Source organism: Amycolatopsis sp. NPDC004378 (genome assembly GCF_053602455.1).
Map to the genome: position 1 here is coordinate 1 of NZ_JBSGDR010000007.1, position 55471 is coordinate 55471.

Sequence of the window (55471 nt, forward strand, 5' to 3'; positions counted from 1 at the left end):
GTCGTAGTCGACGAAGGTGCCGGGCAGGACGGGTTCGCCGTCGTGGCCGGAGGCGAGGGAGATTTCGGCTTCGCCGTGGTCGTTGCTGGGCGTGGTGCCGTCGGCGAGGTAGGCCTGCAGGTGGGTTTGCAGTGATGCGGAGCGGGTCAGGACGTCGTCGAATGCGGTGCGGGGGAGGGTGAGGACGGTGCAGGTGGTGACGGCTTTGGCGGTGAATTCCCAGATTCCGTCTTGTGCGGTGAGGGAGGTTTCGCCGAAGTAGTCGCCGTCGGCGAGGGTGGCCAGGACGGTGTGGTCGCCGTAGGCGCCGGTGCCGATTTTGGTGATTTTGCCGTGGGCGATCAGGAACACCTGGTCGGCTGGGGATCCGAACTCGACCAGTGCGTCGCCGGGCTGGTATTCGTGCTGGCGGAAGCGGGTGGCGAGTTCGGTGAGGACGTCGTCGTCGGTGTAGCCGCGTAGGGGGGCGAGTTCGCCGAGTTCGGGTGGGATGACCCGGACTTCGGCGCCGGTGGTGGTGAAGGTGACCCGGCCGTCGCCGACGGCGTAGGAGAGGCGGCGGTTGACCCGGTAGGCGCCGCCGGAGACCTCCACCCAGGGCAGCAGCTTCAGCAGCCACCGTGAGGAGATCCCTTGCATCTGCGGGACCGACTTCGTTGTCGTGGCCAGCGTCCGGGCCGCGGCCCGGCCCAGGCTCAACGGCGCCTGCTCGGTCTCCACCGGGTCGGTGACAGTCACAGCGAGAACCACCCAATCAATTCGGAAGTCAGGATCGGTAACGGGGGTTGGTGGCGTGCCAGGTGAAGCCGCCACCCATCCACGAACGGACGCCCACGAGGAACCGCTGCAGCTCCGGGGACGGGACCGCCATCAGGTCCCGGTGGCCGTCTTCGAACTCGTGGACGATCTTGTTGTGCAGCTCGACGGTCGCCTCGACCGCCTCGTCGACCGAGCAGCCGCGGTCGGCGGCGATCTGCAGGACCATGTTGCAGACCGGCTTCTCGTCGGCGGCGTCCTTGGCCACCGAGTGGAGGTCGTTGACCAGCACCGACGCGGTCCCGGCCCGCATCATCGCCTCCCGCACGCGCGGGTCGTAGTAGAACGGCGCGGCCAGCTCGTAGCCGCCCACGGCGTCGACGAGGGCCATCGACGTGTAGAAGCTGTCGTGCTGGCGGGCGGCCAGGTACTCCCACGCCGGCGGGTAGCGGCCGGTGTGGCGCCATGCCGCGTAGGCGTCCCAGCTGACGAACATCGAGAACGTCGCGTAGCAGACGCGCTGCACCAGCACCGGCGAACCGTGCCGGCCCAGGTGCTCGATCGCCGAGTGCAGCCCGACGAGGATCGGGTCCGCCCGCAGCGCTTCCTCGAGCGGGGCCGAGAACTCCCCGGCCGGTGCCACCGGGTCCATCGCCGCCATGACGAGCGCCAGCCGCGGCGGGAGCTCGGTGGGCGCCGCGCCGAGCGTGCTGTCGTCGGCGTAGTAGTCGTCCGCGGCCCACCACACGGCGTTCAGCTGGGCTGCGACGAGCAGCCGGTCCGGGTCGTCGCAGTCGGCGTGGGCGAGCATCGCCAGCCGGCCGAACCCGGCGCCCGCGATCTGCTCCAGGCCTTCGCCGGCGAACCCGCAGTCGGCGGCCCACCCCGCCAGCCGCCGGTCGACCTCCTCGGCGAGGGAGCCGTCGACGCGGCCCACGACCGGGCAGTACAACGGCGACGCGCTGCCGTCCCCCCACGGCAGGTGGGCGTAGGCCGGGTCCTGCCCGGGTGCCGGCGCGAACTGCGTCGCGATCCGCGCCGCCGACGTGCCGAGGCCGAACGGACCCGCCAGCAGCGTGGCGGCACCCCCTGTCGTCCACTGTGGACACGCCGGTCCGGTCATGGTGCCTCCCCTCGTCACCGGCCGCCTCAGACGCGGTCGGCGGCGATGAGCAGGTAGTGGAAGCTGCCTTCGCGGTAGGCGGTCAGGAACGGCTTCTCGACCCCGGTGGCGACCGACGACCTCTCGCGCAGCTCCCAGTACGGGATCGTCGCCGCCGTCAGGTCGACCACGTTGATCGGGACGAACCCGTTGTCGGACAACGCCTTGAAGTAGTCGCCGCGGGCGTGGATGTTGCAGATGTAGTGCTGGTCGATCTGGCTCACCGCGCGCGACCGGCCGCCGGTGACGTCGTTGTAGCACCCGGTGATCGTCACGTACCGGCCACCCGGCTTGAGCTGCCGCGCGTGCTCGGCGAACAGCTCGTGCAGGTCGACGTACATGGTGCTCTCGTTGTTCCAGATCCCCTGGAACACCCCGGATTCGAAGCCGGTGCCGAGCATGTTGCGCAGGTGGTAGCGCACCGAGCCGTCGATCCCGCGTTCGCGCACGTGGTCGTTCGCGAACCCGACCTGCTGCTCGGAGATCGAGATCCCGTCGACCTGGCAGCCGAAGCGCTGGTGCGCCATCACGCTGGTGCCGCCGCGCCCGCAGCCGGCGTCGAGCAGCCGGTCGCTCGGCGCGACCGGGCCGAGGTGGTCCAGGAGGACGTCGGCCTGCGCGGTCTCGAGGCGGTGCATCTCGGCGATGATCGCCTCGTCGCGCTGCGCCTCGGGCGTTTCGAGGACCGCCGGGTCGTAGTCGCCGAGGCCGTAGTGGTGGTGGTAGAGACCGTCGACGTCGCCCAGCCGGAGGTTGACGGGGTCCTTTTCCGCGTTCCAGTAGTCGGCGACCGACTGCTGGTACGCGGTGCGGGCCACGGGCTGGTCGAGAGCCGTCATCGAGAATCTCCTCGCTCGTTTTCCTTATGGTGCAAGGAAACAGCCGGGTGCTCCGGCGTGCGTCTCCTCTCCCTCGACGCTAGCGAGGAACGAATCGGGGGGAAAGGAGCTTCACTCGCGCTGCGCGGGCGTGATCCGTCTGGCCCAGCGGCACGCCTGCGCGGGGTGGGTCGTCACCCCGCCGCGGGGCCTCTTTGGAGACCGCCGGAGACCCGTCCGGATGACGAGGGACGACCGTGGGTCGTCACGGGCGGGGGAGTGGCGCGCGGGTGCCGTCCAGACCGGCGAGCAGGTCACCGTGGTCGCCGACGCGGTCGAGCACCTCGTCCGCGGTGAACGTCAGGTGGTCGACGTGCCGGCAGGCGCGGACCTCGTCCCACGTGACGGGCGTCGAGACCGTCGGGTGGTCGCGGCCGCGCAGGGAGTACGGCGCGATCGTCGTCTTCGCCGGGTTGTTCTGGCTCCAGTCGATGAAGACGCGGCCCCCGCGCCGGGCCTTCGCCATCACGGCCGTCACCGACCGGGGTGTCTCCTCCGCCAGCCGCTGCGCGAGCTGCTTGGCGTACGCCGAAGGGGCCCCGGGGTCGTCGGTCTCGATGCCGCAGTAGAGCTGCATCCCTTTGGAACCCGAGGTTTTCGCGTACGGCGTCAGCCCGTCGGCGGTCAGGACGTCGTGGAGGCGTTCCGCGACGCGCGCGCAGTCCACGATCGAGGTGCCCGGCCCGGGGTCGAGGTCGAACACCAGGCGGTCGGGCGCCCGCCGCGTGGCGTCCGGCGTCACCGTCCACTGGGGAACGTGCAGTTCGAGCGCGGCCATGTTCGCCGACCAGACGAGCGCCGGGAGGTCGTCGAGGAGCGGGTAGTCGACGGTGCCGCCGCTGCCGCGCGTCCCGGTGCTGGGCAGCTGGACCGTGCGCAACCAGGGCGGCGCGCCGCGGGGGACGTTCTTCTCGAACCACTTCTCGCCGTCGACGCCGTCGGGGTAGCGGATGAACGTCACCGGCCGGTCGGCCAGGTGCGGCAGCAGGACGGGCGCGATCCGCGAGTAGTAGTTGATCACCTCGCCCTTGGTGAACCCGTCCGCCGGGTAGAGCACTTTGTCCAAATGGGACAGCGTGAGCTGCCGGTCGCCCGCCTGGACGGTGATCCGCTGCCCGGCCGGCGGAGGCGGCGGCGCGGCGGCTTCCGGTGGGGCGGGTTCCGGCGGGGCGGCGCGCGGGGCGAGGACGTCGTCGGGCTTCTTGTCGGCCCGCAGCCCGCGCCACGCGGTGTGGCGGACCCGCCCGGCCCGGGTGAACTGGCGGTAGACGATCTCGCCGACCAGCCGCGGCTCGACCCAGCGCGCGCGGACGGTGTCTTCACGCGGGGGAGCCGTCACGAACGGGTGGGAGGGGCGTTCCAGGTGCTGCAGCTGCGCCATCAGGTCGGCGCGGGTGGCCTGGCTGAAGCCGGTGCCGACGTCGCCGATGTAGACGAGGTCGCCGGTCCCGGGGTCGTGCGCGCCGAGCAGGAGACCGCCGAGGGTGCCGGCGAAGCTGCGCTGACCGGGCCGCCAGCCGCAGACGACGACCTCCTGCGTCCGGATCAGCGGGTGCTTGAGCCAGGAGTCCGGCCGCTGGCCGGGGACGTAGGCCGAGCTGCGCAGCTTCGCGACGACGCCCTCGTACCCGGCGGACGCGGCGTGGGCGAGGAAGTCGCCGGGGGTGCGGCGGTCGGCGGCGAGCTCGTCGAAGGTGACGGCGCGGACGACCGAGACGCGGTAGGGATCGGGCATCGGCAGGCCGGCCAGGAGTCTCCGGCGTTCGTCGTACGGCTCCTTGAGCAGATCGCGATCGCCGAGCCGGAGCAGGTCGAAGGCGAGGAACCGGACCGGGAGGTCGTCGAACGCCCGGCCTTTCGGCCCGCTCTGGTGCCGGACCCAGCGGCCGCGGCGCTCCTGCATGAGCTCGAAGTCGATCCGGCCGTCTTCGTCGTAGACGACGATCTCGCCGTCCAGGTAGGCCGCCCGGCCGTCGAGTGCGGGGGCGAGCACTCCGGCGAGCTCCGCGAATTCGGCGGTGAAGTCGATGTTGTTGCGGCTCGTGAGCACGGTCGTGCCGTCGGGGGCGATCCGCATGGCGGCGCGGTAGCCGTCCAGTTTGTACTCGTACGCCCATTCGGCGCCGCTGCGCAGGCGGCCGCCGTCGGCCTTGGCCAGCATCGGCTCGACCCACGCGGGGACGCCGGACGCATCGCGAGCTGCCATCCCCCGACGGTAACCCGTTCGGCCTAGCTTCGCTGGGTTTGCGCAGGTGACGGCTACCGGAACGCCTGCTCCCAGCGTTCTTCGAGCCGCTTGCCGGGCGGCGTGGCCCAGCAGGCCGCGAGCAGGTCGTAGCCGAGGTGGACCAGCTTCGCGTGGGCCGGCCAGTGCCGCCGGGTCCAGGCGAGGTCGTTGTGCGCCGACTCGGTCGCCGCGCGGGTCGCGCCCTCGAGCTCGAACTGGAGGTCGCGCCGCCGGGGCATCGACGGTGCTTCCCGGAGCAGGTTCCGGGCTGCGGCGCGGACGCGGGACCCGGTCCAGCGGAACGTCGTGCGGTGCGCGTTCGGGGCGAGCAGGTACTGGGAGAGCAGCGCGAGCGCGACCCCGATCGTCGTCTCGACCAGGCGGTCGCGGATCACCGGCCCGACCGCGCCGCTCGCCGCGGCGCCGCCGGCCAGCAGCGCGAGCGGCGTGATGAACACGACGGCCACGGCGTAGTTGCGCGGGACGAACAGCTCGATGCAGAACTGCAGCACCGCGATCGCGGCGACCAGCGCGAGCCCGGCGGGTTCGAGCACGGTCAGCCCGGCGAAGAGCGCGAGACCGACGACGGTCCCGGCGAAGCGCTGCAGGCCGCGCACGTTCGCGTGGACGCGGTCGGTGCCCTGCTGCAGGACAACGAGCGCGCTGAGGATCGCCCAGTGCGGCCGCGTCAGCCCGAGCGCGGCGCTGAGGCTCCCGGCGGCCACGCACGTCGCGCCGACGCGCACCGCCGTCACCATGGCGTGGGAGCGGAGGGACGCCGACCGCCGCAGCCGGTAGCCGACCCCGGGGCGCGGCAGGGGCGGCGGCCCGTCGGTTTCGGTGTGGGTGGCGTCCGCGAAGCGCCGGTGGGCGGCGATGAGCGTGGCCGCCAGTTCCGACTCTTCCCGGCCCGCGTCGTGGACGGCGTTCCAGGCGGCGGCGAGGGCCGCGCCCGCGGCGTGCCGGGGGCTTTCGCCGGCGAGGAACGCTTCCACGGCGTTCTGGGCCCGGTGGACGGCCACGCGTTCCGGCTTGCCGCGGTCGTGGAGGACACCGGCCATGGAGACCAGCGCCGAGGACGCGCCGCCGAGTGCCGTGCCGACGAGCAGCGGAACCGGATCGGCGCCCGCCTCGGTGGCGACGAGCGCGCCACCGCAGACGAGGGTGAAGAACAGCGCCCCGGGCGGCCCGAGGCGCAGGGCGTCGACGGTGTAGACGGCGGCGACCGCGACGGCGGTGACCGTGACGATGACGGCGGCTTTGGTCCCGGCGCCGCCGACGGCCGTGCCGAGACCCGCGGCGAGAAGCAGCGTGACGGCGGCGGTCAGGACGACGCGGGCACGCACGCGGTAGGGGCGGCCTTCGCCGTAGAGGACCGCGAAGGCGCCGAAGGTGACGAAGAGCGCGACGTCGGCGTGGCCGGCGAGGACGGTGACGCCGCCGGGAAGGGCGACGGCGGCCGCGGCGCGCAGCCCGGCACTCCACCGTCGTCCGGCGGCGGGCAGCGCGAAGAGCAACGCCCGTGGCCGGGCGACACGCGGCAGCGGCTCTTCGAACGGCACGACTGCCATTCCAGCACGCCCGCCGACGCCGGATTCGGTGGGGAAGCCGCCAAAGTGACCGGAGTCGCTCCGCGGATCGGTGCTGAGAACGTCTTTCACCGAACGGGTATCGGGCTCAGGCGGGGAAGAAGTCGTCCACCGCTCGGCGCAGGGTCGCGCGTACCGTTTCCGCGTCGTCCAGTTCGCCGCCGTGGAGGGCGCCGTCGCGGAGGAGGACCAGGACGCCCGCCGCGTGGTCCGGTTCCGGGTGGCCGAGGGCGGCCGCCTCCGTGCGGAGGACCTCGAAGAACCACTTGCGGTGGTCGTCGATGACCCGGCGGACGAGGTGGTCCGGGTCGGGGTACTCGGCCGCGGCGTTGAGGAACTGGCAGCCGCGGAAGTCTTCGCCGCACGTCGCGTCGCCGACCACCGCCAGCGCCGCGGCCAGGGCTTCGCGCGGGGGCTTGCCCTCCCGAGCGGCGTCGACGGCTACGCGGATCCGGTGGCTCGTCTCGGTCAGGTAGGCCGCGACCAGGTCGTCCTTGGTGGGGTAGTGCCGGTAGAACGTCGCCCGCGTCACGGCGGCCTCCGAGACCAGGCGTTCCACCCCGACCGCGTGGATGCCTTCGGCGTAGAACAGCCGTGACGCGGTCGCGAGCAGCCGGTCCTTCGGGTGCACGTCGGCAGTCGTCATCGCACCAGCCTAGAGAAAGACCGGTCGTTCTGACAGGTCGGGTTCGTCACATTGCCAAGCGCGGAAAGAACGGTCATTCTTTCACGCAGAAAGACTGATCGTTCTCTTCGAAGGAGCCAGCCATGAGCAAGCCCACCATCGTCCTGGTCCACGGCGCGTTCGCCGACTCGTCGAGCTGGACCGGCGTCATCGCGAAGCTGCAGGAGCAGGGCTTTCCGGTCGTCGCCGTGGCGAACCCGCTGCGCGGTGCCGAGTCCGATGCGGCGTACGTCGCCTCGGTGGTCAACGGCGTCTCCGGCCCGGTCGTCCTGGCCGGCCACTCCTACGGCGGCGCCCTGATCACCCGCGCCGCGACCGAGACGCCGAACGTGCGCGCGCTGGTCTACATCGCCGCCTTCCAGCCTGACGCGGGGGAGAGCGTCTTCGAGCTGTCCGGTCGCCACCCGGGTGCGAAGCTCGGCCCGGAGACCACGAACGTCCTGGTCCACGACGGCGCGCCCGAGCTGTCGATCAAGCCGGAGGACTTCTCCGAGGTCTTCGCGGGCGACGTCCCGGCCGAGACCGCCGCGGTCATGGCCGTCACGCAGCGGCCGGTCGCGCAGCAGGCCCTGGCCGCGCCGTTCGAGGGCACCCCGGCGTGGGCGAAGCTGCCCTCGTGGACCCTGATCGCCAACCAGGACAACGCGATCCCGGCGGCGGCCCAGGCGTTCATGGCCGAGCGGGCGGCCTCGACGGTCCGCCGGATCGACGCCTCGCACGCCGTGGCGGTCTCGCAGCCGGAAGCCGTGGCCGAGGTGATCGTCGCCGCGGCGACCGCGACCGAGTGACCCAGCGGGAGTGCGGCATGCACCATTAGCGCCGCAACGCCGTCGCTTCGTCCAAACGGGACAGTTTCGCCGGGTTGCGCACGGCGTACAGGCCCGTCACGAGCCCGTCGTCGACGCGGACGGCCAGCACGGTGTCGACCTCGCCCGCGCGGCGCAGGACCAGGGCCGGGTGACCGTTGACGAGGGCCGTCGTCAGGGAGCCGAGCGCGAAGTTGCCGACGCCGGCGGCGAGCAGGCGGGCCACCGCCTCGGCCCCGACGACCGGCTCGAGCACGGCCTGCACGACCCCGCCGCCGTCGCCCAGGAACACCACGTCCGGGGCGAGGACGTCGAGCAGGCGCCGCAGGTCTCCGGTTTCGACGGCGTGCCGGAACGCGTCGAGCGCGTCCCGCGACGCGGCGGGCGACACGGACCCGCGCGGCCGGCGCGCGGCGACGTGCGACCGGGCGCGGTGCGCGATCTGGCGCACCGCGGCCGCGTTCTTGCCGACGGCTTCGGCGATCTCGTCGTAGCCCAGGTCGAACACCTCGCGCAGCACGAACACCGCGCGCTCGGCCGGCGTCAGCGTCTCCAGCACCAGCAGCATCGCCATCGAGACGCTGTCGGCCAGCTCGACGTCCTCGGCGACGTCGGGCGTGGTCAGCAGCGGCTCGGGCAGCCACGGGCCGACGTAGGACTCCTTGCGCCGGGCACGGGTCCGCAGCCGCATCAGCGCGAGGCGCGTCGTGATCCGCACCAGGTACGCGCGTTCGTCACGCACCTCGGCGAGGTCCACGCCCACCCAGCGCAGCCAGGTCTCCTGCAGGACGTCCTCGGCGTCGGCGGCCGAGCCGAGCATCTGGTAGGCGACGGTGAACAGCAGGTTCCGGTGGGCGAGGAACGCCTCGGTCGCGGGGTCGGCCATGGTGGCTCCTCTGTCGGTATTCGCGGAGTTTCCCACCCGATGCCGGCTGCGGTCCTCCTGTGACAGTGACCGGCGTCACGGTCACGGGACGGGGGTGGTCCGGCATCTCCTGGTCGTCCGGTCCACGACCACGAGATGAGGAACCATGGAACCGCGGTTCACCTTGACCGACAACGAAATCGGCGCCAGGTTCGCCAAGCGCTTCGGCACCGCGAGCCTCGCGATCGTCCGGTCGCCGCTGCCGAAGGTCACGCAGGAGCTGGTGTCGCTGCGCGTCAGCCAGATCAACGGCTGCGGCTGGTGCGTCGACATCCACACCAAGGAGCTCGCCGCCGCCGGCGAGCCCGCCGTGCGGATCAACCTGGTGGCCGCCTGGCGCGAGGCCACGGTCTTCACCGAGGCCGAGCAGGCCGCGCTGGCGCTGGCCGAGGAGGGCACCCGGATCGCCGACGCGAGCCCGGGCGTCTCCGACGAGACCTGGGCGGCGGTGCGCAAGCACTACGACGACGACCGGACCGCGGCCCTGGTCGCGCTGGTCGCCCAGATGAACTCGGCGAACCGGCTCGCGGTGATCCTGCACCAGCGGGGCGGGGCGTACGAGCCGGGCATGTTCGGCTGAGGTTCCCGCCCGGTCCGTGGTTCCCTGGGGAGATGACGAAGGCGGAGCGTTGGACCCGGTACTGGGACCGCAAGTCGGCGACCTACGACCGCGAGATGGGCGTCTGGGACCGCCGCCTCTTCGGCGACTCGCGGGCGTGGGCGTGCGGCCAGGCGTCCGGCGACGTGCTGGAGGTCGCCGTCGGGACCGGGCTCAACCTGCCGTGCTACCCCGGCGGCGTCACGCTCACCGGGCTCGACCTCAGCGCCGGGATGCTCGAGCTCGCCCGCGAGCGGGCTCGGGCACTCGGGCGCGAGGTGACCCTGCGCCAGGGCAGCGCGCACGACCTCCCGTTCGAGCCGGCGTCGTTCGACACGGTGGTGTGCACGTTCGGCCTCTGCGCGATCCCCGACCCGGCGACGGCGGTGGCCGAGATGGCCCGGGTCCTGCGCCCGGCCGGCCGGCTGATCCTGGTCGACCACGTGGCGAGCTCGGTGTGGCCGGTCCGCGGCATGCAGTGGCTGGTGGAGCTGGCGAGCGTCCCGCTGGCGGGCGAGCACTTCCGCCGTCGCCCGCTGAAGCTGGTGGAGGCGCTGGGGCTGCCGGTGGAACGGCGGGAGCGCTTCAAAGCCGGCCTGGTCGAGCGGCTGGTGGCCGCGGCAGGTCAGCTGAACAGGCTCGCCAGCGGGCTGTTCTCGAGGTCCGCGAGCAAAGCCGCGACGTCGTCGTAGACCGCGACCGCACCGGCCTCCGTCAGCTCCGCCGCGCTCACGCCGCCCGACAGGACGCCGATCGTGCGCACCCCGGCCTTCGTCGCCGCCTGGACGTCCCAGACCGCGTCGCCGACGAAGATCGTGTCCTGCGGGGCCGTGCCCGCTTTGTCCAGCGCCACCCGCACCGGCTCCGGATCCGGCTTCGTCGCCTCGACGTCGTGGCCCGCGACGATGTCCTTGACCACGTCGTCGACGTCGAGGACGCGGCGCAGCACGTCCAGCTCGTCCGGCCCGGCCGACGTCGCCAGGACCACGCGCACGCCCTTGGCGGCCAGCGCCCGCACCAGCTCGGACGCCTGGCCGAACGGCCGCAGCAGCTCGGCGGTCTCCAGGTAGAAGCGGCTGTGCAGCTCCTTGGCCTCGTCGCCGACGCGCTCGGCGTCCGCCTCCCCCAGCAGGGTGCTCAGCAGCTTGCCCGCGCCCTTGCCGATCGCCCGGTGCACGCGCCACGAGTCGACGCCGCGGCCGAGCTCGTGGAACGCCCGCCGCCAGGCGTGGACGTGCAGGTAGTTGGAGTCGACGAGCGTGCCGTCGACGTCGAACAGGACCGCGGTCGCGATGGTGGCCTCCCGGTGTGGATTCCCCGCGCGGGTTCCCCGGATCACGCGCGGGCAACCATCGCGTTCCGGCCGTTTGACCGCTTCGTGACCGGATACCCGATCAGGGTAGCTCGCTCGCCAGGAGGTGATCCCGGTGCTCGCCCGGCACAACTCGGTCTGGCTGGTTCCCCCGCACGGCGCGACCGAGACGGTCGCGGCCGTCGGCACGCTCGACCGGACGACGTACCCGTCCCTCCGGGACGGCCTGCTCGCGTTCGCCGCGGACGGCGTGGACGAACTGCTCGTCGACATCGAGCGCCTCGCCCTGCGGGACCACTCACTGGTCACGGTGTTTTTCCTGGTCGCCCTGCGGGTCGAGGAGTGGCCGGCGGTCCCCTTCGCGCTCGTCACCGGCCGGCCGGAGCAGCGCGCGGTGCTGGCCGCGAGCCCGGCGGGCCGCCGCGTGCCGGTGTACGCCGACGTCGCCATGGCCGAGCGCGCGTTCGACCACCCGGCCCGGCTGCGGGCTTGTCGCGTCCTGGACCGGTCGTCACGCACCTCCGCGCGGGCCCGCGACTTCGTCCGGGGGACGTGCGCCGAGTGGCGGGTGGCCGGACTGACCGAGGACGCCGTGCTGGTCGCGACGGAGTTCGTCGAGAACACCTTGCGGCACACGGTTTCGGCGCCGCGGCTGCGGCTGGAGCTGCGCCGCCGGGTGCTGGCCGTCGAGGTGACCGACGAGAGCGCGGCGCCCGCCGTGGTGCGGGAAGGGCTGGACCGCGTCCGGACGGGACTCGGGCTGCGGCTGGTCGCCGGTGTCGCGAAGACGTGGGGCAGCAGCCCGTCCCGCGGCGGGGGCAAGACCGTGTGGGCGCTGCTGCCGAGGGCCTGAGGCTCTACTGTGGACGCTTGGCTCGCGGCCGGAAGTCACGCTCGGTCTCGACGTCGCCGTCCGCCGTGTGCACCACGTGCCCGACTCGCCGCTTCCTCGCGATCTGCCGTCCGGACAGGACGGCGTCCGTGCGGCGCAGGGACGTGTTGGACGCGCGGGCCCCGCCTTCGACGCGGTTCTTCCACAGCCCGTCCTCGAAGTAGGTGTGCACGTCGCCTTCGGCCATGCGGCTCGGATGCCCGCGCAGCGATCAGGCAAACGTTCGGCCCAGGCCGAGCACCCGAATGGCGTTGTCCTTGAGGATCAGCGGCCGGACCTCGTCCTTGAGCTCGAGCCGGGCGAAGTCGGCGAGCCACCGGTCCGGCGTGATCACCGGGAAGTCCGAACCGAACAGGACCTTGTGCTTGAGCAGGGAGTCGGCCGCGCGGACGAGCTGGGGCGGGAAGTACTTCGGCGACCAGCCGGACAGGTCGATGTAGACGTTCGCCTTGTGCGTCGCCACCGAGATCGCCTCGTCCTGCCACGGTACCGACGGGTGCGCCAGGATGATCGTCAGCGCCGGGAAGTCCGCGGCGACGTCGTCGAGCAGCATCGGGTTCGAGTAGCGCAGCTTGATGCCGTGCCCGCCCGGCAGGCCGGCGCCGATACCCGTCTGGCCGGTGTGGAACAGTGCCGGCACCCCCAGCTCCTGGATCGCCTCGTACAGCGGGTAGTACCGGACGTCGTTGGGCTCGAACGCCTGCAGGCTCGGGTGGAACTTGAAGCCGCGGACGCCGTGCTCGGTGACCAGCCGCCGCGCGCGGTGCACCGCGGCCTTGCCGGCGTGCGGGTCGACCGAGCCGAACGGGATGAGCACGTCGGCGTGCTCGGCGGCGGCGTCGGCGATCTCCTCGCTCGACAGGGCGGGGTGCCCGGTCGCGGCCGGGGCTTCCACCGTGAAGACGACGGCGGCCATGTTCCGGGCCCGGTAGTGCTCGGCGATCGACGCCACCGTCGGCGTCCGGTCCTGGCCGGCGTGGAAGTACTTCTCCGACGCGTCCAGCAGCTCCTGGTCGAGGGCGAAACAGCCGTGCCCGTCCTGTTCGACGTGCGTATGGACGTCGATGGCGGTCAGTGCGGAAAGGTCCACGAGAACTCCAGTCAGGGCAGGTCGGGCTGGGCGGCCTTGGCGGCCAGCAAGCGGTGCAGGACGGCGTCGCGCGCGGCGACGAGGGTCTGGTCGTCGGTGCCGGCCAGCTCGGCGTCGACCCCGGCGACGAGCGTCTCGGCCAGCTCCGGGGTGAGGTGGACGCGGCCGAGGTCGCGCCACCACTCTTCGGTCGGCGGCCCGAGGTGCGCGAGGACGTGCGCGAGGCCGCCCGCGCCGCCGGAGAGGTGCTGGTTGAGGAACGGGCCGAGCACCGCCCAGCGCAGGCCGGGGCCGTACGAGATGGCGGTGTCGATGTCGGCGACCGTCGCGATCCCGCGCTCCACCAGCGAGTACGCCTCCTGCCACAGCGCGGCCTGCAGCCGGTTCGCGACGTGCCCGGGCACTTCCCGCGTCAGCCGGATCGGCCGCTTCCCGACCGAGGCGTAGAACGCCACGGCCCGGTCGACGACCTCGGGCGCGGTGTCGCGGCCGGGCACGACCTCGACGAGCGGGATCAGGTGCGGCGGGTTGAACGGGTGCCCGACCACCACGCGTTCGGGGTGCTCCGGGCAGCCGCGCGCGATGGCGCTGGGCAGGAGCCCGGACGAACTGCTCGCCAGGATCACGTCCGGCCGCGCGGCTTCGTCGAGCACCCGGAACACCGCGTGCTTGACGTCTTCGCGCTCGGGTCCGTTCTCCTGCACGAAGTCCGCGAGCGAGGCCGCTTCGCCGGCGTCGGCGACGAAGCGCAGCCGATCCGTCGACGTCCCTTCGAGCGCGCTTCGCAGCCGCTCCTCGGCGCCGGGCGCCGGGTCGGTGGCGACGACGTCGAATCCGTGGGCGAGGAAGAGCGCGGCCCAGCTCGCGCCGATCACGCCGGTGCCGACGACCGCGACGGTGCTCATGCGCGCGCCCCGAAGGCGTCCAGCGCGGTGGGATCGGCCAGGACGTCCTTCCCGACGACGTCCTCGGGCCGCGCGCCGAGCAGGAGCTTCTTCACGGGCACCTCCAGCTTCTTCCCGGTGCGGTTGCGGGGGATCACCGGGACGGCGGTGATCACGTCCGGCACGTGCCGCGGCGACAGCGCGCTCTTCAACGCCTTCGCGATCTTCTCGCGCAGCGGGGCGTCCAAGGTGCCTTCCCGCAGCACGACGTAGAGCCGAAGATCGCCGTTGCCGCCCGCCGGGTCTTCGAGGTGCACGACGAGGGAGTCGTCGACCTCCGGCAGCTCCTCGACCACGGCGTAGAACTCGGCGGTGCCGAGCCGGACGCCGCCGCGGTTGAGCGTCGCGTCCGAACGGCCGGCGATCACGCAGCTGCCCTCGGGTGAGAACCGGATCCAGTCGCCGTGGCGCCAGACGCCGGGGTAGGTGCCGAAGTACGTCTCGCGGTAGCGCTCGCCGGTGTCGTCGCCCCAGAACCCGACCGGCATGGACGGCATCGGCGCGGTGATCACCAGCTCGCCCAGCTCGCCGACCACCGGTGTGCCGTGCTCGTCGAACGCCTTCGCGTCGACCCCGAGGCACGGCCCGGAGATCTCGCCGGCGACTACGGGCTGCAGCGGGCCGCCCTGGACGATCCCGGTGCAGACGTCGGTGCCGCCGCTGCCGACGTTGAGCAGCACGTCGGGGCCGAAGACGTCCCGCACCCAGTGGTAGCCCTCGGCCGGCAGCGGGCTGCCCGCCGCGCCGAGCTGCCGCAGCGCGCTCAGGTCGTACTCCCCGGCGGGGTCGAGGCCCGCCTTGCGGCACGCCATCAGGAAACCCGGGCTCACGCCCATCAGCGTCGCGCGGGTTTCGGCGGCCAGCCGCCACTGCCACGCCAGGTCCGGGTGCAGCGGGTTGCCGTCGACGAGCACGATCGACGCGCCGGTGAGCAGCCCCGAGACGAGCGCGTTCCACATCATCCAGGCGGTCGTGGAGAACCACAGCATCCGGTCGCCGGGGCGCAGGTCCCAGCTGAGGCCGTGGTTCTTCAGGTGCTCCAGCAGGATCCCGCCGTGGCCGTGCACGATCGCCTTCGGCTTGCCGGTGGTGCCGGAGGAGAACAGCACGCACAGCGGGTGCGCGAAGCCGACGGGCTCGAACCCGGGATCGCTTTCGGCGAGCAGGTCGCTCCAGGTGCCGGGCAGGTCGTGGTCGCCGTAGGGGACGTGGACGACGTGCTCGACGGTCGGCAGGCCGGCCCGGATCTCGGCGACCTCGGCCCGGCGGTCGACGTCCTTGGCGCCGTAGCGGTAGCCGGACACGGTCAGCAGGACCCGCGGCTCGATCTGGCCGAACCGGTCGACCACCGAACGGGCGCCGAATTCCGGCGCGCAGGACGCCCAGATCGCGCCGAGGCTCGCGACCGCGAGGTAGGCGACCACGGCTTCGGGGATGTTCGGCAGGTACGCCACGACGCGGTCGCCGCGGCCGACCCCGAGCCGGCGCAGCCCGGCGCGGACCCGGGCGACCTGGTCCCGCAGCTCGCCCCACGTCAGCTCGGTGCGCTCGCGCGTTTGCGAGTAGGAGATGACCGCGACGTCGTCCGACGGGCCGCCGAGCGCGTGTTCGGCGTAGTTGAGGGTCGCGCCGGGGAACCACTCGGTGCCCGGCATCCGCGGGTCGGGCACGACCGCGCGGGCGGGGGAGTGGAAGCGCACCCCGTAGAAGTCCTTGACCGACGACCAGAAGCCGTCGAGATCGGTCACCGACCAGCGGTGCAGCGCGGCGTAGCCGTCGAACTCGTGGCCCCGGGCGGCGAGCCAGTCCAGGTACCGGCCGATCCCGGTCATCGGCCGACCTTCCCGGCGCGCTTGTCCAGGAACGCCCGCATCCGGTCCTTGGCCTCGGCGCTGCCGCTCGCGACGGCGGCCATCAGCGACTCCATCAGGTAGCCCTCGGCCGGGTTGGCCTCGGCGATGCGGGGGAGCGCCTGCAGCACGGCGAAGTTCGTGATCGGCGAGTTCGCGGCGATCTTGCGGGCCAGCTCCAGCGCCAGCTCGAGGCCGTTTTCGGTGCGGTAGTGCGACAACCCGGCGGCGTGGCCCTCGTCGGCGTCGAGGACGCGGCCGGTGAGCATCATGTCGGCCATCCGGTGCGCGCCGATCAGCCGCGGCACCCGCACCGACGCGCCGCCGCCGACGAACAGGCCGCGCTGGCCCTCCGGCAGCGCGTAGAACGCCGAGGACTCGGCGACGCGGATGTGCGCCGCGGCCGCGAGCTCCAGGCCGCCGCCGACCACCGCGCCCTTGAGCACGGCGACCACCGGGACGCGCCCGCGTTCGAGCCGCTCGAACGCGCGGTGCCACATCATCGAGTGCTCCAGGCCTTCGAACGCGTCCCGCTCGGTCAGCTCGGCGAGGTCGAGACCGGCCGAGAAGTGCTCGCCGACGGCGTCGAGCACGACCGCCTTGACCTCGCGCGGCGGCGCGCCGAAGAACGCCTCGAGGCCGAGCACGGTGGCGTCGTCGAGGGCGTTGCGCTTCTCGGGCCGCGCCAGCCGCAGCACGGCGATCTCGCCGTGCTGCTCCAGACAGAGGGAAGAGGGGATCATGCGGGTCCGTTCGTGAAGGTCGCGGCGGCTCGCGCGCGGAGCTCGACGCGGCGGATCTTGCCGGTGGCGTTGACGGGCAGGGCTTCGAGGAACTGCACGTGCTTCGGCACCTTGTAGCGCGCGAGGTGCTGTTCGAGGTGGGCGCGGAAGGCGGCTTCGTCCAGGCGCGCGCCCGGCCGCCGGACCACGAAGGCCACGCCGGTCTCACCCCAGCGCTCGTCGGCGACGCCGACCACGGCGCAGGCGTCGACGTCGTCGAGCCGGACGGCGACCGCTTCGATCTCGGCGGGGTAGACGTTCTCGCCGCCGGAGATGATCAGGTCCTTGACCCGGTCGACGACGTGGGCCCAGCCGTCGGCTTCGACGCGGACGACGTCGCCGGTGCGGAACCAGTCGTCGACGAAGCTCGCCGCCGACTCCTCGGGCCGGTGCCAGTAGCCGCCGAAGACGTGCGGGCCGCGCACGAGCAGCTCCGCGGGCGTCTCACCGAGCGCCTCGGGGGTGAGGCCGGGACCGAGCCCGGCGACGTCGGTGAAGAAGTGCGGCACGCCCGCGGCGACGGGGTGGTCGAGGGTGCCTTCGTGGGTGGCCATCGAGACGCCCGGCGAGGCTTCGGTCATGCCGTAGCCCTGAAGGAGCTTCACGCCGCGGTCGAGCCACGCGCGGGCCACGCGCTCGGCCACCGGGGATCCGCCGTAGAGCACGCACGTCAGCGAACTCAGGTCCGTGCGGTCCCACGCCTCGTGGCGGCACAGCATGTCGAGCATCGTCGGCACGGCCGAGAAGCTCGTGATCCCGGCGTCGCCGATCCGGCCGAGGATCGTGCCGGGGTCGAACTTCGCGACCGGTTCGACGCTGCCGCCCTTGAACAGCGTCGGCAGCGTGATCTGGCCCAGCCCGACGCAGTGGAACAGCGGCGCGATGCACAGCGCCTTGTCGGTGCCCAGCACGTCGAGGTGGGCCAGCTGGTTGACGGTGTTCCAGGTGAGGTTCCCGTGGGTGAGGACCGCCGCCTTCGGCCGGCCGGTGGTGCCGGAGGTGTAGAGCAGCAGGCACGGGTCGTCGAGCCGGACTTCGGCGGCGGGCGGGTCGCCGGCGATCGCTTCGTAGTCGAGCCCGCCGGCCGGGCACGACGCCGGGTGCGTCGCGACGACGTGCCGCAACGTCGCGGGCAGCGGCCCGGTCAGCAGCTCGTCGGTGTCCGGGCTGTGCACGAGCACGGAAGCGCCGCTGTCGTCGAGCATGTAGCGGATTTCCGCGGCGGACAGGCGGTAGTTGAGGGGGACGAAGAGCGCGCCGCAGCGAGCGGTGGCGAAGAGGGTTTCGAACACGGTGACGTCGTTGACACCGAGGTAGGCGACGCGGTCACCCGGCCGCACGCCGAGCCCGGCCAGCGCGCCGGCCATCCGTTCGACGCGGCCGGCCAGCTCCGCGTAGGTGAGCGAACGGCCGGCCTGCACGAGCGCGGTGCGGCCGGGGGAGATCCGCGCACGGCGGGCAGGCCAGCTGCCGAGGCCGAAGTCGGCCGGGGGGCGGGGCACGCCGACACCTCCTTATATCAGGAACCCTGAGACGTCATCGAGCATGAAGGTCACCCGCACGGGCTGTCAAGTGCGGGCGCCCGCGGACGTGGTTTTCGGTGCGGACGCCGGGAATACGCGCTTTCGGCCGACTGTGGGTGACTGTCGGTTCGGCCGTTGGCGGGGTTGCGCCGTTTGGATCAAGTATTAGGCTGCGAAGGGCGGTTCAGGAGCAGCCGCCCCTCCCTCGACTTGCCGGCGCCCGAGCGGGCAGTGGACACCGCTCGGCGCGCCAACCGCGACTGAAGGCGTACTCAAGATGTTAGTCGTGCAGCACCCCGCGACGGCGATCCCGATGGCGTCGCCGCCTCCCCCGGCCGAGCGAAGCGCGTTCGACATCAAGGTGATCCGGCCGTACTTCGGCGCGGTGATGGTCCGGATCAGCGGCGCGCTCGACGAGGACAGCGCCGTCGAGCTCGCGTCGGTGCTCAGCACGTGGGCGCACCGGCGGTTCCCGGTCCTGGTGCTCGACCTGTCCGAGGTCGACCTCCTGGACGCGGCCGGGCTTTCCGTCCTCGCCGACATCCACGTCCGGACGGTCCGCGAGAACACCGCTCTCCGCATCATCACCGGCGAGAACCGCGTCGTGCGGCGGGCCCTCGCCGGGAGCGGCCTCGACCACGCGTTGAACGTCTGCCAACTGCCGTCGGGCTGGGAACGGGCGACGGAGATCCCGAACTAGGCCCGCGGAAGGTGGCGGGCCGGCGTCAGCCGGCCCGGCGCTGCCGCTCCTCCTCGATGCGTCGCAGGAACGCCACCGGGTCGCCGCCGAACCGGCTGGTGCGCGCGCGGTGGCGCATGCCCGCCGCCACCGCCGTCGCGCCCACCGCCCAGGCCGTGATCACCGCGACCACGGCCGGCGCCGGGAGGATCCGGCCCAGCAGCGCCAGGCACACCGTCGCGGCCAGCGCGGCGGCTCGGAGCAGGCCCGTGTACCACCTCGGGATCCGGCCGGTCGAAAACACGCGCGTGCCGCCCAGGTACATCGCCACGCCGGCCGTCGTGAACCAGGCCGCCGACTGGGGCGGGGACTCGTGCAGGGACAGGTTGACCCCCGCCGCGACGAGCAGCAGGGCGAACGCCGGGAAGAGGTGGCCGCCCGCGTACAGCGAATACGCCAGTGCCGGGTTGCCGCCCGAGAGGTCCAGCATGCGTTCGTAGATCTGCGCCGCCGACGTGAAGTACAGCCACCACAACGCGCCCGCCATCACCAGCCCCGACACCAGGGACGACCAGTACGCGAGGTCGTCGGCCGGGCGCTCCAGGGCCGCCGTCCCGACCGTGATCACCAGCTCGCCCAGCAGCAGGATCATGAACAGCCCGAAGCGCTCGGCGAGGTGCGCCGAGTCGACCGCCAGGTTCGGGTCGTGCGGCGGCTTCCACAACGCCCGCCAGCGCGCCGCCCGCGTCGGCCGCTCCCGGTGCTCGCCGCGGCGCCGGCGCGGCCGGTCGCCCAGCAGCAGGAACCCCGCCTCCTGCAGCAGCGCGAGCGCCCACAGCGCCCACGTGTGCGGGACGACCACCGAAATCCCGAACAGCACGGCCGAAAACAGGTAGCCCCAGGTGATCCGGCCCTGGTCGAGACCGGGCCGGGCCGGCCAGCGGTGCGCGGCCGACAGGATCAGGCGGACCGCCGCCATCGCCGCCGCGAAGATCTCCGGGTGCCCCTCGAAGGCGTGGTGCACCTGAGTCGCCGCGATCGCGCAGGGGATCGTGCCGGCCAGGACGACCAGCCGGTCGGCGGCGCGGCTGTCGTCGCCACGGCGGTTGTAGAGCACCGCGAAGCCGATCCACGTCCACCACAGCGTCGCGAACAGGCCGAGCGCGGCCGCGGCGCGCATCCAGTGCGGGTCCGCCACCATGCCGTGCGCCACCTGGCCCACCGCGAACACGAAGACCAGGTCGAAGTACAGCTCGACCCACCCGACGCGCTTGCCGGGCGTCGTGCCGTCTCCGGAGTCGTCCACATCGGTCACGGCCGCGATTCTGCCGCCTTCCCGGTCGGGAGTCTCATCCGGGCGGGGTGAGGGAATTAATAACAAACCACCCGATCAATGGCCGAGTTCGCCACGAAATGGTTCCGGTGGTCTTTGTGGGTAATTCCGACGACAGCGCGAAGGGGTGTCGATTGCCGTGCGGTAAGGCCCGGAGCTGGGCGAACATCACTTGTACGGTGTGCAAGCAGCGACCGCCGGGACACGATGCGTGAACCGCGCGCAATGATCGTGATGAATTCGAATCCGGCTTTCCGAAACGCCGCTCCTTAGGGTTGACAAGCATGCGGCGCGTGTTGTTCTCTGCTGGTCGGCTCGATCAGCGAGGGGTGATCGGACCCTGGGGCCCTCCCGTCCTGTCCGAGTTCGACATCGGCCGCACGCGGCTGGGAATCGAGCGGTTTCGCCATGCACGAAAGCAGATCCACGCCCCGCTTGCCGGCGGATGCCGCGTGGTGGCCGGCGAACTGGAGCGTCCGCACCAAGATCAGCGTCGTGCTGCTGTTGCCCGTCCTGGTCGCGGTGGCGCTCGCCGAAGTCCGGATCCAGGGCGAGCTCGACCGGGCCACCGAGCTCAGCGCGGCCCGCGACCGCCTGCCGGTGCTGCGCGACACGGTCGAGCTGACCGCCTCGCTGGGCGAGGAGATGGTCGCCGCGGTGGCGGTCCCGGCGGGCGCGCCGAACACGCTGACCGCCGCCGTCGACGCCAAGGTGGCCGCGATCCAGCGCGACACCGGCTTCGCGCCGCTGCCCGCCGACACCGGCCGGGCGCTCAACACGGCGCTGGGCAAGCTCGCCGGGATCCGCGCGGCCGGGGCCGGCGGCGGCGACGTCCGCACGAAAGCCGCCGGCTACAACGACATCATCGCGACCCTCGGCGACCTCGTGCCCGCGATCGTGCCCGCCGACGTCGGCGGCGACACCGCGGAGACCACGCGGCTGCTGGTGCACCTCCGCGGAGAGCTGGCCACCGAAGAGACCTACGCGCGGGCGGCGCAGAACAGCCCGGAGGACGCGTCGCTGCGCCCGGCCGTCGTGCAGACGGTCGCCGAGCAGGAGGTGCTCGGCGAACAGGCGGAGCACCGGCTGAAGGGCGACCTCCTCGCCCGCTTCGGCGCGGCGATGAGCACCGGCGACAGCCGCCGCGAAGCCCTGCAGGACCCCGCGAACGGCGGCGCGGCACTCGCCTCCTTCCTGCCCTCGATCACCGCGGAGACCACCGGCGTCACCCACGTGCTCAACGACGTCGCGGCGTCGCTGTCCTCGGACGTGTCCTCGGCGGCCGACGACGCCCGCTCGGACTCCCTGCGCGACACGGCCCTGGTGCTGGGCTCGCTGCTCGGCGCGCTCGCCATCGCGCTGCTGGTCGTGCGGTCGCTCGTCACACCGGTGCGCCGGCTGCGCGCGGCCGCCCTGCGCGCGGCGAACGAGCAGCTCCCCGAGACCGTCCGGCAGGTCCGCGAAGGCACGGAAGTCGACTGGCGCGCGGTGCCCACGGCCGGGATCCACACGGAGGAAGAGATCGGGCAGCTGGCCCACGCCTTCGACGACATGCACCGCCAGGCCGTCCGGCTCGCCGTCGAACAGGCCGAGCTGCGCAAGCAGGTCAGCGAGATGTTCATGACGCTGTCGCGGCGGAGCCAGTCGCTGGTCGAGCAGCAGCTGTCGATCATCGAAGACCTCGAGGCCGGCGAACAGGACCCGAACCGGCTCGACGAGCTGTTCCGCGTCGACCACATCGCCACCCGGCTGCGCCGCAACGGCGAGAACCTGCACGTGCTCGCGGGCGGCCGGCCGGTGCGCCACGGGCGGGAGCCGGTGCCGACGCGCGACCTGCTGCGGGCGGCGACGTCGGAGGTCAAGGACTACCGCCGGGTGGCGCTGGGCAACGCGCCGCGCAGCTCGGTGCAGCCCGAAGCGGCCGCGGACGTCGTGCACATCCTCGCCGAGCTGCTGGAGAACGCGACGCGGTTTTCCCCGCCGGAGCACAAGGTCGCGCTGACGGCCGACCGCGGCGCCGACGGCGGGCTGCTCATCGAGGTCGTCGACCAGGGCCTCGGCATGACGCCCGAGGAGCTCGCGTCGGTGAACGAACGCCTCGCCGCGGCGGCGACGGTCGGCCCGGAGACGACCCGGCGGATGGGCCTGTTCGTGGTCGGCAGGCTGGCCGCCCTGCACGGCGTCACGGTGCGGCTGCGCGCGACGGGGACGGGCCCGCGGCACGCGGGTGTCACGGCGAGCGTGCACGTGCCGGGCGCACTGGTGATCGCCGACCTGGCCCGCCCGATCGGCGCGGGCCGCATCGCCACGGCAGCCGCGTCCCGCAACGGCCACGCCCGCCCCCCGGTGGTGCCGGCCCAGGCCTCGACGCCGATCTTCGAGCAGGTGGTGACGAGCTGGTTCACCGAGCCGGCCGCGAAGCCGGCGTGGCCGCAGCGGGACAAGTCCCCGGCGGTGGAATGGCCGAATCCGGCAGACCGTAGTGGCCTGGCCGCCCGGCTCTCCCCGGGAGAGCAGCCCGCCGTGGCCGATTCGCCCGGCCGGGAGGAAACTTCCGCGGCCGATCCGGTGGGCCGGAACGGAAAGCCCGTAACCGATCCGGCGCACCGGAACGGCAACTCCGCGGCGCGCCCGGCCGAGCCGCCTGCCGCGTCCGAACCTGCCCTCGGGAACGGAACCTCCGCCGCGCACCGCGCCGGGCAGGCCGCAACCGCGGAACCGGCCTCCGCCGACGAAACGCCGACCGCCGCGCACACTCCGGCGTCGAACGAACCGGGCGCGATCCCGGCGGCCGACTGGCCCACCTCCGTCGAAAAGCCGGCCGCCCGGCCGGAAAGGCCCGCGGTCGGCGAATGGGACACCCCGGCCGACCGCGCGCGGCAGGCCGCCGAAAGCGCTCTCAAGCCCGCCGCCGCGCAGCAGCTCACCGAGGCCGGGCTGCCGACCCGGCGGCCGGGGGCGCAGCTCGCCCCCGGGGCCGTCTTCCCGCGCGTGCGCGCGCAGACCGGTGGTGCGTTCCGGGACGCCGCCGCCGTCCGCACCAGCCTGTCCCGGCACTACCAGGGGATGCGCGCGGCCCGGCAGGAGACCGCGGCCCGCGCCGAAGAATCCGGAAAGGACGAAGTGGATCCGCGATGACGGAACTTCCCGACGTGCACCCGAGACGTGCCGAATCCCGGGCCCTCAGCGGGACCCTGCCGTTCCCCGGCCCCGCCGCGCCGCCCGAGCGGACGGCGACGCTGAACTGGCTGGTCAACGGGTTCGTCCAGGACGTCTCGGGGGTCGCGCACGCCGTGCTGGTCTCGGCCGACGGCCTGCTCGTGGCGGCCGACGAGGCGCTGCCCCGCGAGCGCGCCGACCAGCTGGCGGCCATCGCCGCCGGGCTGTCGAGCCTGTCGCTGGGCACCGCGGAGCTGTTCACCGCCGGCCGGGTCGTGCAGTCGGTCATCGAGATGGAGCAGGGCTTCCTGCTGCTGATGAGCGTGGGCGACGGCTCCAACCTCGTCGTCCTCGCCTCGACCGGCTGCGATATCGGGCTGGTCGGCTACGAGATGACGATGCTGGTCGAGCGGGTGGGGCAGAAGGTCGACGTGCCCGCGCGCGAGGTGGCGCAGGACCGGCGGTGACCGACCAGCCGTCCGGCTTCGCCGGGGACGAGCCGCGCCGGAGCCCGGCGCTGGCCCGGCCCTACGCGTGGACCGAAGGCCGGACGGCACCGGCGGTCGAGATCGCCGTCGAGGCCCTCGTCGAAACCACGGCGGCGGGCCGGGCGGAGGCGCTCTACCACTCGTCGAGCGCGCTGGCGCAGGTCACCGAGCTGTGCGCCCGGCCCCGGTCGCTGATGGAGATCGCCGCGCTGCTGGCGCTGCCGCTCGGCGTGGTCCGGGTGCTCGTGTCGGACCTGATGCAGGACAACCTGGTGATCGTCCGCGACACGCTCACCGACACCTCCACCTGGGACGAGCGCCACGACCTGATGGAACGCGTGCTGCACGGGCTGCGCGACCTCTAGCACCGGGAAGGACTGATCATGGAGCACTTCGCGCTCGGGCACTGGCTGCTCGTGCTGGCGTACCTGACGTCGGTGGTCGGCTGCGCGCTCGGGCTGGCCTGCGCGGTCCAGGCCCGCCACGCGGCGAGCCCCGCCCACCGCATGCGCTGGCTGGTGCTGGCGGCGGTCTCGATCGGCGGCGTCGGCATCTGGCTGATGCACTTCGTCGCGATGCTCGGGTTCAGCACCCCGGGGATGCCGGTCCGCTACGACGTCTTCCGCACGGTGCTTTCGGCGATCCTGTCGGTGACGGCGGTGTTCGCGGGGCTCGTGGTGGTGGGCGGCCGCGCCAAGTTCGGCTGGTGGCGCCTCGCGCTGGGCGGCGTCATCACGGGCCTGGCGGTGAACGTCATGCACTACACGGGCATGTCGGGCCTGCGCGTGAAGGGCGACTTCACCTACGACGGCGGCCTGGTGGCGCTGTCGGTGGTGATCGCGGTGGTCGCGGCGACGGCGGCCCTGTGGTTCGCGGTCTTCCTGGACCGCCTCTCGCTGCGGCTGCTGGCGGGCTTCGTGATGGGCGCGGCGGTGACGGGCATGCACTACACGGGCATGGCGGCGGTCCGCATGCACATGGACATGAACGCCCCGGACCCGGCGGGCCTCGAGGTGTTTTCCTTCCTGTTCCCGGTGTTCGTCCTGGCGTCGATCGCGATGGCGGTCCCGCTGTGCGCGGTGCTGATGGCGCCGGCGGTGCGGCCGGAGGCCGTCGCCGGGGAGCGGGCGCCCGTCACGGTGTGAGCCGCGCGCGGACGGCCCGCGGGGAGCGTCCCCGCGGGCCGTCACCTCAGCCCCCTACAGGACGCACAACAGCGAACACGCCGTCGCCGAGGACCAGCCCGTGTGGGACGGCGGTGTTCCCGCCGGGGCGTTCGCCGGGACGTAGCTCGCCTTCGCCTGGTTCGTGATCGGGAACAGGCTCAGCAGTGCGTACGTCGAGCAGTACACCTGCTCGGACTGCCCGGCCGCCAGGGAGAACGGGCCCGTCCGGCACGACGGCTCCACGGTGTCCACGACCTGTGCGGACGTGATGCCGACCGGGCCGAGGTCGGTCACCGTGATCCGCCAGTACGCCGTCGCGTTCAGCAGGCCCAGCAGGCCCACGCCCGTCTGCTTCGCCCACGGTCCGGCGCCGCCCGGGCCGCACTTCGCGGCCGACGTCGAGGTGCAGATCTCCTTCTCCACCTTGACCTTCGGCGTGCACGACGCGCCCGGCGCGACCGGCAGCGTGACCGTGTTCGACGTGAACGCACCCGTCGAGTCGGTGCCCGTCGCCGTGTCCGCCACGGACGCCACCGCGCAGTCCGCGGAGATCGTCGTGCGGAAGCACACCTGGGGAGCGTCGCCCGCGTAGCCGACCACCAGCGACCCGCTGAAGCCGGTTCCGTTGTGCAGCACCAGGGTCGTCGTCACGGTGATCGACGGGTGGCCGGCCACGGAGACGCCGGTGAGGTCGACCGAGCCGTCCGGGGCGAAGCCCGGGGTCGGCACCGTCGCGCCGGCCTGGTCCACCACCGTCACCCGCGACGCCGCGAAGTCGACGTTCGCCGGGTCGACGCCGCTGAGCCGCGCCGCCGTGTAGCCCTGGACGTGCGAAGAACCGCCGTCACAATAGAAATCGGCCGGCCGCAGGGTCACCTGGCCGCCGGAGCGGACGCACGGGGTGGCCCCGGTGGCCGGGTCCATCGAGAACAGCACGCCCGCGTCGCCAGCCCGATCAGGCACCCGGACGGCGGGTCGTACGTGTAGCCGTAGTCCCGGGTGGCCCCGCCGTTCACCGACGGGTGCGTGATCGGGCCGGGCAGGCCCGCGCACGCCGCGCCGGTCGCCCAGTCGTGGCAGAGCGCCGCGCCCGCGTAGCCGCCGTTCCAGATCGGCAGGTAGGTGCGGACGTGGCCGGCGGGATCGGTGACGACCTCCGGCGGGAAGGCGTACACCCCGGCCGGCAGCGCGGCCGGGCCGGGCGGGGCCGCGAGCGCGGAACCGTCCAGGGCGTAGCACGTCGTGACGTCCGGCCCGCCGGTCGTCGTCGCGCACGCGCCCACCGGGGCGCCGCTCGGGTCGAAGGCCGTGTAGTCGTTGTAGTTGTAGTTGCCGGCCGGGCCCGTCGGCCGTGGAGCCGCCCAGCCGGCGCAGGCCGTGGCCGTCGCCGGGTCGAAGCAGCCGAGGGACGGTTGCTGCGCGGTGCCGGGGCTCGACGTCGACGCGAACACCTTGCCCGCCACCACGGTCAGCGCGCCGTAGACGTACGGCTGGGTGGCGGCCGGGACGACCGGCGCGTACGGCTGGCCGCCGCAGGCGCTCCTGCTGGCGATCGTCCAGCAGACGACGGCGCCGGAGCTGACGGTGCCGTACAGGTTGCCGCCGCTTTCCACGAAGCCGCCGATGCTGTTCACCGCCGGGGACCCGCCGGTGGGGGACAGCGCCCAGTACCCGCAGTTGGCCGCCGCGGCCAGGTCGAGGCAGCCGACGCCGACGGACGACGCCGTGACGGCGGGGTAGTAGACCCGCGCGGGCGTGGCGGGGTCGTGCACGTACTGCTCGACCATGGTGCTGGCGATGTCGCCGGCCCCGAGGGTGCCGAGCGGGCCGGGGGCGGTGTTGAGCACCTTGGGCCACGGGCCGCCGGGGCACCGCTGGCCGGTGGCGAGGTCGGTGCACACGACCTTCGGCGACGTCGCGCCCAGGTGGTGGTAGATGGTCCAGGCCTGCAGCGCGCCGGACGGGGTGCGGTGGAGGATCGGGGTGAAGCCGTCGCCGCCGGTCGCGGTCGTGACCGCCTGCACGGGCGGGGTGAGCGCGCCGGACACCGACGTCGCGTCGGGTCCGGCGTCCGGGTCCGTCGCGCGGACGGCGGTCACGCCGGACGCGGGTTCGGTGCCGGTGAAGGTGCTGCCGTCGGTGGACCACGACGGCGTCCAGCCGGGCGGCGCGTGCAGCGAACCGGACTGGAACGCCTGGCCCGCGCCGACGGCGTCGGTGATGGTGGCGGCGCCGGTCCCGGTGGCCTGGTCGTCGTAGCCGATGACCCAGTTCGCGGTGGCACCGTGGTCGGCGGGGGAACCGGTGCCCTGCACGGACTTCGTCAGCCCCGAGACGGCGGCGGCCTCGGCGGTGGCGGGCAGCGCGACGGCGGTGGCCGCGACGAGCACCAGCGGCAAGGCTGCTACCGGCATGCGTCTTCGCATGAACGGTCCTCGATTCTTGTGCGACGGAGGTTTCCGGGAATCGTTTCCCGGCCGAAGGAAAATCCTATGCGGCCCGGGTGAGACTCCTGAAGAGCTCTCACCCGGGCGCCGAAAAGGCGAAGCCAACAGCGCAGTTCGTTATCGGCACGCGATCATCGGCACCCCTTGTGACGAGGGGTTTCGGGGCCGGTGATCACCCGGTTGCCGTCACGGCGTCACTCGTTCGGGTAATGAGTGGACGCTAAAAAGCGCGTGGCTGGGGTTTCGGCGAAGATTTATTTTCCGGATGCGTGTCAGCCCGATTCGGCGTCGAAGCGGAGCTTCGACGTGATCCGGTACCGGTCACCCCGGTAGTACGACCGCGTCAGCTCGACCACCTGCCCGGTCGTGTCGCGCGTCAGGCGCTCGATGTGCAGGATCGGCGCGTACACGGCGATTTCCAGCAGCTCGGCCTGTTCGGGGTTGGTGACGGCCGGCTCGATCGTCTGCACCGCGTCCTGCACCACGATCCCGAACCGCTCGCGCAGCAGCCGGTAGAAGTTGCCCGACTCCAGGTCCGCGGGCGACAGCCCGGGCACCAGCGACGCCGGCAGGGCGAGCCGTTCGATCGCGATCGGCTCGTCGTCGACGTGGCGGACGCGCGTCACGCGCAGCACGGACGTTCCCGCGTCCCGCTCCAGCTCGGCCGCCAGGGACCGCGGCGCCGGGGCGATCGCGAACGCGACCACCCGGCTGGTCCAGTGCCCTTCCGCGGGTGGCACGGCGAGCCCGGTCGCGAGCTCCTGCGTCACCTTCTGCGGGCTGGTGAACGTGCCGCGGCCGCGCTGGCGGACCAGCAGCCCGGTGCGGGTCAGCTCGTCGATGGCCGCCCGCACGGTCGGGCGGGACACGCCCAGCTCGGCGGCCAGGTCGCGTTCGGAGGCCAGCCCGGTGCCCGGGCCGGCGTTTTCGATCACCTTCAGCAGGTGCCGCCGGACGCGGTCGCGCTTCACCGTGGGCGGGCGGTCCGCCGGTTCTTCACCCTTTTTTCGAGGGCTCTGGGTGGCGGAGCCCCCGGCCTGGGGCGGAGCCCCGGATGTCGCAGGGGTCAAGGCACCGTCTTCCCGGATACGGGGACCGCGCCGGCGAACCGGACGCGCTCCTTGGGCAGGGCGTCCAGGGCGCGCAGCCGTTCGAGGTGACCGGCCAGGCGCTCCCGGAATTCAGCATAACGGCGTCCCGGCGGCGACCACGCGCGCTCGGCCAGCGCGCACAGCCGCGGGAACGCCAGGTGCCGGACGTGGTCGGGGGTCGGCGCGTGTTCGGTCCACAGCTGGGCCTGCGTGCCGAGCACCCCGGGCCGGGTCCCGTCGCTGACCGGCAACCCGCCCGCCAGGGGGTCGAAGCGGTAGACGTCCTCGAGGGTCGTGACGTCCTCGCGCGGGGGTTCGCCGGGTTCTTCGCTTTGCCGGTAGTCGAAGTACGTCGACGTGTGCGGCGCCATCACCACCTGGTGGCCGCGGGCGACGGCCGAAGCGCCGTGGGCGGCGTCGCGCCAGGCCGTGACGACCATTTCCGGGGGCAGCCGGCCGGCGGCGTGGCCGGTCTCGTCCCAGCAGACGGCCTGCCGTCCGAGCCCGGTCAGGAACCCGTGCAGCTCGCCGAGGAACCACGGGTGCAGCTCGGCCGTGTCCCGCAGCCCCAGCTCCGCGGCCTTGTCCCGCGCGACGGGGCTCGCCGCCCACTGCGTCGTGGGGCACTCGTCGCCGCCGATGTGCAGGTGCCGGGCCGGGAAGACGTCCGCGACCTGCGTGAGCACCTCGCGGCAGAAGGCGAACGCAGCGTCGTGGACGCCGAGGATGTCGGGGCTGATCCCCCAGGAGGTCCACACCGGCAGCGGCGTCTCCGGCCGGTTGCCCAGCTCGGGGTAGGCGGCCAGCGCCGCGCGCACGTGCCCGGGCAGGTCGATCTCGGGCACGATCCGCACGCCGCGGTCGGCCGCGAAGGCGACCAGTCCGCGCAGTTCGCGCTGGGTGTAGAAGCCGCCGTGCGGGACGCCGTCGAAGACGCCGCTGCCCGCCGCCCCGACCATCGACTCGGCCCGCCACGCGCCGACTTCGGTCAGCCTGGGCCGGCCGTCGATCTCGATCCGCCAGCCCTGGTCGTCGGTGAGGTGCAGGTGCAGCACGTTGTACTTGTGCAGCGCCAGGAGATCGACGAACTCGCGCAGGAACTCCAGCGGCAGGAAGTGCCGGGCGACGTCCAGGAGCACGCCCCGCCACGGCAGTCTCGGCGAGTCGCGGATGTGCAGGCACGGCAGCCGCGGCGGGCCGTGCAACGGCACCAGCTGCCGGATCGTCTGGACCCCGTTGCGCAGCCCGGCTTCGGTGGACGCAGTCAGGAGCGCGCTCACCGGCGTGACGTCCAGCTCGTAGCCCTCGAGGCCCAGCTTCGCCTGCGGCACCAGCTCGACACGGATCGCGGGGCCGTGCCGGAGCGCCGGCCGGGCCAGGTACCCGGCGAGCAGCCGGGCGGCCCGCTCGGCGCCGTGGTTCGCGAGCACGCGCAGGCCACCCGCGGGCGCGAAGGAGCCGGCGCGGCGCGTCAGGCGTACGGGGTGGGGGATCAGCATCAGCCCTTCACCGCGCCCGCGGTCATGCCTTCGACGAGGTGGCGCTGCACCAGCGCGAAGAAGACGACGACGGGCAGCGCGAACAGCGTCGACGCCGCGATGAGCCCGCCGTAGTCGGTGCCCGTGCTGGTGCTGAACGACACCAGCCACACCGGCAGCGTGTAGCCGGAACTGTCCTTCATGATCACGTAGGCGAACAGGAAGTCGTTCCACGCGGTGATGAACGCGAACACGCTGGTCGCGATCAGCCCGGGCAGCACGAGCGGCAGCAGCACCGAGCGCATGACCCGGGCGCGCGTCGCGCCGTCGACCATCGCGGCCTCCTCCAGTTCGACGGGGATGCCGTGCAGGAACCCGCGCAGCGTCCAGATCGTGAACGGCAGCACGAGCGCCACGTACGTCAGGACGAGCCCGGACAGCGTGTCCAGCAGGTGCGCGCTCTTCAGGCTCAGGAACAGCGGGATGACCAAAGCGGGCACCGGCACCATCTGCAGCACCAGCACGCCGATCAGGAAACTGCGCCGCCCGAAGAACCGGAAGCGCGTCAGCGCCGTCGCGGCCAGGAAGGCGACCACGATGGACAGGGCGACGACCGCGACGACGACCACGACGCTGTTGAGGAGGTCCGGCACGAACCCCGGTTTGGCGAGGGCGTCGGCGAAGTTGCCGAAGGTGAGGTCGAAGGGCAGGAACTCCGGCGTGGGCTGGAGGATCTTGCCCGCGGGCTTGAACGCCGTGAGCACCATCCAGTAGACCGGGAAGATCCACACGAGACAGAAGAGGACCGCCGTGACGTTGCGGCCGACCCGCCGGATCACAGGTCCTCCCCGGAACGGACGAGCCGGCGCACGTACACGGCCGTCATGCCGACGAGCAGGGCGACCGAGATGACGGCGATCGCCGCGCCCTGCCCGAAGTCGTTGTGGCTGAACGCGCGGGTGAACGTCCAGATGCCCAGCGTCGTGGTGCCTTCGTCCGGCCCGCCCTGGGTGAGGATCCAGATCTGGTTGAACACGGTGAAGTCCCAGATCACCGACAGGATCGTGACCAGCCCGAGGATCGGCTGCAGGAACGGCACCGTGATGGTGCGGTGGACCCGCCACGGCCCGGCACCGTCGAGGGCGGCGGCTTCGTAGTAGGAGCGCGGGATCTGCGAAAGGCCCGCGTAGAGCGTGAGCGCGACGAACGGCACGGACTGCCACACGACCAGCAGCCAGACCAGGGTGAACGCCGACGCGGGCGACGTCGTCCAGTCGTGCTGGGTGAGGTCGCCGAAGCCGAGCCGCGTCAGCAGCCAGTTGACCACGCCGTAGCCGGGCTGGAAGAGCCACTGCCAGACCAAAGTGGACGCCACGTTCGGCAGCGCCCACGCCGCGATCAGGCACAGGGTGACGGCGGTGCGCATGCCGCGGCCCAGGCGCCGCAGCAGGAGCGCGACGCCGAACCCGATCACGAGCGTGCCCGCGACGAGCGCCGCGCAGAACCCGACGCTGCGCGCGAGGACCGGCAGCAGGTGGTCGTCCCCGAGGACCGCGGCGTAGTTGTCCCAGCCCGCGAAGGTCGTCGTCCCGGTGAACAGCGACCGCAGGCCGTACTGCTGCGTCGAGATGACGACGAGCCGCACGAGCGGGTAGCCCAGGACAAGCCCGAGCAGGACGACCGCGGGCAGGAGGAGGCCGTAGGGCAGCAGCGAGCGTCGCCGGCGCGGCGTGGCCGGTCTTTCCGGGGCCGCGGGCGGCGCTTTCTCGAGCAACACGGGGACTCCTTCGCGGAAAGGGGCGGGGTGGCCCGGTTGGGGACGGCAGTCGGCCGGGCCACCCCGCCGGTCAGTGGGCGTTCAGCGCCTCGGTCAGGTGAGCGTCGAAGTCCTTCGCGGCGTCGGCGATGCTTCGGCGCCCGGTGGCGATGTCGGCGAAGAAGGTGTTGATGGACTTGTCGCTTTCGATGGTCGCCCAGCCCGGGGTGGCCGGGGTCGCGACGCTCGTCTTGGCGGCGGTGGCGAACGCGCCGGCGACCGGCGAAAGGGCGGGCGTCACCTGGTCGATCAGCTCGGTCGAGATCGGGGTCCAGCCGTCGATGCCGACGATCGCGTCGCGTTGCACGGCCGGGTCGGTCGCGGCCTTGAGGTAGGCGAGCGCGAGGTCCTGGTTGCGGCTCTTGGCCGCCACGGCCAGGTCGGACCCGCCGAGGAACACCGGCTGCGTCTTCCCGGGCGTGGCGCTGGGGAAGGGGAACGTGCCCAGGCGGTCCTTCAGCTCCGGCTTGTTCTTGACCACGGTGTTGACGCTCGTGTCGAGGATCGCGCCGGCGCCGCCGGAGGAGAAGATCGCGGCCTGGTCGGGCGCCTTGGTGTCGACGTTGCGGGAGGCGGCCGAGGAGTAGGTGTTCTGGAAGTCCTTCCACGCCTGCAAGCCCTTTTGCGCCTCGGGGCTTTCGAGGGCTCCGGCCCACTTGCCGTCCTTCTGTACGGCGAGCCGGCCACCCGCGTCCCAGACGAACTGCAGTGCGCCGTACCAGTACTTGCCGGGGAAGTGGAAGGCGGAGTAGTCGGGGGCGGGGTGCTTGGCCTTGAGCTTGTCGAGGTCCTGGGTGAGCTCGGTGAACGTCTTCGGCGGCGCGGTGATCCCGGCGTCGGCCCAGGCCTGCTTGTCGTAGATGACCGCGCGGTTGCCGGCGAACAGCGGCGCGGCGTAGAGGTGACCGTCCACAGTGGCCGGACCGGCGAGGCCGGGCAACCAGGTGGTCCCGGCGGCGAGCTCGGCGCGGTGTGGGTTCAGGTCGGTCAGCGCGCCGTTGGCGGCGAAGAGCGGGACGTCGGTGTTGCCGATCTCGATGACGTCCGGCGTGGTGTCCTGGGCCAGGGCCGTGCTGATCTTGGTGTTGATGTTGTCCCATTCCTGGATCTGCACGGTGACCTTGGCGCCGGTGGCCTTCTCGAAGGCGGCGCCGATCGCCGCGGTGGCCTTGTCGCTCAGGTCGCCGTTCATCAGCCAGACGGTGAGCGTGCCGCCCTGCGCGGGGGCGGCGGGGGTGTCGGTCCCGCAGGCACCGGCGGTCAGGGCGGTGACGGCCAGCACGGCGGCGAGTGTGCGTCTGCGCACGGGTAACTCCTGGGAGGGCGGCGGAAGTGGGGGCGGGAGGGTGCGTCAGCAGCGGCCGAGGTCGGCCCATTGCGCGGTGAGCCCGGGTTCGGAACCCTGGGTCCACCAGTTCGCCTGCCAGAGGTGCGCGTTGTGCTTCACGCGCTGGCCGCCGAGGTACACGGTGCCCCAGTCCCACTCGGGCGCCGTCGAGCAGTCGGCGGGCTGGGACGGTGTGGTGGGCGTCGTCGGGGTCGTGGGCGTGGTCGGCTTGGTGGTCGTGGTCGGCGGCGGGCTCGTCGGCGTGGTGCAGCCGTTGACCGTGTCCACATGGGACGTCCCGGCCGTCCGGTACTGGCCGGCCTTGGCGACCGCGTCCGCGGGCGACACGACCTGGTTGCCCGCGTAGTACGTCCAGTCGACCTGCTCGGTGTACACGCTGTTCCCGCCGGCGTGCCCCGCCGTGTCGATGAACCACATGTTGTAGTTGATCGACATCGGCGTCCGCGGGTACACCGGGTCGCCCTGCGCGTCGGTGGTGTGGTCCGCGGTCAGGACGCCGTCGATGTAGTACTTCACGTGCCCGCCCGACACCTGCGTGACGATGTCGTGCCAGCCGTCGAAGCTGCGGTTCTGCGCGGTGGACGTGCGCAGGCCGTCCCACGTCGGGTTGTTCCAGTAGGTGTACCAGCTGGTCTGGTAGTCGGCGGTCGGGCCGCCCCAGCCACCGTTGGGCAGGTACTCGGAGAAGTCCAGCTCGCTGTAGAGCGGGTCGCGGTCGTACCGCAGCGGCGAGATCGTGAAGTACGTTTCGTTGACGTGGTCGCCGTCGGTGCCGCTGTCCGGCGCGTCGGTGAAGCGGACCCGGCTCGCGTACGTGCCTTCGAGGAACCGCAACTGGTTCTGGTACATCTCGGAGTGCGTGGTGCCCGCTGCGCTCCCGTCGGTGCCGGCGGCGAGCTGGGCGACGCGGTCGCCGTTCACGGTCGGGAAGGTGACGTTGCTCGTGAGCCAGCGCGCGCCGGGCACGCCCGGGCTGCCGACGTCGTTGCGGGTGGTCCAGCCGGCGCCGCTGAACGCGGAGTCGGTGGGCGAGGCGTAGTGGAAGTCGTCGAACAGCACTCCGCAGTCGGCCGCCGCGGCCGAGGGGCTCGCGGCGGCCCCGCCGGAGAGGATCAGGGCCGTCGCGGCCACGGTCGCGACGCTCGTCAATGCTGCTGTGGTGGTCCGGATTCTGGGGGACATGGGTCTCCTCCTGGGGATGGCCGTCCGCCGGAGCTCTGATTGGTCTAGACGAATCAGTGGCGAGGACTCTCCTCCTGACCATTGGTAAAGTCAAGACGGCCACAGAACTTACCTTTGGTAATTTCTGGCCTGCCGCGTTTGAGCCTGGCGAGACCGGGGTAAAGGGCTCTACGTGGACGAGCCGGTCTCGACCTGGCAGCTCTACCAATCTCTCGCGGCGACGTGGTCCGCGATGGCGATCGGCAACGAGGAGACGTCTGCGCGCACCGACGACCCGAGCCGGGCGGCGATGTTCTCCCGGCGCGCGCTCCGGGCCCGCGCCCACTCCCGGCGTCTGCAGGCCGAAGCCGACCGGCTCCGCCTCCTCCGCGGCCCGGCCTGGTGAAAATGCCCTCGGCGGCGATGTCGAGTTACCGTCTTCCCGTTCGTCATCCCTGGTGACGGTGCCGGACGAAGGAGCGCACGTGCTGTACATGCTGCTGATCTACAACTGCGAACGCCCCGAACCGGGCGACCCCGGGTTCGAGGGGGCGCTGGCCGCCGTGAACGCCTTCGCCGACGAGTGCCGGCGGCGCGGGGTGTTCGTCTCGGGGCACCCCCTGCAGGGCGAGCACACCGCCACGACCGTCACGGTCAAGGACGGCCGGACGCTCGTCACCGACGGGCCCTTCGCCGAGACCCACGAGCACCTCGGCGGGGTGTACGTGTTCGACTGCCGGGACCTCGACGAGGCCTTGGAGCTGGCCGCGTTGTGCCCGATGGCGTCGCAGGGTTCGATCGAAGTCCGGCCCGTCGCCGGGGTGCCGGGGCTGGACCACCGGACCGTCCGTGGCTGATGCGGCCGCCGACGTCGTCGAGCGCGTCTACCGCGAAGACCGCGCCCGGCTGCTCGCCGCGCTGGTCCGGGTGCTCGGCGACTTCGAACTGGCCGAGGACGCCCTGCAGGACGCGGTCGCGCGGGCCCTGCGGACCTGGGAGACGACCGTTCCGGACGACCCGGCGGCCTGGCTGCTGACTGCGGCGCGCAACAGTGCCGTCGACCGGATCCGCCGCGCCCGCGTCGGGCAGGCGAAGCTCGCCCGGGTCGCGGCGGGCGAGAGCGGGGTGAAGACGGTGACCCTGCCGGACGACCGGCTCGCCGGGGTCGGTGACGACCGGCTGAGCCTGCTTTTCACGTGCTGTCACCCGGCCCTGGCCGAAGACGCGCGAGTGGCGTTGACGCTCCAGGCGGTCGCCGGCCTGACCGCGGCGCAGATCGCACAGCTTTTCCTGGTCACCGAGCCGGCGCTGGCCCAGCGACTGGTGCGGGCGAAGCGCAAGATCCGCGACGCGGGCATCTCGCTGAGCGTCCCGCCGGACCACCTGCTGCCTGATCGCCTCGCCGGCGTCCTGGCGGTGATCTACCTCGTTTTCACCCGTGGCTACGCGTCACCCTCGGGACGCGGGCTCCGGCGCGAGGCGATCCGGCTGGCGAAGCTGCTGGCCGCGTTGATGCCCGACGAGCCGGAGACGCTCGGCCTGGTCGCGCTGCTCCTGCTGCAGGACTCGCGTTCGGCGGCCCGCTGCACGCCCGCCGGTGACGTCGTCCTGCTCGAAGACCAGGACCGCACCCGCTGGGACCGGGCCGAGATCGCGGAGGCGCTCGGCGTCCTCGGCCGGGCCCTGCGCCGCGGGACGGTCGGGCAGTACCAGCTGCAGGCGGCGATCGCGGCGCAGCACGCCCAGGCGCGCGCGGCCGCCGACACGGACTGGGCCCGGATCGCGGCCCTGTACGCGCAGCTGCGGACGCTCGCGCCGTCGCCCGTGGTGGCGCTCAACCACGCCGTGGCCGTCGCGATGGCCGACGGCCCGGCGACCGGGCTCGCCCTGGTCGAGGCGATCGGCGGCCTCGACCGCTACCACCTCTGGCACGCCGCTCGCGCGGACCTGCTGCGCCGCCTCGGCCGGCCCGAGGACGCCGTCGCCGCCTACCGCGTCGCCCGCGACCTGGCCGAAGCCCCGGCCGACCACCGCTTCCTCACCGCTCGCCTGCGCGAACTGGAGTCCTGATGCGACTGTCCATCCTGGACCACGGCCACCGGCGCCGAGCCCGGCTCTTCATGGCCGTCACGGGCAAGCTGTCCGGCGTGCCGAGCCCGGACATCGTCAAACTGCTGCTGTACCGCCCGGGGTTCCTGACCCGCCCGTTGCTGGAGCTGACCGCACCCGCGATGCGCGGCGCCTCGTACTGGACGGCGGCCGAGCGCGAATACCTGGCGATGAGCACGGCCCGGGTGCACGAGTGCCCGTTCTGCCTGGTGACGCACGCCGAGCTGACCCGCATCGCGGGCCACGGCGAGATCGACCCCGACCACCCGGCCGGCGCCCGCCCGGAACTGCTTGCGGTGCAGGGATTCATCGAGGACGTCTCCCGCGACGCCCTGCCGGATCCCGCACCCCTGCGCGACGTGCCGCCGCACGCGGTGCTGGAGGCGTTGAACGTCAACCTGGTGTGGAACATCGTCAACCGCCTGGCCAACGCGTTCGGTTTCGAGCTGCTGGACGGCCAGCTGAAATCGGGCACCAGGGCATTGCACCGCGCGGGCTACCGGTTCCCGGGTTTCCTGCTCGCCGAGAGCCCCGACGACCTGCGCGAAAGCGTCTTCGAGCAGCCGGCATCGACGCCGCCGGAGTTGCGCCGAGCGGCGGCGACGGGGGAGGGACTGGAGGAGCCGTGGCGGACGTATGCGGCATTGGTCCGGGACGCTTCGCACCGGGTGACCGACGACGATGTCCAGCGGCTGACCGGCGCGGGGAGGTCGGAGGACGAGATCTTCGAGGTCACCGTGGCGGCGGCGGTCGGTGCGGCGCTGCGCAGCTTCGACGCGGGCCGCGCCGCAACCAGCTGACGGCCGCCCGGAAACAACGCGACGCCCGTCTGCAGGCATGTTCGACGACCGGCACGACCCGGACTCCCGAGTCAGACCGCGGCGGGCTCGGCGGCGGTCCGCTGCACCCGCGACGGCCGGGTCCGCGGGCCGAACACCGCCAGAACCACCGCGCCCACGAGCCACGTCCCGGCGATGAACAGGAACACGCTCTGGTACCCGCTGCCGTTGTACAGCGCGGCGACGATCAGCGGGCCGGCGGCGTTCGACAACCGGCCGAGCCCGTACGACACCCCGGTGCCCAGCGAGCGGCCCCGGGTGTCGAACAGCTCCGGCGAGTACGCGTAGCCCAAGGCCGTGTAGCCGCGCTCGAACATGTTCACCAGGAACCCGAAGACCACGATCAGGACCGGGTTGAACGTGAGCCCGTAGAACAGGCCGCACAACGCGATGACCGCGCCGAAGGCGACCAGGCACCACTTGCGTTCAAACCGGTCGGTGACCAGCGCGGCCAGGTAGGAGCCCAGCGGCGCACCGACCGTCGTGAGGGCCACGTAGAACACCGACTTCTCGACGCTGAAGCCTTCCTTGGCCAGCAGCGTCGGCGCCCAGCTCGAGTAGCCGAAGAAGCCGATCGTCTGCGTCACCCACAGGACCGTCAGCAGCAACGTGGGCAGCAGGTACTTCTTCTTGAGCAGCAACCGCAGCGGCGCCTTGGAGACCGGGGCCTCGTCGACGGGCGGCGCCGGCTCGGGCAGCGGGCCCTTCTCGGCCGCGACGCGCTCCTCGATCTCCCGCAGCACGGCGTCGGCCTCGGCGTGCCGGCCGCGGCTTTCGTACCAGCGCGGCGATTCCTTCAGCTGGCGCGTGAACAGCACCAGCAGCACGCCGAGCGCGCCCCAGAGGTACACCAGCCGCCACGACCACGAGTTGATGGGCACGACGGCGCTGGCGATCAGGTTCGTCACGGGCGTGCCGCAGATGCCGATCACGATCGCGTAGGCCTGGTACTTGCCGCGGCTGGCCGCCGGGTACAGCTCGTTGACGTAGATGACCGCGACGACCGTCATCGCCGACAGCCCGGCCGACGTCAGGACGCGGAACACGCCCAGCGACACGACGTCCCAGGAGAACACGGCGGCGAACGAGAAGACGCCGAACCACACCGTGGTCCACATCAGCGCCTTCTTGCGGCCGAACCGGTCGGCGAGCGTGCTCGCGGCGATCGAGCCGAAGAACATCCCGACGAACGACAGCGAGGTCACGTAGGCGACCTGGTCGACCGTCACGCCCCAGAGCTTGATGAGCTTGGGCGCGGTGGTGGCGAAGCTGTTGATGTCCGCGAACTCGAAGAAGTAGGCGAACGAGACGGCGAGCAGGGTGACCTTGTGGAACCGCGAGATCGGCAGGCGGTTCAGGCGGTTGAGCGCGTTGGCGTGCTGCATTGCATGCCCTTCGGGGATTCAGGCGGTTTCGCCGGGCCAGTAGAGGCGCATCGGGTTGTCGACGAGCAGTTTTCGCTGCAGCTCGGCGGTTTCGGCCACCTGCCGGACGTGGTCGACCAGGAGGCCGTCGTCGGGCATGTGGTCCTTGAGGTTCGGGTGCGGCCAGTCGGTGCCCCAGAGCACCCGGTCGGGGAACTCGGTGACGACGCGCCGGGCGAAGGGCACGACGTCGGTGTAGGCGTGCCGTTCGCCGTCGAGAGCCGGGGGACCGGTGACGGTGAGGCGCTCGGGGCAGCTCACCTTCACCCAGACGTCGTTGCGGTCGACGAACGCCAGGAAGCGGTCGAACTCCTTGCCGTCGACGGGTTTCGTGACGTCGGGGCGTCCCATGTGGTCGATCACGAGCGGCACCGGGAGCGTGTCGAAGAAGCCTTCCAGCTCGGGCAGGTCCGCGGCCTCGAAGTAGAGCACGACGTGCCAGCCGAGCGGCGCGATCTTCTCCGCGATCGTGCTCAGGTCCTCCTTGGGCGACGCGTCGACGAGCCGTTTCACGAAGTTGAACCGCACACCGCGCACGCCCGCTTCGTCGAGCTCCTGGAGGTCCTTTTCGCTCGTGCCGGGTCGGACGGTCGCGACCCCGCGCGCCCGGCCCCGTGCCGAGCGGACGGCGTCGACCATCGCGGAGTTGTCGGCACCGTGGCAGGTCGCCTGCACGATGACGTTGCGCGCGACGCCGAGGTGGTCCCGCAGGGCGAAGAGCTGGTCCTTGCTCGCGTCGCACGGCGTGTACTTGCGCTGCGGCGCGAACGGGAACTCCCGCTGCGGGCCGAAGACGTGACAGTGGGCGTCGACGGTGCCGTGGGGCAGGGTGAAGTCCGGTTTGGACGGCCCGGCGCACCAGTCCAGCCAGCCGGGCGTCTTGGGCGCCGTCACCGGCCCTGTCCTTTGAGGAGCGCGTCCAGTCGCGGGTAGACGCGGCGGGTGTTGTGCTCGCGGATCGCGGCCCAGTCCTCTTCGGACAGTTTGGCGGCTTCGGCGTACCGGCGGGTGTCGTCGAAGGGGTGCCCGGTGCGCGGGTCGACACTGCGGACGGCGCCGATCATCTCCGACGCGAAGAGGATGTTGCGCGCCGGGATGACGTCGAAGAGCAGGTCCGAACCCGGCTGGTGGTAGACGCAGGTGTCGAAGAAGACGTTGTTCAGCACGTGGTCTTCCAGTTCCGGCTTGCCCAGGGCCATCGCGAGGCCGCGGAACCGGCCCCAGTGGTAGGGCACCGCGCCGCCGCCGTGCGGGATGACCAGCCGCAGCGTGGGGAAGTCGGTGAACAGGTCGCCCTGCACGAGCTGCATGAACGCGGTCGTGTCGGCGTTGAGGTAGTGCGCGCCGGTGGTGTGGAACGCCGGGTTGACGCTGGTGCTGACGTGCACCATGGCCGGGATGTCGTACTCGACCATCTTCTCGTAGATCGGGTACCACGACCGGTCGGTGAGCGGCGGCGCCGTCCAGTGCCCGCCGCTGGGGTCGGGGTTGAGGTTGAGCGCGACGGCGCCGTACTCCTCGACGCAGCGCGTCAGCTCGGGGACGCAGGTGGCCGGGTCGGCACCCGGCGACTGCGGCAGCATCGCGGCCGGCGCGAACCGTTCCGGGTAGAGCGTGCTGACGCGGTGGCAGAGCTCGTTGCAGATCGCCGCCCACGCTTGTGAGGTTGCGAAGTCCCCGATGTGGTGGGCCATGAACGACGCGCGCGGGGAGAAGATCGTCAGGTCGATGCCGCGCTCGTCCATCAGGCGCAGCTGGTTCGGCTCGATCGTCTCGCGCAGCTCGTCGTCGCTGATGCGCAGGTCGGCGGGCGCGGGGGCGGCGCCGGGGTCGTCCAGCGCCGCGATCTGCTGGTCGCGCCACGCCGCGAGGGCGGGAGGCGCGGTCGTGTAGTGGCCGTGGCAGTCGATGATCAAGGTGGTTCCTCGTCGCTCCGCATGCTTGATACTCGCACACTAATCGTCGAAGAAATTGTTGACAATATCTGCGACGAGGTTGTGACTATGGGGTCGCCGCCGTGAGCGCCCCGTGACTGCGCTTGGCCGGCCCTCGGGCGCGGCCTCCCGGGTCCGGACGGACGCCGCGTGAGAGACTGCGCCCGAGCCGCCGGGGCCTGAAGGCGCACCGTGGGGGCGGTCAGCCGAGACCGAGGACGTCATGACTAATCCGCAGTACCCCGGGCAGCAGCCGTATCCCTCTGGTGGCTTTCCCGCGCAGCCTGGTCCGGCGCAGCCGTATCCGGCGCCCTCGGGTGGTTTCCCCGGGCAGCCGGGTCCGGGGCAGCCTTCGGGTGGTTTCCCCGGGCAGCCCGATCCGCGGCAGCCGTCGAGTGGTTTCCCCGGGCAGCCTGATCCAGGGCAGCCGTCGAGTGGGTTTGCCGCGCAGCCCGGTCCGGCGCAGCCGTATCCGGCGCCTTCGGGTGGTTTCCCTGCGCAGCCCGGTCCGGGGCAGCAGCCGTACCCCGCCCAGCCCGGCGCGGGGCTCCAGCCGTACGCACCTTCGGGTGGTTTCCCCGGCCAGCAGCCGTACCCGGGCGGGTTCGCCCAGCCGTACCCGCAGGCGCCCTACCCCGGCTACGGGATGCAGCCGAAGCCGAGCGGGGTCACCGCGATCATCGCCGGCGTCCTGGCCGTGCTCGGCGGGCTGTTCGCGGTTTTCGGCGTGATCGCCGGCGTCATCGGGATCGTCAGCCTCGGGTTCGTGCACTGGCTGTTCATCCTCGCCCTGGTCGAGGACGCGATCCTCGTCGGGACGCTGCTGCCCGGCGGCATCCTCCTGTTCCTGCGCAAGCCGATGGGCCGGATCCTCACGATCGTCGGCAGCGCGTTCGCCATCCTGAACGCCGTCGTGACGGTCGTGTTCAACGTGGTCGGGTTCGGCAGCTTCAGCCCGGGGCTGGTCGCGGCCGGGTCGATCCTCGGGCTGCTGCTCGCCGTGCTGCCGGCCGGGACCACGCTCGTCCTCGCGATCGTGAAGCCGACCGCGGTCTGGTGCGGCGGTTCCGCTCGATGAGCCCGCTCAGCCGCTGACCGGCGCCCGGCCCGCGGCGGGCGTCGTCGAGGAATCAGCTATGCGCGCAAGCTGGTCGCGAGCCGCGCCGGCGACGTCGGCCCGCACGCCGAGCTCGCCGAGCATCTCGGCGGCGGCCGCCATCTCGGAAGTCCGGCGGACGGCGTGCTTGAAGGAGCCGTCGACGAGCCTGTCCACAGTGGACGCGCTCGCGGCGGTGAGCTCGTCGACGATGATCTTCCGCAGCCAGTCTTCGCAGCCCGCGGCGCGCGCGGCCTGAAGCGCCTCGACCACGGCGGCCGACATGCCCTTGAAGAAGACGCTGCGCAGGAGCTTGCGCTCGGCGGCGAGCCCGGCGTCGCCGGCCATGACCTCGACCGCGGCGCCGAAGGAGTTCAACAGCGTCGCGACGGCTTCGGCGGCCGCACCGGTCGCGAGCATCGGCACGCGCAGCCCGCGCCCCGGGACGGGCGCCATGATCGCGATGTCGGCAAGGGGCGCCCCGTGCGCCGCGGCGATCGCGGCCAGCTTGCGCTTGGTACCGGGGGAGGCGGTGTTGAGATCGGCCCAGACGGCGCCGGGCCGCAGTCCGCCAAGCCCGGCTTCCAGCGCGTCGACGGCGGCGGAGGCGCTGTTCACGCTGAGCACCAGGTCGGCGCCATCGGCGGCCTCGGCTTCGGAGCCGGTGAGCACGATGTCCCAGGTGGCAGGCTCGGCAGTCGCTTCCGTGTTGCCGGTCGCGCCAGGTTTGGCGGTGTCCGCCGCGGTGCGTTCGGTGCTCGCATCCGTGGCATTGCGCGCGTTGGCAACCGCGCCGCGGGTGGCGGGAACTAGCGGGTCGTAGCCGCGGACGGTGGCTCCCTCGGCGGCCAGGTCGCGGGCGAGCGCGCTGCCCGCCTCGCCCAGTCCCAGTACCGCGATGGTTCCGGACATAGCAAAATCCTCTCTACAAGCTACGATCGAGTACACGATGTGCTCGACAAAATTGTCAACAAACGGCGTTTTTCCTACCAACGGAGTCGGGGTATGACCGAAAGTGCTGCGGACCGGCAGCCGGGGGAGCGTTCGGTGGTGGCGGCCATCCGGGACGCCATCGTCCGCGGCGAGTTCGTGCCCAACCAGCGGCTGGTGGAGGCGGACCTGTCGGCCCAGTTCGCCGCGAGCCGCGCGACCGTGCGGGCCGCGCTGATCGAGCTGACCAACGAAGGCCTGGTCGAGCGGGTCCAAAACCGCGGCGCGCGGGTGCGCGCGGTGTCGCTGGAGGAGGCCGTCGAGATCTCCGAGGTCCGCATGATGCTGGAGTCGCTGTGCGCGGCGAAGGCGGCGGAGCGCGTCTCCGACGCCGAGGTCGGCGAGCTGAAGGAGCTCGGTGAGCTGATGCAGCAGGCGGTCGCCGGCGGGGACGTCGTCGGGTACTCGGGCCTCAACCAGCGGCTGCACCGCCGCGTCCGCGAGATCAGCGGCCAGCAGACGGCGGCGCAGGTCCTGGAGCGGCTGCGGGGCCAGAGCGTGCGGCACCAGTTCCGCCTCGCGATGCGACCGGGGCGCCCGCAGGTCTCGCTCCCGGAGCACCTGGCGATCATCGACGCGATCTGCGCGAACGACCCCGATCGAGCCGCCGAGGCCGCGCGGGTGCACCTGGCGAGCGTGATCGAAGCCCTCAAGGCGGCCGACGCCGCGGAGGTCTCGCACCTGCGCCCTTGACGCGGAGTGGAATGGCTGACGCCGCCGAGGGGCCGCGCCTGGGTGCGGTGGCATGGCTCGTGCCGTGGAGGAGCCGCGCGTGGCTGGCTGGGCGGCCTGGCTCGTGCCGCGGAGGAGCCGCGCGTGGCTGGCTGGGTGGCATGGCCGATGCTGCGGAGGGTTCGCGCCTGACTGGGGTGGCGTGGCTCGTGCCGTGGAGCAATCGCGCGTGGCTGGCTGGCGTGGCCGACGCCGCGGAGGGTTTGCGCCCGGCTGGGGCGGCGTACCCGACGCTGCGCAGGGTTAGCGCGTGGCTGGGGTGGCGTGGCTGACACTGCGGAATGCTCGCCTCCTCGCACTCACTGTCGCAGGCTTGCGCACCAAAATTGTTGACAATTTCGTCGACCGAACCGTACCGTATCCCGTATGAAGCCCGTCATCGTCACTGATCCGCCGCGTGCCGAGCTCGAGCAGGTGACTCGGCTGGCCGACTACGGCGTTGCCACCGTTCACGAAGCTCTCGGGCGCTCCGGGCTGCTCGGGCCGGACCTGCGGCCGATCCAGGACGGGGTGCGGATCGGCGGCACCGCCGTCACCGTGCTCTGCTGGCCCGGGGACAACCTCATGATCCACGCGGCCGTCGAGCAGTGCCGGGAAGGCGATGTCCTCGTCGTCACCACCACTTCGCCCTGCCGGGACGGGCTTTTCGGCGAGCTCTTCGCCACCGCCCTGAAGTACCGTGGTGTCCGGGGGCTCGTCATCGACACCGGCGTCCGGGACGTCGCCGACCTGCGGGCTCTCGGTTTTCCCGTGTGGTCCGCCGCCGTCAGTGCGCAGGGCACCGTCAAGGCGACCGCCGGCGCCGTCAACGTGCCCGTCGTCATCGGGGGGCAGCTGATCCGGCCCGGCGACGCCGTTCTCGCCGACGACGACGGCGTCATGCGGGTGCGCCGTGAAGATGTCCGAATCGGACTCGAGGCCTCGAAGGCCCGGCTCGAAAAGGAAGCCGCCGCAAGGGAAGCGTTCGCGCAGGGTCAGCTCGGCCTGGATCGGTACGGGCTCCGCGAAAAACTCGAAGCGCTCGGCGTCCGGTACCTGACCGCCGAGGAGTACGAAAAGGAGCAGGCATGACCGGCGTGCGCTGCATGCTCATGCGCGGGGGGACGTCGAAGGGCGCCTACTTCCTCGCCGGCGACCTCCCCGGAGACCCGGCCGCGCGCGACGATCTGCTGATGCGGATCATGGGCACCCCGGACCCGCGCCAGCTCGACGGCCTCGGCGGGGCGCAGCCCGTCACCAGCAAGGTCGCCGTCGTGTCCAAAGCGGACGATCCCGGCCACGACGTCGACTACCTCTTCCTGCAGCTCGGCGTCGAGGAGGCGACCGTCTCCGACCGTCAGACCTGCGGCAACCTCCTGGCCGGCGTCGGGCAGTTCGCCGTCGAACGCGGGCTCGTGCCCGCCGGGCCGGAGCGCACCACCGTGCGCGTTCGGCTGCTCAACACCGGCACCGTCGCCGTCTCGACCTTCGCCACCCCCGGCGGCGAGGTCGACTACAGCGGGGACACGGCCATCTCGGGCGTGCCCGGCACCGCCGCCCCCGTCGAGCTCGACTTTACCGAGACCGAAGGGTCCGTGTGCGGCAGCCTGCTGCCCACCGGCAACGTCCGCGACGACGTCGGCGGGATCGCCGTGTCCTGTGTGGACAACGGCATGCCGGTGGTCGTGGCGCGCGCGGAAGACCTCGGCATCACCGGGTACGAGCCGGTCGAAGAGCTGGCCGGTTCCGCGCTCGCCGAGCGGATCGACGCGCTGCGCGTCGAGGCCGGGAAGCTGATGGGCCTCGGCGACGTGCGCGGCTCGTCGATCCCGAAGACCACGCTCGTCGCGGCGCCTCGCGACGGCGGCGCGATCTGCACCCGGACGTTCATCCCCGTCAAGCCGCACCCGTCGATCGGCGTCCTCGGCGGCGTCAGCGTCGTCACGGCCTTGCTGCTCGACGGCGCCGTCGGGCACGAGCTGCTCGAAGCCGGCGGCGGGCCCGTCCAGATCGAGCACCCGAGCGGCAAGCTCGCCGTGGCGATCGAGTTCGACGGGGCCCGCGTCCGCCGGTCGACCGTGATCCGCACCGCCCGGAAGCTGTTCGACGGCACCGTCTTTCCCCGTCCCTGAGCCGCCTGCCCACAGCTCCGGCTCGACAGCGTGCCTGGACCGAGGTCGAGCGGGCTCAGCGCAGGGCCGGCGCGGTCCTGGTGAGTTCGCGGTAGGCGTCGGCGACGCGGCAGAGGTACTCGGTGTCGCTGCCGAGGTCCTGTCCACCGTGGACGGTCGTGTCGGGCGAAAGCGGTTGCTGCCCTTGCGCTTTGGCGTGCAGTGCGGCGGCGATCTCGGCGGCCTCCTGCGCCTCGCCGGAGCCGGAGCCGCTGCGGTAGGGGCGGATGGCGAGCAGGCCGTCGCGGATCTCGATGACGCGTCGGTAGAGCTGCAGCCGGGTGGGGAACACGGTGGTGCGCGGCGGTTCCAGCGCGATTCCGGGCTCGGCGCGGTAGAGGGCGAGCCAGAGCGGGCCGAGGCGGCGGTACTGCCGGTAGCGCCGCAGCCACCCGGCCGCGGCGGGCACGCCGACGCCGACGAGCACGAGCAGGTGCGCGCTCGTCGGCAACGCCTTGCTCAGCAGGAAACCCCGGCCGGAGTCGAAGCCGAACGGCAGCCGGGCGGTCATCGCGACGACGGTCCGGCACACCATGTAGGCGGCCGCGGCGACGACTCCGGCGACGACCAGGCCGAGCCCGGCGCGCAGGATGCGGTCCGGGGCCGTGCGGGCGTCCTGCAGGCACAGCTGCCCGATCACGGCGAACTCGGGCAGCAGGGCGACGGCGTAGGCGATGCAGTACTCCATGACCAGCGGAGACTGCGGCATCATGTCGGGCGCCAGGACGAACAGCGCGGTCATCGTGGCGGCCGCCGCGACGGTCCACGCCGTGTGCCGTCGGGCTCGCTTTTCGCTTCCGTGCAGGCGAAGCAGGACCTGAGCACCGGCCCAGACCGCGACGACCATGGCGAGGTGGGCGACGAGGAGTTCGACGTTGGTCGCACCGGCCGCCCGGGTGAAGCCGCGGACGGCCGGGGTCAGCGCGGTTTGCGAGACGGCGAGGCCCAGGACGCAGCACCGCACGAGCCGACGACCGGGGGCCGGGCCGGGGCGGAGGGCGATGAGGAGGGCCCACGCCAGGACGGCCGGGCCGTAGCGGCGGATCAGGTCACCCATGGTCGCCGCCGTCGCCCAGGGCTGATCGCAGGCGGTCCGTGACCGAGTCGCCTTTCGGGGTCAGGCCTGCTCGCTGGCCCAACAGTGATGCGAAGAACTCCGCCTCGCGCTCCTCCACGCTCGAGTACCCCGCGCGGCCCAGTACGCGGCGGACCATTTCCGGGGACAGGCTCGGCAGCAGCAGGCGCATCTGCTCCGCCGGCGTGAGCGATACCGGGTAGTGGTCGCACAGCAGGTGGCCGATCTCGTGCAGCACGATGTGGTCCTGGTGGGGCGCGCTCGTGTGCTGCTCGTACGCGATCAGGTCCGTGGTGTCCGTGGCGATCCACAGCCCGCACACCTCCGACAGCCCCGGCAGCGGCAGCAGGCGGATCGGGCGGCCGCGGCGCTCGCCCAGGGCCGCGCACAGCGCCGGGACGTCGAACGTGGCCGGCAGGTGCAGGTCGCGCAGAGCCGCGGCGAAGCGGTGCCGCAGCTGCCGTCGCCCGCGGAAGCTCATCGGTCCGCTTCACCCGCCGGTTCGGGGAGACCTTCGAGCTCGCGGACGCGGTCGACCATGTCGCTGATCGCTTCCAGGCTCTTCGCCGACAATCCGCGCGCGCGAAGGGCGATCTGGCGGACCGGCGCGTCGCGCAACGCGCTGAGCAGCGTGAGCTCGGCGTCGATGCGCTCGGCTTCGGCGTCGTCGAAGAAGTACGCCGGTGGGACGCCGAAGAAGCCCGCGAGTGCTTCCAGATGCCGCTTCGTCGGGTTGTCGCGGAGGCCTTTGCGCAGCTGCCAGAGGTAGGTCGCGGAGATGGTCGGCCCGCCCTGGGCGCGGATCGACTCGGCGACCTCGTCGAAGGTGTACTCGTCGCCGTCGGCGGGCCGCACGACGCCGAACAGGTGGTTCAGCTTCGCGGAGAGCGTCCCCGCGGCGATCTCCTCCGGCATGACCGGAGTCTAGCTGCGATGAGGCCGGTCCGCGGCCGCCGGTTCACGTCAGTTGACCGATTCGGTCACCTCAGTTTACGATCGCGGCCGAGTTCATCAACTGATGTGAATGGGCGAGGGGGCGGTTCACATTCCGAGGAAGAAGTCCGGCTCGACGAAGGTTCCGGTGCGACTGGCCGTGGTGGGGGTCACCGGACTGCTCTACGCCCACTGCATCGGAGGCGCCGGCTGCCCTGCGGGGCAGCGCCATTGAACTGACCACGACTCCGTCGCGCTCGTCGCGGCGACGGCGCCCCGCTGCGCGACGGTGCCCCTCGTTCAGCTCACGCGTATAACGGTCTATACCACGGTGCTGAGCGGATCCGGCCCGCCGGTGCCGGTGGCGTTGACGCGCATCGTCCCGGTCAGGCGGCTGGGACCGGCGGACGCCGGGTGCGGCGGCACCGACCGCTAGCCGCAACGGCGGCATAACACCGCCGCGCGGCGGATCGCATACCCGCGGCGACCGGCCCAGACCGGTCCAGCCCCGCCGAAAGTCGGTGCCGCGCAACGGAAAGCTCGGCCTAGCATCCGGGGCCCGCGGGCGGCTCCCGTCCGCTCAGGACGAGGAGATGCGCCGATGCGGAAACTGCTTGCCGTTCTCTGTTGCGCCTTCGTGACGACGATCGCGGTCGCCGCGCCGGCGTCCGCGACGGGCACCGTGCCCGGCCTGACCGGCGCCGCCGCGAAGGCGGCCGCCGGGCCGATGGCCGACCGGTTCCTCCAGCAGCGCCAAGCGAATGCGGCGGCGCAGCGGCACACGTTCTGGGGACCCGAACCCCAGCTCGCCACGAGCGCGGACGGGCTGGTCGTCACCCAGAGCGTCACGCCGAACCTGCGGCTCTCCAACCGCGACGACGTCGTCTACGCGCCCACGATGAAGCCCACCGGTCATTCGTGCGTCGAGGTCGTGACCGCCTACGGGCTGGGCGAGGCGGCGCAGGTCTGGGCCTGGGACTGGTGCCGTTCGGTGTCACCGGCCAAGGTCGTGCCGATCGACAGCGCTTTCCTGGCCACCTACACCAGCACGGTCGGCGGGCACCCGGCCTACACCGTGCAGGAGGTCAAGACGGCCGGCACCAGCTGGACGGCTTCGCTGTACAACGTCAAGACCGGCGCGTGGGACACGCTGTTCACGCAGAGCGGCAGCGACCAGAGCTCGCTGAACGAAGGCTGGGACATCTTCGAGCTGTACTCGACGCGCAACCCCGCGACGGGCAACGCCTACTACTGCTCCGACGCGCGTGGCGCGGTGTTCGAGTCCAGCTCGATGAAGCTGCGCGTCGCCGGGCACTGGGTCGACGCCTCGCCGACGAACTCGCCGTTGCGCCCGACCGCGAACCCGCGGCCCGCCGACTACGACTGCCCGACGCTGCGGTTCGAGGTCCCGTCGCCGAACTCGCACTGGCGGGTCACCGTGTGAGCAGCTCGCGGCCGCGTTCGCGCCACCAGTCGTCGAACGCGGCACTGCAGCCCTCCCGGCTCGCGTAACTCGCGACGACGGCGGCGTGGATTTCCTCGGCGTGCGCCGCCACCGGCGTGCCGGGCCGGTAGCAGAGCCGCAGCTCCTGCCAGAGGGGCGCGCCTTCGAGCGCGCGCACGGCGATGCTCGCGGGCCGGTCCTCGCGGGTCGCCAGGGCCGGCGCGACCGCCATCCCCGCGCGCACCAGGTCCAGCAGCGTCGCCAGGCACTGCGGCCGGTGCGGCTGGTCGAGCGCGACGCCGTGGCGGCGGCAAACCCGCTGCAGGTAGGCCGACCAGCGCGTGGTGCCCGGCGGGTCGTCGGCCCACGGGTGCTCGCCGAGGCCGGCGAACGGGACTGATTTCCCCGCTGCCAGCGGGTGGTCGGGAGCCAGGATCACGAACACCGGCTCCCGCGGGTGCACCACGAGGCTCGCGATGCCGTCCGGGACCACGGGGCCCGGCAACGGCGGGAGGTAGACCAGCGCCAGGTCGAGCTCGCCCGTGGCGAGCCGGGCGAGGGTGGCGGTCTCGTCCTGGTCTTCGTGCACGCTCACGCCGTGGCTCCACGGCCGGTCGCGCAGCCACCGCGACAGCGCGAGGTGCAGGAAGCCGCAGTACCCGCCGACGCGCAGCGGCCCGGTGGGCTCGCGCCGTTCGGCGATGCGCTCGGTCAGCGCGGACACGCCGGCCAGCACGGTCCGCGCCTCGGCGACGACGTCCGCGCCGAGCCGCGTGGGCTCGCACCCGGTGGGGGAGCGGACGAACAGTGTCCCGCCGACGGTGCGCTCGACGCGGCGCAGGAGCCCGGACAACGCGGGCTGCGAAACGTGCAGCACGCGGGCCGCGCGCGTCAGGCTGCGCGTGTCCGCGACGGCCACGAGTGCGCGCAGGTGGCGCAGTTCCAGCTCCACGACCCCTCCGCCCGGTCCGGTCCCGGTCAGCCGGTTCCAGGGTAGGCCGGGTGATCGCCGGGGACATCCGACCGGAGTCGGGCGACGACGGCGAATCCGGCGCCCGCGACGGCGAGCCCGGTCCGCACCCGGTTCACCGCGTTCCAGGTCGTGAGTGCCGTGGCGACCTCGGCGGCCGGGAACCCGGGAGCGAGCATCGCCGAGTTGGCCGGGACGAAGTAGAGCAGCAGCGCGAAGGTCCCGGCGAGGCACGTGATGGTCGCGAAGCCCAGCAGGGAGCAGGGAAATCGGCCGGGTCTCGTGTTCTCTTCGACGGGTCGCGGGCCGGGTTGACCTGGGTCGACAAATCGCCTGGGTGGGCGCCCGAGAGTGAGCCCATGGTCTCGGTCCGCCCTGCTTCGCGCTTCGAAGACGTCGCCGCGCTGCTCAACCCCAGCGGGAACGAGCGCGCGTGCTGGTGCCTCGCCTACCGGATCACCTCGGCCGAATACAGCGCGTTGCGCGGCGAAGCGCGGGCCGACCGGGTTCGGGGGCTCTGTGCGGAGCAGCCGGCGCCGGGCGTGCTGGCCTACGACGGGGACACGCCGGTCGGCTGGTGCGGGGTGTCGCCGCGGTCGCGGATGGAGCGACTGAAGCGCTCTCGCACGATGCCGCCGCTCGACGACCTGCCCGTGTGGAGCGTGGTGTGCTTCGTGGTGAAGGCGTCGCACCGCCGCCGCGGGGTGTCGGCGGCCTTGCTGGCCGGGGCCGTCGAGTACGCGCGGTCGTGCGGCGCGCCCGCCGTGGAGGGCTTCCCGGTCGACACCGAGGGCGAGCGGATCAGCTCCAGCGCGGCGCACGTCGGGACGACGACGTTGTTCGAAGCCGCCGGGTTCGCGCGGATCCGGCCGACCGGGGCGCGGGCCGATCGGCGGGTGCGCTGGCTGATGCGCTTGGACCTCGGCTGAGTCAGAGATCCAGGACGACGTCCTCCCCGGGGCGGGCGCAGCACACCAGTGCCTCGCCCGCCGCCGGGGGCTCGAGGGGGTCGGAGGTGTACTCCACCCGGCCCGAAAGCACCGGGGTCACGCACGTGTGGCAGACGCCGGTCCGGCACGACCAGCGCGTCGGCACGTCGCACGCCTCGGCGAACTCCAGGAGGCTGGGGTAGCGCTCGCTCCACGGCACGGTGAGGCCGCTGCGGGCGAACGTGACCGCCGGTCCCGTCCCCTCCGCGCCGTCCGGGGCGTGCGGTGGCTTGCGGACGACGTCGGTGAGCCCGGGGTTGATCGCGGACACCCCGCCGAACAGTTCACTGTGGACGCGCGCCGGGTCGAAGCCCAGGGAAACCAGGGCTTCGCGCATCGCGGTCAGGAACGCGTCCGGGCCGCAGAGGTACGCGTCCCCGTCGGCCGGAAGGTCCAAAGTGGACAACGTGGCGAGCGTCAGGCGGCCGGTTTCCGCGGTGTAGCCGACGTGTTCGCGGCCGTGCGGCAGGCCGGCCACCAGCTCGTGCGCCTCGGCCGCAAACGCTTGCTCCTCGGCGTTGCGGACGGTGTGCACCCATCGGACGTCCCGCGGTGACCGGTTCGCGGCGAGCGCGTGCAGCATCGCCAGCACCGGCGTGATGCCGATGCCCGCGGACAGCAGCACCACCGGGCGGTCGCCGTCGGCCAGGACGAAGTCGCCGCGCGGGGCCGCGGCGTCGACGACCGCGCCCGTGGTCAGCCGCGTGGTGAGGTAGCTGCTGACGACGCCGTCGCGCTTGACGCTGATGCGGTACTCGTGCTCGGACGGCGCCGCCGACAGCGAATAGCTCCGGACAGGAGCGGGGTCATCGGCGCCGGGGACGCGCAGGGTCAGGTACTGCCCGGGCTCGGGCCGGGGGAGCGGCGCGCCGTCGTCGGCGGCCAGGTGGATCGACGTCACGGCCGGGCTTTCGGGCACCGTCCGGACGACGCGCAGCGGCCGGAAGCCGCGCCACCCGGTCGGTGCGGCGGCGGGCCGCGAGGCGAGGAGGTCGCGGAACGACGACTGCCAGCCGGGGCTGAGCGCGGGGATGTCGACGGCCTTGCGGAGCGCGGCCTGGTCGCGGTCCGGCAGGTAGAGGAGCGCGTCGATGTCCGCGACGCTCATTTCGTGCCGGCCGCGGCGGGTGCGGACGATCTCGTCGCCCGCCCGGACGTGGCCTTCGGTGATGACGCGCAGGTAGAAGCCCGGCCGGTGGTGCGCGACGAGCAGGGACGGCATCCGCGGCTCGCCCAGGCGCATCCCGACGCGGAAGCACGTGACGCGCGGCTGGGTGACCTCGAACTCAGCGTCGCCGATGCGGTACCGGTCGCCGATGTGCACCTCGTCGTCGGGCAGGCCGTCGACGGTGAAGTTCTCGCCGAACTGGCCGTTCTCGAGGTCGTCGCGGCCGAGGAAGTCCCGCCAGTGCTCGTAGGACCGGCGCTGGTAGACGAGCACCGCGCGGTTCTCGCCGCCGTGCCCGCCCAGGTCGCCCTGGCCGTCGCCGTCGACATTGAGCCGGCGGACCAGCCGCCTGCCGTCGACGGGGTACTTGAAGATTCCGGTGTGGACGGTCCGGCCCTGCCAGGCCACGTCCTTCGGCAGTCCGACGTTGAGCGACACCAAACGCGCCATGGTCGTCCCCTTCACTCCGCCGTGGTGCGAGAACGCTGGTAGTGCCGCCGGGCCTTCATGCGGTTGCCGCAGACCGCCATCGAGCACCAGCGGGCGCTGTTCGGCTTGCTGTGGTCGATGAGGAACAGCCGGCACTCCGGGTTGGCGCACGGGCGCAGCCGGCCGGGGCTCGACTTGGCGAGCGCGTCCCAGGCGAGCACGGCCCGCGCGGCGGCGGAGCGGCCCGGCGGGACGTCGAGGACCCACTCGACGCCGTCTTCGCCGAAGGACGCCCGGTAGCTCACGGCGTCGACGAACCGGGCGGCCGACGCGGGCACGTCGTCGCCCCGCACGATCCCCTGCAGCACGGCCCGCGCCTCGAGCAGTGCGCGGTGCTCGTCCTCGGTGGCCGGCTGGCCGTGGGCGGCCAGCCACGCGCGGCCGGCCCGCTCGTCGGCCAGGTCGTCCACCGGGGTGCCGTCGCGCACCGGCGTCGTGTTCAGCAGGTCCAGCAGCAGTGTCTCGTCGGTCATCGTGAACCTAACCTCCCAACTCCTCCTTGACAGGTTATAGCACGGGTGCTTCCATGTCTAACCATCAAACAAAGTCATAAGGGTTAGGAGAGTGGCATGGGACTGGCCTGGCAGCAAGGACCCCTGGCCACGCGGGCGGTGGGGCACTTCCTGGCCGAGCAGCCGCTGCCCGAGCGGCTCCTGTTCGCCGAGCCGCTGCGACGGCGGATGCGCGTGCGGTTCGGCGGCGAGTGGGTGGCCGACAGCGAGGACGTCGTCCTCCTGCACGAGCCCGGGCGCTACCCGGTGGCGTACTTCCCGCTCGCCGACGTCCGCGAAGGCGTGCTCGACGCCGAGGGCCGCACGACGACCCACCGCGACCTGGGGCCCGCCGAATGGTTCACCGTCCGGGCGGGGGGCCGGCAGGCGCCGCGCGCGGCCTGGCGCTACCCCGGCCTCCCCGGCCACGCGGAGGTCCTGCGCGACCGCGTCGCCTTCGCCTGGCGGGCGATGGACGCGTTCTACGAGGAGGACGAGCGGATCGTCGGGCACGCCGCCGACCCGTACCACCGCATCGACATCCGGCAGACCTCACGTCACCTCGTGGTGCGCGAGGGTGACCGCGTCGTCGCCGAGACCCGGCGCCCGGTCGTGCTCTACGAGTCCGGCTTCGCGCCCCGCTGGTACGTGCCGCGCGAAGACGTCGACATGACGGCGCTGGCGCCGGCGGAGGGCGAGACTTTCTGCCCGTACAAGGGACTTGCCGGCTACTTCGACATCGGCGCGGGCAAGCGCGCCGCCTGGTCGTACCCCGAAGCGTGGCCCGAGGTCGGGCGGGTGTCCGGGTTCGTGTCGTTCGAGCCGGACGTCGTCGACGTGACCCTCGACGGGCGGAAGCTGGCTCTCGAGCCGGGCCAGACCGTCACCCCGCACGGCATCGACCGGGGGCTGGACCCCGACGAGCTGCTGCTGCCGGGCTAGTGGAACGTGACGGTGAAGCCGCGGCAGGAGCCGCACTGGTACATCGTCTGGTTGCCGGGCTCGGTGTCCTGTTTGGACCACGCGTAGGCCTTGGGGCAGTGGGACTTGATCGTGTCGCTGTAGTCGGTCGGCGCGTCGCGGTCGGGGTTGACGCAGTTGACCGGCGCGCCGTCCGGGCCGTGGACGACATAGGCGGCGGGGCAGGCGGGCAGCAGGTCCTCGGGGCAGCCGGCGGTGCCGCACGACGTCGAGCCCGGCGGGACGCTCGCGTCGACGGGTTCGATGGTGATCGGCACTGAGAAGGCGTTGACGTAGCTGACGTCGTACCAGGGGGCCAGGCTGTCGCCGGTGTCGAAGTTGAACTCGGCGAGGCTGGCGGGCTGTTCGCCGGTGGTGCAGTGGTCGGCGAAGGCGCCGCAGTCGCCGACGGCGCAGTGGAAGTCCTGGCCGGACGTCCCGGTGCAGCCCTGCCTGCCGAAGAACTTCCCGCGCCAGTGGCCGGGATCGGCCGACTCGGGGATCGTGACCGTCGCGGACTGCCCGTCCTCGAGGGCCGGGAGGCTGGGGAAGTCGGCCGAGCCGTCGGCGTTCACCGAACTGCCGAGCCACAGCTTCTGCCCGGACCGGTTCACGAAGGTGACGGTGTGGTCGGCCGCGGCCTTGGCCGTGAGAGCCGCTCCGCGGTAGGCGACGCCGCTCGCGTTCGGCGTCGCACCGGTGTAGAGCCCGGTCGGTGCCGTCGACGTCGACAGCGAGAACCAGGCGTACCGCTCGACGAACGAAAGTCCTTCGAGCATCGCGGTGGACTTCGTGACGAAGTCGGTCTGCTGGGCCGAAGACGGGTAACGCGGTGTCGAGCCGGAGAAGTCGGTGAGCGCGTATTCGGTCAGCCAGATCGGGAGGTGGTAGCGGTCGTGCACCTTCTGCAGGTAGGACTGCAGCTGCCCGGTGGCCGCGCTCGAGAAGTCCCCGCCGTACCAGTGCAGCGGGATGAAGTCGACCCGGTAGCCGCGCGCGGCGGCACCGCTCAGGAACCGGTCGAGCCACCCGCCGGCGACGTCCGCGCCATAGGCGACGGCCGGGGCGCCGAGCCGCATCCCGGTGTCCTGCAACTGGGGCCACAGAGCGAGCGCGGTCTCGACGGACATGTTCGCCTGGCCGGCCATGTCGGGTTCGTTGAAGCCGAGCAGGGTGCTGCCCGACGCTTTCGCGCGGCCGAGCTGGTCCTGGTTGACGGAACCCCGGCCCCAGATCATGGGCACGAACTCCGCCCCGTTGGCGGGGGAGATGCCCTGTGGATCGGCCGCCCAGTCGTAGAACCACCGAGCCCCGACATCGCCGAGTGCGGTCCCGGCCTCGGGATAGGGATTGACGCTGACGCCTTTCTTGCCCCCGGCGCCGGCGGCGGGCGCGGCCAGACCTCCGAGCGCGAGCAGGACCACGGCCACGACGGCGAGCACCTTCTTCACGAGCAGCTCCTCTGCGACTCGGAGAATCCCAGGTTGTGAATA

General features: G+C 72.4%; 54 protein-coding genes. 20 read left to right on the top strand and 34 right to left on the bottom strand.

From position 1 onward, the window contains the following. The 6 genes from ACWEN0_RS21765 to ACWEN0_RS21790 all read right to left on the bottom strand — a co-directional run. On the bottom strand, window positions 1-738 hold a 738-nt coding region (locus tag ACWEN0_RS21765; protein WP_451976197.1), incomplete at its 3' end, for a cyclic nucleotide-binding domain-containing protein. Window positions 739-766: 28 nt separating this feature from the next. Further along, the gene (locus ACWEN0_RS21770; protein WP_451976200.1) at window positions 767-1879 is read right to left on the bottom strand and encodes a family 2 encapsulin nanocompartment cargo protein terpene cyclase; all 1113 of its coding nucleotides are present in this window, start codon (window positions 1877-1879) and stop codon (window positions 767-769) included. A gap of 26 nt (window positions 1880-1905) precedes the next feature. Continuing rightward, on the bottom strand, window positions 1906-2757 hold the full coding sequence (locus ACWEN0_RS21775; RefSeq protein WP_451976203.1) for a geranyl diphosphate 2-C-methyltransferase: 852 nt from the start codon (window positions 2755-2757) through the stop codon (window positions 1906-1908). Between the two features lie 244 nt (window positions 2758-3001). Then, window positions 3002-5002: a DNA ligase D gene (gene ligD / locus ACWEN0_RS21780; RefSeq protein ID WP_451976206.1), complete on the bottom strand. Its 2001-nt coding sequence runs from the start codon at window positions 5000-5002 to the stop codon at window positions 3002-3004. Window positions 5003-5055: 53 nt separating this feature from the next. Continuing rightward, the gene (locus tag ACWEN0_RS21785) at window positions 5056-6585 is read right to left on the bottom strand and encodes an FUSC family protein (RefSeq protein ID WP_451976208.1); all 1530 of its coding nucleotides are present in this window, start codon (window positions 6583-6585) and stop codon (window positions 5056-5058) included. Between the two features lie 115 nt (window positions 6586-6700). Next, entirely contained in the window at window positions 6701-7258 is a 558-nt protein-coding gene (locus ACWEN0_RS21790; protein WP_451976211.1) for a TetR/AcrR family transcriptional regulator, read from the bottom strand. A 122-nt stretch (window positions 7259-7380) separates the two neighbouring features. On the opposite strand from ACWEN0_RS21790, the gene ACWEN0_RS21795 reads away from it, so the two are divergent. After that, complete coding sequence (locus ACWEN0_RS21795) at window positions 7381-8085, top strand: alpha/beta fold hydrolase (protein ID WP_451976214.1); 705 nt, start codon at window positions 7381-7383, stop codon at window positions 8083-8085. Window positions 8086-8110: 25 nt separating this feature from the next. Here the strand turns inward: ACWEN0_RS21795 and ACWEN0_RS21800 are convergent, their stop codons facing one another. Beyond that, window positions 8111-8989, bottom strand: coding sequence for an RNA polymerase sigma-70 factor (locus ACWEN0_RS21800; protein ID WP_451976217.1), 879 nt, complete (start codon window positions 8987-8989; stop codon window positions 8111-8113). 145 nt (window positions 8990-9134) lie between these two features. Here ACWEN0_RS21800 and ACWEN0_RS21805 point away from each other — a divergent pair, with 145 nt between their 5' ends. After that, complete coding sequence (locus tag ACWEN0_RS21805; RefSeq protein ID WP_451976219.1) at window positions 9135-9608, top strand: carboxymuconolactone decarboxylase family protein; 474 nt, start codon at window positions 9135-9137, stop codon at window positions 9606-9608. 32 nt (window positions 9609-9640) lie between these two features. Then, a complete protein-coding gene (locus ACWEN0_RS21810; RefSeq protein ID WP_451976221.1) occupies window positions 9641-10318 on the top strand; it encodes a class I SAM-dependent methyltransferase in 678 nt (225 codons plus the stop codon). On the opposite strand, the gene ACWEN0_RS21815 is transcribed toward ACWEN0_RS21810, so the two are convergent. Next, complete coding sequence (locus tag ACWEN0_RS21815) at window positions 10252-10965, bottom strand: HAD family hydrolase (RefSeq protein ID WP_451976224.1); 714 nt, start codon at window positions 10963-10965, stop codon at window positions 10252-10254. The genes ACWEN0_RS21810 and ACWEN0_RS21815 overlap by 67 nt on opposite strands. Before the next feature lie 88 nt (window positions 10966-11053). Between ACWEN0_RS21815 and ACWEN0_RS21820 the strand changes: the two genes are divergently transcribed. Next, the gene (locus ACWEN0_RS21820) at window positions 11054-11791 is read left to right on the top strand and encodes an ATP-binding protein (RefSeq protein ID WP_451976227.1); all 738 of its coding nucleotides are present in this window, start codon (window positions 11054-11056) and stop codon (window positions 11789-11791) included. 4 nt (window positions 11792-11795) lie between these two features. Here ACWEN0_RS21820 and ACWEN0_RS21825 read toward each other — a convergent pair whose 3' ends face one another. Genes ACWEN0_RS21825 through ACWEN0_RS21850 form a run of 6 tightly spaced genes read right to left on the bottom strand, consistent with a single transcriptional unit; the run spans window position 11796 to window position 17998 of the window. Continuing rightward, entirely contained in the window at window positions 11796-12017 is a 222-nt protein-coding gene (locus tag ACWEN0_RS21825; protein WP_451976230.1) for a DUF2188 domain-containing protein, read from the bottom strand. A gap of 24 nt (window positions 12018-12041) precedes the next feature. Continuing rightward, window positions 12042-12920, bottom strand: coding sequence for a 4-hydroxyphenyl-beta-ketoacyl-CoA hydrolase (gene couO / locus ACWEN0_RS21830; protein ID WP_451976233.1), 879 nt, complete (start codon window positions 12918-12920; stop codon window positions 12042-12044). 11 nt (window positions 12921-12931) lie between these two features. Then, a complete protein-coding gene (locus tag ACWEN0_RS21835; RefSeq protein ID WP_451976236.1) occupies window positions 12932-13825 on the bottom strand; it encodes a 3-hydroxyacyl-CoA dehydrogenase NAD-binding domain-containing protein in 894 nt (297 codons plus the stop codon). After that, on the bottom strand, window positions 13822-15696 hold the full coding sequence (locus tag ACWEN0_RS21840; protein WP_451976239.1) for an acetoacetate--CoA ligase: 1875 nt from the start codon (window positions 15694-15696) through the stop codon (window positions 13822-13824). The genes ACWEN0_RS21835 and ACWEN0_RS21840 overlap by 4 nt, the downstream gene beginning before the upstream one ends. After that, a complete protein-coding gene (locus ACWEN0_RS21845; protein WP_451976242.1) occupies window positions 15693-16457 on the bottom strand; it encodes a crotonase/enoyl-CoA hydratase family protein in 765 nt (254 codons plus the stop codon). The genes ACWEN0_RS21840 and ACWEN0_RS21845 overlap by 4 nt, the downstream gene beginning before the upstream one ends. Then, on the bottom strand, window positions 16454-17998 hold the full coding sequence (locus ACWEN0_RS21850; protein WP_451976245.1) for an acyl-CoA synthetase: 1545 nt from the start codon (window positions 17996-17998) through the stop codon (window positions 16454-16456). The genes ACWEN0_RS21845 and ACWEN0_RS21850 overlap by 4 nt, the downstream gene beginning before the upstream one ends. Before the next feature lie 298 nt (window positions 17999-18296). On the opposite strand from ACWEN0_RS21850, the gene ACWEN0_RS21855 reads away from it, so the two are divergent. Continuing rightward, complete coding sequence (locus tag ACWEN0_RS21855; protein WP_451976248.1) at window positions 18297-18719, top strand: STAS domain-containing protein; 423 nt, start codon at window positions 18297-18299, stop codon at window positions 18717-18719. Window positions 18720-18744: 25 nt separating this feature from the next. On the opposite strand, the gene ACWEN0_RS21860 is transcribed toward ACWEN0_RS21855, so the two are convergent. Beyond that, window positions 18745-20013 (bottom strand): low temperature requirement protein A, encoded by a 1269-nt coding sequence (locus ACWEN0_RS21860; RefSeq protein WP_451976251.1) that lies wholly within the window; start codon window positions 20011-20013, stop codon window positions 18745-18747. A 426-nt stretch (window positions 20014-20439) separates the two neighbouring features. Here ACWEN0_RS21860 and ACWEN0_RS21865 point away from each other — a divergent pair, with 426 nt between their 5' ends. Genes ACWEN0_RS21865 through ACWEN0_RS21880 form a run of 4 tightly spaced genes read left to right on the top strand, consistent with a single transcriptional unit; the run spans window position 20440 to window position 24823 of the window. Then, window positions 20440-23169 (top strand): ATP-binding protein, encoded by a 2730-nt coding sequence (locus ACWEN0_RS21865; protein ID WP_451976254.1) that lies wholly within the window; start codon window positions 20440-20442, stop codon window positions 23167-23169. After that, entirely contained in the window at window positions 23166-23657 is a 492-nt protein-coding gene (locus ACWEN0_RS21870; RefSeq protein WP_451976257.1) for a roadblock/LC7 domain-containing protein, read from the top strand. The genes ACWEN0_RS21865 and ACWEN0_RS21870 overlap by 4 nt, the downstream gene beginning before the upstream one ends. Further along, window positions 23654-24043: a DUF742 domain-containing protein gene (locus ACWEN0_RS21875; RefSeq protein WP_451976260.1), complete on the top strand. Its 390-nt coding sequence runs from the start codon at window positions 23654-23656 to the stop codon at window positions 24041-24043. The genes ACWEN0_RS21870 and ACWEN0_RS21875 overlap by 4 nt, the downstream gene beginning before the upstream one ends. Before the next feature lie 18 nt (window positions 24044-24061). After that, window positions 24062-24823 carry an MHYT domain-containing protein gene (locus tag ACWEN0_RS21880; RefSeq protein ID WP_451976263.1) on the top strand — a complete coding sequence of 254 codons (762 nt, stop codon included), beginning with the start codon at window positions 24062-24064 and terminating at the stop codon, window positions 24821-24823. A gap of 54 nt (window positions 24824-24877) precedes the next feature. On the opposite strand, the gene ACWEN0_RS21885 is transcribed toward ACWEN0_RS21880, so the two are convergent. The 8 genes from ACWEN0_RS21885 to ACWEN0_RS21920 all read right to left on the bottom strand — a co-directional run bounded on the left by ACWEN0_RS21885 (window position 24878) and on the right by ACWEN0_RS21920 (window position 34206). Next, on the bottom strand, window positions 24878-25768 hold the full coding sequence (locus ACWEN0_RS21885; protein ID WP_451976266.1) for a DUF7617 domain-containing protein: 891 nt from the start codon (window positions 25766-25768) through the stop codon (window positions 24878-24880). Then, complete coding sequence (locus tag ACWEN0_RS21890; RefSeq protein WP_451976269.1) at window positions 25717-27270, bottom strand: hypothetical protein; 1554 nt, start codon at window positions 27268-27270, stop codon at window positions 25717-25719. Before ACWEN0_RS21890 ends, ACWEN0_RS21885 begins: the two co-directional genes overlap by 52 nt. A gap of 293 nt (window positions 27271-27563) precedes the next feature. Beyond that, window positions 27564-28262 (bottom strand): GntR family transcriptional regulator, encoded by a 699-nt coding sequence (locus ACWEN0_RS21895; RefSeq protein ID WP_451976272.1) that lies wholly within the window; start codon window positions 28260-28262, stop codon window positions 27564-27566. 95 nt (window positions 28263-28357) lie between these two features. Then, window positions 28358-29881: a beta-N-acetylhexosaminidase gene (locus ACWEN0_RS21900; protein ID WP_451976275.1), complete on the bottom strand. Its 1524-nt coding sequence runs from the start codon at window positions 29879-29881 to the stop codon at window positions 28358-28360. Then, window positions 29881-30699 (bottom strand): carbohydrate ABC transporter permease, encoded by an 819-nt coding sequence (locus ACWEN0_RS21905; RefSeq protein WP_451976278.1) that lies wholly within the window; start codon window positions 30697-30699, stop codon window positions 29881-29883. Before ACWEN0_RS21905 ends, ACWEN0_RS21900 begins: the two co-directional genes overlap by 1 nt. After that, window positions 30696-31637, bottom strand: a complete 942-nt coding sequence (locus tag ACWEN0_RS21910; RefSeq protein WP_451976281.1) for a carbohydrate ABC transporter permease — start codon at window positions 31635-31637, stop codon at window positions 30696-30698. The genes ACWEN0_RS21905 and ACWEN0_RS21910 overlap by 4 nt, the downstream gene beginning before the upstream one ends. Window positions 31638-31707: 70 nt before the next feature. Then, window positions 31708-32982, bottom strand: coding sequence for an extracellular solute-binding protein (locus ACWEN0_RS21915; protein ID WP_451976284.1), 1275 nt, complete (start codon window positions 32980-32982; stop codon window positions 31708-31710). Window positions 32983-33027: 45 nt separating this feature from the next. Then, window positions 33028-34206 carry a carbohydrate-binding protein gene (locus ACWEN0_RS21920; RefSeq protein WP_451976287.1) on the bottom strand — a complete coding sequence of 393 codons (1179 nt, stop codon included), beginning with the start codon at window positions 34204-34206 and terminating at the stop codon, window positions 33028-33030. A 172-nt stretch (window positions 34207-34378) separates the two neighbouring features. On the opposite strand from ACWEN0_RS21920, the gene ACWEN0_RS21925 reads away from it, so the two are divergent. The 4 genes from ACWEN0_RS21925 to ACWEN0_RS21940 all read left to right on the top strand — a co-directional run bounded on the left by ACWEN0_RS21925 (window position 34379) and on the right by ACWEN0_RS21940 (window position 37094). After that, entirely contained in the window at window positions 34379-34591 is a 213-nt protein-coding gene (locus ACWEN0_RS21925; RefSeq protein ID WP_451976291.1) for a hypothetical protein, read from the top strand. A 79-nt stretch (window positions 34592-34670) separates the two neighbouring features. After that, window positions 34671-35042, top strand: coding sequence for a YciI family protein (locus ACWEN0_RS21930; RefSeq protein ID WP_451976294.1), 372 nt, complete (start codon window positions 34671-34673; stop codon window positions 35040-35042). Continuing rightward, window positions 35035-36255, top strand: a complete 1221-nt coding sequence (locus ACWEN0_RS21935; protein WP_451976297.1) for an RNA polymerase sigma factor — start codon at window positions 35035-35037, stop codon at window positions 36253-36255. Before ACWEN0_RS21930 ends, ACWEN0_RS21935 begins: the two co-directional genes overlap by 8 nt. Continuing rightward, a complete protein-coding gene (locus ACWEN0_RS21940) occupies window positions 36255-37094 on the top strand; it encodes a hypothetical protein (protein ID WP_451976300.1) in 840 nt (279 codons plus the stop codon). The genes ACWEN0_RS21935 and ACWEN0_RS21940 overlap by 1 nt, the downstream gene beginning before the upstream one ends. A gap of 71 nt (window positions 37095-37165) precedes the next feature. On the opposite strand, the gene ACWEN0_RS21945 is transcribed toward ACWEN0_RS21940, so the two are convergent. From ACWEN0_RS21945 to ACWEN0_RS21955, 3 genes are read right to left on the bottom strand one after another with little or no spacing between them, the layout of a single operon-like run. Beyond that, window positions 37166-38518 (bottom strand): MFS transporter, encoded by a 1353-nt coding sequence (locus ACWEN0_RS21945; RefSeq protein WP_451976303.1) that lies wholly within the window; start codon window positions 38516-38518, stop codon window positions 37166-37168. An 18-nt stretch (window positions 38519-38536) separates the two neighbouring features. Then, window positions 38537-39451, bottom strand: coding sequence for an amidohydrolase family protein (locus tag ACWEN0_RS21950; RefSeq protein ID WP_451976306.1), 915 nt, complete (start codon window positions 39449-39451; stop codon window positions 38537-38539). Next, on the bottom strand, window positions 39448-40473 hold the full coding sequence (locus ACWEN0_RS21955) for an amidohydrolase family protein (RefSeq protein ID WP_451976308.1): 1026 nt from the start codon (window positions 40471-40473) through the stop codon (window positions 39448-39450). Before ACWEN0_RS21955 ends, ACWEN0_RS21950 begins: the two co-directional genes overlap by 4 nt. A 241-nt stretch (window positions 40474-40714) precedes the next feature. On the opposite strand from ACWEN0_RS21955, the gene ACWEN0_RS21960 reads away from it, so the two are divergent. Then, entirely contained in the window at window positions 40715-41569 is an 855-nt protein-coding gene (locus tag ACWEN0_RS21960) for a hypothetical protein (RefSeq protein ID WP_451976311.1), read from the top strand. A gap of 6 nt (window positions 41570-41575) precedes the next feature. Here ACWEN0_RS21960 and ACWEN0_RS21965 read toward each other — a convergent pair whose 3' ends face one another. Continuing rightward, a complete protein-coding gene (locus tag ACWEN0_RS21965) occupies window positions 41576-42499 on the bottom strand; it encodes a DUF1932 domain-containing protein (RefSeq protein ID WP_451976313.1) in 924 nt (307 codons plus the stop codon). Window positions 42500-42592: 93 nt separating this feature from the next. Here ACWEN0_RS21965 and ACWEN0_RS21970 point away from each other — a divergent pair, with 93 nt between their 5' ends. From ACWEN0_RS21970 to ACWEN0_RS21980, 3 genes are all read left to right on the top strand, one after another. Continuing rightward, window positions 42593-43270, top strand: coding sequence for a GntR family transcriptional regulator (locus tag ACWEN0_RS21970; protein ID WP_451976316.1), 678 nt, complete (start codon window positions 42593-42595; stop codon window positions 43268-43270). A gap of 405 nt (window positions 43271-43675) precedes the next feature. Then, window positions 43676-44380 (top strand): 4-carboxy-4-hydroxy-2-oxoadipate aldolase/oxaloacetate decarboxylase, encoded by a 705-nt coding sequence (locus ACWEN0_RS21975; protein ID WP_451976319.1) that lies wholly within the window; start codon window positions 43676-43678, stop codon window positions 44378-44380. Beyond that, window positions 44377-45420: a 4-oxalomesaconate tautomerase gene (locus ACWEN0_RS21980; protein WP_451976322.1), complete on the top strand. Its 1044-nt coding sequence runs from the start codon at window positions 44377-44379 to the stop codon at window positions 45418-45420. Before ACWEN0_RS21975 ends, ACWEN0_RS21980 begins: the two co-directional genes overlap by 4 nt. A gap of 55 nt (window positions 45421-45475) precedes the next feature. Here the strand turns inward: ACWEN0_RS21980 and ACWEN0_RS21985 are convergent, their stop codons facing one another. The 3 genes from ACWEN0_RS21985 to ACWEN0_RS21995 are packed head-to-tail and all read right to left on the bottom strand — an operon-like array spanning window position 45476 to window position 47449. Beyond that, a complete protein-coding gene (locus tag ACWEN0_RS21985) occupies window positions 45476-46516 on the bottom strand; it encodes an MAB_1171c family putative transporter (RefSeq protein WP_451976325.1) in 1041 nt (346 codons plus the stop codon). After that, on the bottom strand, window positions 46509-47015 hold the full coding sequence (locus ACWEN0_RS21990; protein WP_451976328.1) for a hypothetical protein: 507 nt from the start codon (window positions 47013-47015) through the stop codon (window positions 46509-46511). The genes ACWEN0_RS21985 and ACWEN0_RS21990 overlap by 8 nt, the downstream gene beginning before the upstream one ends. Continuing rightward, window positions 47012-47449, bottom strand: coding sequence for a helix-turn-helix domain-containing protein (locus tag ACWEN0_RS21995; RefSeq protein ID WP_451976331.1), 438 nt, complete (start codon window positions 47447-47449; stop codon window positions 47012-47014). The genes ACWEN0_RS21990 and ACWEN0_RS21995 overlap by 4 nt, the downstream gene beginning before the upstream one ends. 619 nt (window positions 47450-48068) lie before the next feature. Here ACWEN0_RS21995 and ACWEN0_RS22000 point away from each other — a divergent pair. Then, window positions 48069-48911, top strand: coding sequence for a carbohydrate-binding protein (locus ACWEN0_RS22000; RefSeq protein ID WP_451976334.1), 843 nt, complete (start codon window positions 48069-48071; stop codon window positions 48909-48911). Here ACWEN0_RS22000 and ACWEN0_RS22005 read toward each other — a convergent pair. Then, window positions 48901-49863, bottom strand: coding sequence for a LysR family transcriptional regulator (locus ACWEN0_RS22005; RefSeq protein ID WP_451976337.1), 963 nt, complete (start codon window positions 49861-49863; stop codon window positions 48901-48903). The two genes, ACWEN0_RS22000 and ACWEN0_RS22005, sit on opposite strands and share 11 nt — an antisense overlap. A gap of 377 nt (window positions 49864-50240) precedes the next feature. Between ACWEN0_RS22005 and ACWEN0_RS22010 the strand changes: the two genes are divergently transcribed. Further along, window positions 50241-50810, top strand: coding sequence for a GNAT family N-acetyltransferase (locus ACWEN0_RS22010; protein ID WP_451976339.1), 570 nt, complete (start codon window positions 50241-50243; stop codon window positions 50808-50810). Window position 50811: 1 nt separating this feature from the next. Here ACWEN0_RS22010 and ACWEN0_RS22015 read toward each other — a convergent pair whose 3' ends face one another. Beyond that, a complete protein-coding gene (locus ACWEN0_RS22015) occupies window positions 50812-52488 on the bottom strand; it encodes an MOSC domain-containing protein (RefSeq protein ID WP_451976342.1) in 1677 nt (558 codons plus the stop codon). A gap of 11 nt (window positions 52489-52499) precedes the next feature. After that, complete coding sequence (locus tag ACWEN0_RS22020) at window positions 52500-53000, bottom strand: CGNR zinc finger domain-containing protein (protein ID WP_451976345.1); 501 nt, start codon at window positions 52998-53000, stop codon at window positions 52500-52502. 96 nt (window positions 53001-53096) lie between these two features. On the opposite strand from ACWEN0_RS22020, the gene ACWEN0_RS22025 reads away from it, so the two are divergent. Further along, on the top strand, window positions 53097-53960 hold the full coding sequence (locus ACWEN0_RS22025) for a DUF427 domain-containing protein (protein WP_451976348.1): 864 nt from the start codon (window positions 53097-53099) through the stop codon (window positions 53958-53960). On the opposite strand, the gene ACWEN0_RS22030 is transcribed toward ACWEN0_RS22025, so the two are convergent. Then, window positions 53957-55429 (bottom strand): glycosyl hydrolase, encoded by a 1473-nt coding sequence (locus ACWEN0_RS22030; RefSeq protein ID WP_451976351.1) that lies wholly within the window; start codon window positions 55427-55429, stop codon window positions 53957-53959. The two genes, ACWEN0_RS22025 and ACWEN0_RS22030, sit on opposite strands and share 4 nt — an antisense overlap. Window positions 55430-55471 lie beyond the last annotated feature (42 nt).

Excerpts from the sequence above, each read along its gene's own strand:
- ACWEN0_RS21770 (WP_451976200.1), bottom strand. The coding sequence starts at position 1,879 with ATGACCGGACCGGCGTGTCCACAGTGGACGACAGGGGGTGCCGCCACG.
- ACWEN0_RS21775 (WP_451976203.1), bottom strand. The coding sequence starts at position 2,757 with ATGACGGCTCTCGACCAGCCCGTGGCCCGCACCGCGTACCAGCAGTCG.
- ligD (WP_451976206.1), bottom strand. The coding sequence starts at position 5,002 with ATGGCAGCTCGCGATGCGTCCGGCGTCCCCGCGTGGGTCGAGCCGATG.
- ACWEN0_RS21790 (WP_451976211.1), bottom strand. The coding sequence starts at position 7,258 with ATGACGACTGCCGACGTGCACCCGAAGGACCGGCTGCTCGCGACCGCG.
- ACWEN0_RS21795 (WP_451976214.1), top strand. The coding sequence starts at position 7,381 with ATGAGCAAGCCCACCATCGTCCTGGTCCACGGCGCGTTCGCCGACTCG.
- ACWEN0_RS21800 (WP_451976217.1), bottom strand. The coding sequence starts at position 8,989 with ATGGCCGACCCCGCGACCGAGGCGTTCCTCGCCCACCGGAACCTGCTG.
- ACWEN0_RS21805 (WP_451976219.1), top strand. The coding sequence starts at position 9,135 with ATGGAACCGCGGTTCACCTTGACCGACAACGAAATCGGCGCCAGGTTC.
- ACWEN0_RS21810 (WP_451976221.1), top strand. The coding sequence starts at position 9,641 with ATGACGAAGGCGGAGCGTTGGACCCGGTACTGGGACCGCAAGTCGGCG.
- ACWEN0_RS21825 (WP_451976230.1), bottom strand. The coding sequence starts at position 12,017 with ATGGCCGAAGGCGACGTGCACACCTACTTCGAGGACGGGCTGTGGAAG.
- ACWEN0_RS21835 (WP_451976236.1), bottom strand. The coding sequence starts at position 13,825 with ATGAGCACCGTCGCGGTCGTCGGCACCGGCGTGATCGGCGCGAGCTGG.
- ACWEN0_RS21840 (WP_451976239.1), bottom strand. The coding sequence starts at position 15,696 with ATGACCGGGATCGGCCGGTACCTGGACTGGCTCGCCGCCCGGGGCCAC.
- ACWEN0_RS21845 (WP_451976242.1), bottom strand. The coding sequence starts at position 16,457 with ATGATCCCCTCTTCCCTCTGTCTGGAGCAGCACGGCGAGATCGCCGTG.
- ACWEN0_RS21855 (WP_451976248.1), top strand. The coding sequence starts at position 18,297 with ATGTTAGTCGTGCAGCACCCCGCGACGGCGATCCCGATGGCGTCGCCG.
- ACWEN0_RS21865 (WP_451976254.1), top strand. The coding sequence starts at position 20,440 with ATGCACGAAAGCAGATCCACGCCCCGCTTGCCGGCGGATGCCGCGTGG.
- ACWEN0_RS21870 (WP_451976257.1), top strand. The coding sequence starts at position 23,166 with ATGACGGAACTTCCCGACGTGCACCCGAGACGTGCCGAATCCCGGGCC.
- ACWEN0_RS21880 (WP_451976263.1), top strand. The coding sequence starts at position 24,062 with ATGGAGCACTTCGCGCTCGGGCACTGGCTGCTCGTGCTGGCGTACCTG.
- ACWEN0_RS21885 (WP_451976266.1), bottom strand. The coding sequence starts at position 25,768 with ATGGACCCGGCCACCGGGGCCACCCCGTGCGTCCGCTCCGGCGGCCAG.
- ACWEN0_RS21890 (WP_451976269.1), bottom strand. The coding sequence starts at position 27,270 with ATGCGAAGACGCATGCCGGTAGCAGCCTTGCCGCTGGTGCTCGTCGCG.
- ACWEN0_RS21900 (WP_451976275.1), bottom strand. The coding sequence starts at position 29,881 with ATGCTGATCCCCCACCCCGTACGCCTGACGCGCCGCGCCGGCTCCTTC.
- ACWEN0_RS21920 (WP_451976287.1), bottom strand. The coding sequence starts at position 34,206 with ATGTCCCCCAGAATCCGGACCACCACAGCAGCATTGACGAGCGTCGCG.
- ACWEN0_RS21940 (WP_451976300.1), top strand. The coding sequence starts at position 36,255 with ATGCGACTGTCCATCCTGGACCACGGCCACCGGCGCCGAGCCCGGCTC.
- ACWEN0_RS21945 (WP_451976303.1), bottom strand. The coding sequence starts at position 38,518 with ATGCAGCACGCCAACGCGCTCAACCGCCTGAACCGCCTGCCGATCTCG.
- ACWEN0_RS21960 (WP_451976311.1), top strand. The coding sequence starts at position 40,715 with ATGACTAATCCGCAGTACCCCGGGCAGCAGCCGTATCCCTCTGGTGGC.
- ACWEN0_RS21965 (WP_451976313.1), bottom strand. The coding sequence starts at position 42,499 with ATGTCCGGAACCATCGCGGTACTGGGACTGGGCGAGGCGGGCAGCGCG.
- ACWEN0_RS21970 (WP_451976316.1), top strand. The coding sequence starts at position 42,593 with ATGACCGAAAGTGCTGCGGACCGGCAGCCGGGGGAGCGTTCGGTGGTG.
- ACWEN0_RS21975 (WP_451976319.1), top strand. The coding sequence starts at position 43,676 with ATGAAGCCCGTCATCGTCACTGATCCGCCGCGTGCCGAGCTCGAGCAG.
- ACWEN0_RS21980 (WP_451976322.1), top strand. The coding sequence starts at position 44,377 with ATGACCGGCGTGCGCTGCATGCTCATGCGCGGGGGGACGTCGAAGGGC.
- ACWEN0_RS21985 (WP_451976325.1), bottom strand. The coding sequence starts at position 46,516 with ATGGGTGACCTGATCCGCCGCTACGGCCCGGCCGTCCTGGCGTGGGCC.
- ACWEN0_RS21990 (WP_451976328.1), bottom strand. The coding sequence starts at position 47,015 with ATGAGCTTCCGCGGGCGACGGCAGCTGCGGCACCGCTTCGCCGCGGCT.
- ACWEN0_RS21995 (WP_451976331.1), bottom strand. The coding sequence starts at position 47,449 with ATGCCGGAGGAGATCGCCGCGGGGACGCTCTCCGCGAAGCTGAACCAC.
- ACWEN0_RS22000 (WP_451976334.1), top strand. The coding sequence starts at position 48,069 with ATGCGGAAACTGCTTGCCGTTCTCTGTTGCGCCTTCGTGACGACGATC.
- ACWEN0_RS22010 (WP_451976339.1), top strand. The coding sequence starts at position 50,241 with ATGGTCTCGGTCCGCCCTGCTTCGCGCTTCGAAGACGTCGCCGCGCTG.
- ACWEN0_RS22015 (WP_451976342.1), bottom strand. The coding sequence starts at position 52,488 with ATGGCGCGTTTGGTGTCGCTCAACGTCGGACTGCCGAAGGACGTGGCC.
- ACWEN0_RS22020 (WP_451976345.1), bottom strand. The coding sequence starts at position 53,000 with ATGACCGACGAGACACTGCTGCTGGACCTGCTGAACACGACGCCGGTG.
- ACWEN0_RS22025 (WP_451976348.1), top strand. The coding sequence starts at position 53,097 with ATGGGACTGGCCTGGCAGCAAGGACCCCTGGCCACGCGGGCGGTGGGG.